Annotated in this window: 49 protein-coding genes (2 of these 49 cut by a window edge); 22 read left to right on the top strand and 27 right to left on the bottom strand. The window is 74.1% G+C overall.

Annotated features, from left to right (window positions below; genetic code table 11):
• Together ACIBST_RS27675 and ACIBST_RS27670 are read right to left on the bottom strand one after the other, a co-directional pair.
• Positions 1-1645 carry the 5' portion of a hypothetical protein gene (locus ACIBST_RS27675; RefSeq protein ID WP_397175776.1) on the bottom strand. The gene continues 134 nt to the left of window position 1, outside the view, so the window shows 1645 of its 1779 coding nt (coding positions 1-1645); its start codon is at positions 1643-1645; its stop codon lies beyond the left edge, outside the window.
• A 520-nt stretch (positions 1646-2165) separates the two neighbouring features.
• Positions 2166-2549 carry a hypothetical protein gene (locus tag ACIBST_RS27670; RefSeq protein ID WP_397175774.1) on the bottom strand — a complete coding sequence of 128 codons (384 nt, stop codon included), beginning with the start codon at positions 2547-2549 and terminating at the stop codon, positions 2166-2168.
• Between ACIBST_RS27670 and ACIBST_RS27665 the strand changes: the two genes are divergently transcribed.
• From ACIBST_RS27665 to ACIBST_RS27655, 3 genes are all read left to right on the top strand, one after another.
• Positions 2542-2874 (top strand): hypothetical protein, encoded by a 333-nt coding sequence (locus tag ACIBST_RS27665; RefSeq protein ID WP_397175773.1) that lies wholly within the window; start codon positions 2542-2544, stop codon positions 2872-2874. The genes ACIBST_RS27670 and ACIBST_RS27665 overlap by 8 nt on opposite strands.
• A 211-nt stretch (positions 2875-3085) precedes the next feature.
• Positions 3086-3727 carry a hypothetical protein gene (locus ACIBST_RS27660; protein WP_397175771.1) on the top strand — a complete coding sequence of 214 codons (642 nt, stop codon included), beginning with the start codon at positions 3086-3088 and terminating at the stop codon, positions 3725-3727.
• A 153-nt stretch (positions 3728-3880) separates the two neighbouring features.
• Positions 3881-4888: an endonuclease/exonuclease/phosphatase family protein gene (locus ACIBST_RS27655; protein ID WP_397175770.1), complete on the top strand. Its 1008-nt coding sequence runs from the start codon at positions 3881-3883 to the stop codon at positions 4886-4888.
• 19 nt (positions 4889-4907) lie between these two features.
• Here the strand turns inward: ACIBST_RS27655 and ACIBST_RS27650 are convergent, their stop codons facing one another.
• Positions 4908-6350, bottom strand: a complete 1443-nt coding sequence (locus ACIBST_RS27650; protein ID WP_397175769.1) for a long-chain fatty acid--CoA ligase — start codon at positions 6348-6350, stop codon at positions 4908-4910.
• 215 nt (positions 6351-6565) lie between these two features.
• Here ACIBST_RS27650 and ACIBST_RS27645 point away from each other — a divergent pair, with 215 nt between their 5' ends.
• Positions 6566-9475, top strand: coding sequence for a LuxR C-terminal-related transcriptional regulator (locus ACIBST_RS27645; RefSeq protein ID WP_397175767.1), 2910 nt, complete (start codon positions 6566-6568; stop codon positions 9473-9475).
• Positions 9476-9640: 165 nt separating this feature from the next.
• Positions 9641-10552, top strand: coding sequence for an alpha/beta hydrolase family protein (locus tag ACIBST_RS27640; RefSeq protein WP_397175765.1), 912 nt, complete (start codon positions 9641-9643; stop codon positions 10550-10552).
• Here ACIBST_RS27640 and ACIBST_RS27635 read toward each other — a convergent pair.
• Both ACIBST_RS27635 and ACIBST_RS27630 read right to left on the bottom strand, forming a co-directional pair.
• Positions 10545-10925, bottom strand: coding sequence for a DUF664 domain-containing protein (locus tag ACIBST_RS27635; protein WP_397176063.1), 381 nt, complete (start codon positions 10923-10925; stop codon positions 10545-10547). The two genes, ACIBST_RS27640 and ACIBST_RS27635, sit on opposite strands and share 8 nt — an antisense overlap.
• A gap of 128 nt (positions 10926-11053) precedes the next feature.
• Positions 11054-11875: an NAD(P)H-binding protein gene (locus ACIBST_RS27630; protein ID WP_397175763.1), complete on the bottom strand. Its 822-nt coding sequence runs from the start codon at positions 11873-11875 to the stop codon at positions 11054-11056.
• A 126-nt stretch (positions 11876-12001) separates the two neighbouring features.
• Between ACIBST_RS27630 and ACIBST_RS27625 the strand changes: the two genes are divergently transcribed.
• A complete protein-coding gene (locus ACIBST_RS27625) occupies positions 12002-12727 on the top strand; it encodes an MgtC/SapB family protein (RefSeq protein WP_397175761.1) in 726 nt (241 codons plus the stop codon).
• A gap of 89 nt (positions 12728-12816) precedes the next feature.
• Positions 12817-13731 carry an NAD(P)-dependent oxidoreductase gene (locus ACIBST_RS27620; RefSeq protein WP_397175759.1) on the top strand — a complete coding sequence of 305 codons (915 nt, stop codon included), beginning with the start codon at positions 12817-12819 and terminating at the stop codon, positions 13729-13731.
• Here the strand turns inward: ACIBST_RS27620 and ACIBST_RS27615 are convergent.
• Complete coding sequence (locus ACIBST_RS27615; protein ID WP_397175757.1) at positions 13724-14554, bottom strand: AraC family transcriptional regulator; 831 nt, start codon at positions 14552-14554, stop codon at positions 13724-13726. The genes ACIBST_RS27620 and ACIBST_RS27615 overlap by 8 nt on opposite strands.
• A gap of 29 nt (positions 14555-14583) precedes the next feature.
• A complete protein-coding gene (locus ACIBST_RS27610) occupies positions 14584-15450 on the bottom strand; it encodes a fumarylacetoacetate hydrolase family protein (RefSeq protein WP_397175756.1) in 867 nt (288 codons plus the stop codon).
• 67 nt (positions 15451-15517) lie between these two features.
• Between ACIBST_RS27610 and ACIBST_RS27605 the strand changes: the two genes are divergently transcribed.
• Positions 15518-16222: a FadR/GntR family transcriptional regulator gene (locus ACIBST_RS27605; protein WP_397175754.1), complete on the top strand. Its 705-nt coding sequence runs from the start codon at positions 15518-15520 to the stop codon at positions 16220-16222.
• Between the two features lie 20 nt (positions 16223-16242).
• Entirely contained in the window at positions 16243-17499 is a 1257-nt protein-coding gene (locus tag ACIBST_RS27600) for a DUF3500 domain-containing protein (protein WP_397175752.1), read from the top strand.
• Here the strand turns inward: ACIBST_RS27600 and ACIBST_RS27595 are convergent.
• Positions 17478-18377: a cation diffusion facilitator family transporter gene (locus ACIBST_RS27595; protein ID WP_397175750.1), complete on the bottom strand. Its 900-nt coding sequence runs from the start codon at positions 18375-18377 to the stop codon at positions 17478-17480. The genes ACIBST_RS27600 and ACIBST_RS27595 overlap by 22 nt on opposite strands.
• Positions 18378-18584: 207 nt before the next feature.
• Between ACIBST_RS27595 and ACIBST_RS27590 the strand changes: the two genes are divergently transcribed.
• The 3 genes from ACIBST_RS27590 (at position 18585) to ACIBST_RS27580 (ending at position 21192) form a co-directional block, all read left to right on the top strand.
• Positions 18585-19874, top strand: coding sequence for a cytochrome P450 (locus tag ACIBST_RS27590; RefSeq protein ID WP_397175749.1), 1290 nt, complete (start codon positions 18585-18587; stop codon positions 19872-19874).
• Positions 19875-19927: 53 nt separating this feature from the next.
• Positions 19928-20623 (top strand): TetR/AcrR family transcriptional regulator, encoded by a 696-nt coding sequence (locus tag ACIBST_RS27585; protein ID WP_397175747.1) that lies wholly within the window; start codon positions 19928-19930, stop codon positions 20621-20623.
• 68 nt (positions 20624-20691) lie between these two features.
• Positions 20692-21192 (top strand): S26 family signal peptidase, encoded by a 501-nt coding sequence (locus ACIBST_RS27580; protein WP_397175745.1) that lies wholly within the window; start codon positions 20692-20694, stop codon positions 21190-21192.
• On the opposite strand, the gene ACIBST_RS27575 is transcribed toward ACIBST_RS27580, so the two are convergent.
• From ACIBST_RS27575 to ACIBST_RS27560, 4 genes are all read right to left on the bottom strand, one after another.
• On the bottom strand, positions 21108-23000 hold the full coding sequence (locus ACIBST_RS27575; protein WP_397175743.1) for an ABC transporter ATP-binding protein: 1893 nt from the start codon (positions 22998-23000) through the stop codon (positions 21108-21110). The genes ACIBST_RS27580 and ACIBST_RS27575 overlap by 85 nt on opposite strands.
• Entirely contained in the window at positions 22997-23524 is a 528-nt protein-coding gene (locus tag ACIBST_RS27570; RefSeq protein WP_397175741.1) for a TlpA family protein disulfide reductase, read from the bottom strand. Before ACIBST_RS27570 ends, ACIBST_RS27575 begins: the two co-directional genes overlap by 4 nt.
• 154 nt (positions 23525-23678) lie before the next feature.
• Entirely contained in the window at positions 23679-23852 is a 174-nt protein-coding gene (locus ACIBST_RS27565) for a hypothetical protein (RefSeq protein ID WP_352318817.1), read from the bottom strand.
• A 158-nt stretch (positions 23853-24010) separates the two neighbouring features.
• Positions 24011-25765 (bottom strand): protein kinase, encoded by a 1755-nt coding sequence (locus tag ACIBST_RS27560; protein WP_397175740.1) that lies wholly within the window; start codon positions 25763-25765, stop codon positions 24011-24013.
• A gap of 328 nt (positions 25766-26093) precedes the next feature.
• Here ACIBST_RS27560 and ACIBST_RS27555 point away from each other — a divergent pair, with 328 nt between their 5' ends.
• Positions 26094-26654, top strand: a complete 561-nt coding sequence (locus ACIBST_RS27555; protein ID WP_397175738.1) for a GNAT family N-acetyltransferase — start codon at positions 26094-26096, stop codon at positions 26652-26654.
• 113 nt (positions 26655-26767) lie between these two features.
• On the opposite strand, the gene ACIBST_RS27550 is transcribed toward ACIBST_RS27555, so the two are convergent.
• Positions 26768-27901, bottom strand: coding sequence for an acyl-CoA dehydrogenase family protein (locus ACIBST_RS27550; protein ID WP_397175736.1), 1134 nt, complete (start codon positions 27899-27901; stop codon positions 26768-26770).
• Entirely contained in the window at positions 27898-31314 is a 3417-nt protein-coding gene (locus ACIBST_RS27545; RefSeq protein ID WP_397175735.1) for an indolepyruvate ferredoxin oxidoreductase family protein, read from the bottom strand. Before ACIBST_RS27545 ends, ACIBST_RS27550 begins: the two co-directional genes overlap by 4 nt.
• Positions 31315-31475: 161 nt before the next feature.
• Here ACIBST_RS27545 and ACIBST_RS27540 point away from each other — a divergent pair, with 161 nt between their 5' ends.
• On the top strand, positions 31476-31922 hold the full coding sequence (locus ACIBST_RS27540; protein WP_357979480.1) for an Lrp/AsnC family transcriptional regulator: 447 nt from the start codon (positions 31476-31478) through the stop codon (positions 31920-31922).
• Positions 31923-31949: 27 nt separating this feature from the next.
• Here ACIBST_RS27540 and ACIBST_RS27535 read toward each other — a convergent pair whose 3' ends face one another.
• Positions 31950-32408: a GNAT family N-acetyltransferase gene (locus ACIBST_RS27535; RefSeq protein ID WP_397175733.1), complete on the bottom strand. Its 459-nt coding sequence runs from the start codon at positions 32406-32408 to the stop codon at positions 31950-31952.
• 174 nt (positions 32409-32582) lie between these two features.
• Here ACIBST_RS27535 and ACIBST_RS27530 point away from each other — a divergent pair, with 174 nt between their 5' ends.
• A complete protein-coding gene (locus ACIBST_RS27530) occupies positions 32583-33857 on the top strand; it encodes a C39 family peptidase (RefSeq protein WP_397175731.1) in 1275 nt (424 codons plus the stop codon).
• On the opposite strand, the gene ACIBST_RS27525 is transcribed toward ACIBST_RS27530, so the two are convergent.
• On the bottom strand, positions 33858-35165 hold the full coding sequence (locus tag ACIBST_RS27525) for an FAD-binding oxidoreductase (RefSeq protein WP_397175729.1): 1308 nt from the start codon (positions 35163-35165) through the stop codon (positions 33858-33860). It lies immediately after the preceding gene.
• A gap of 219 nt (positions 35166-35384) precedes the next feature.
• Between ACIBST_RS27525 and ACIBST_RS27520 the strand changes: the two genes are divergently transcribed.
• Entirely contained in the window at positions 35385-36260 is an 876-nt protein-coding gene (locus ACIBST_RS27520; protein WP_397175727.1) for a sigma-70 family RNA polymerase sigma factor, read from the top strand.
• 4 nt (positions 36261-36264) lie between these two features.
• Here the strand turns inward: ACIBST_RS27520 and ACIBST_RS27515 are convergent, their stop codons facing one another.
• The 5 genes from ACIBST_RS27515 to ACIBST_RS27495 all read right to left on the bottom strand — a co-directional run bounded on the left by ACIBST_RS27515 (position 36265) and on the right by ACIBST_RS27495 (position 43249).
• Positions 36265-37323, bottom strand: coding sequence for an amidohydrolase family protein (locus ACIBST_RS27515; RefSeq protein ID WP_397175725.1), 1059 nt, complete (start codon positions 37321-37323; stop codon positions 36265-36267).
• Entirely contained in the window at positions 37320-38612 is a 1293-nt protein-coding gene (gene melA / locus ACIBST_RS27510) for an alpha-galactosidase (protein WP_397175723.1), read from the bottom strand. Before melA ends, ACIBST_RS27515 begins: the two co-directional genes overlap by 4 nt.
• 3 nt (positions 38613-38615) lie before the next feature.
• A complete protein-coding gene (locus ACIBST_RS27505) occupies positions 38616-39560 on the bottom strand; it encodes an alcohol dehydrogenase catalytic domain-containing protein (protein WP_397175721.1) in 945 nt (314 codons plus the stop codon).
• Positions 39561-39797: 237 nt separating this feature from the next.
• Positions 39798-41012 (bottom strand): cytochrome P450, encoded by a 1215-nt coding sequence (locus tag ACIBST_RS27500; RefSeq protein ID WP_397175719.1) that lies wholly within the window; start codon positions 41010-41012, stop codon positions 39798-39800.
• Between the two features lie 131 nt (positions 41013-41143).
• The gene (locus tag ACIBST_RS27495; RefSeq protein WP_397175718.1) at positions 41144-43249 is read right to left on the bottom strand and encodes an ATP-binding protein; all 2106 of its coding nucleotides are present in this window, start codon (positions 43247-43249) and stop codon (positions 41144-41146) included.
• A 138-nt stretch (positions 43250-43387) separates the two neighbouring features.
• On the opposite strand from ACIBST_RS27495, the gene ACIBST_RS27490 reads away from it, so the two are divergent.
• Both ACIBST_RS27490 and ACIBST_RS27485 read left to right on the top strand, forming a co-directional pair.
• The gene (locus ACIBST_RS27490) at positions 43388-44359 is read left to right on the top strand and encodes a PP2C family protein-serine/threonine phosphatase (RefSeq protein ID WP_397175716.1); all 972 of its coding nucleotides are present in this window, start codon (positions 43388-43390) and stop codon (positions 44357-44359) included.
• Positions 44360-44441: 82 nt separating this feature from the next.
• Entirely contained in the window at positions 44442-46424 is a 1983-nt protein-coding gene (locus ACIBST_RS27485; RefSeq protein WP_397175714.1) for an amino acid transporter, read from the top strand.
• Between the two features lie 118 nt (positions 46425-46542).
• On the opposite strand, the gene ACIBST_RS27480 is transcribed toward ACIBST_RS27485, so the two are convergent.
• From ACIBST_RS27480 to ACIBST_RS27465, 4 genes are read right to left on the bottom strand one after another with little or no spacing between them, the layout of a single operon-like run.
• The gene (locus ACIBST_RS27480; RefSeq protein ID WP_397175713.1) at positions 46543-47475 is read right to left on the bottom strand and encodes a phosphotransferase; all 933 of its coding nucleotides are present in this window, start codon (positions 47473-47475) and stop codon (positions 46543-46545) included.
• A gap of 25 nt (positions 47476-47500) precedes the next feature.
• A complete protein-coding gene (locus ACIBST_RS27475) occupies positions 47501-47647 on the bottom strand; it encodes a hypothetical protein (RefSeq protein ID WP_397175711.1) in 147 nt (48 codons plus the stop codon).
• Positions 47648-47696: 49 nt separating this feature from the next.
• Positions 47697-50174, bottom strand: coding sequence for a PEP/pyruvate-binding domain-containing protein (locus tag ACIBST_RS27470; RefSeq protein ID WP_397175709.1), 2478 nt, complete (start codon positions 50172-50174; stop codon positions 47697-47699).
• Positions 50171-50902, bottom strand: a complete 732-nt coding sequence (locus ACIBST_RS27465; RefSeq protein WP_397175708.1) for a TetR/AcrR family transcriptional regulator — start codon at positions 50900-50902, stop codon at positions 50171-50173. Before ACIBST_RS27465 ends, ACIBST_RS27470 begins: the two co-directional genes overlap by 4 nt.
• 113 nt (positions 50903-51015) lie before the next feature.
• Between ACIBST_RS27465 and ACIBST_RS27460 the strand changes: the two genes are divergently transcribed.
• The 3 genes from ACIBST_RS27460 to ACIBST_RS27450 all read left to right on the top strand — a co-directional run bounded on the left by ACIBST_RS27460 (position 51016) and on the right by ACIBST_RS27450 (position 52742).
• Positions 51016-51561 carry a hypothetical protein gene (locus tag ACIBST_RS27460; protein WP_397175707.1) on the top strand — a complete coding sequence of 182 codons (546 nt, stop codon included), beginning with the start codon at positions 51016-51018 and terminating at the stop codon, positions 51559-51561.
• Positions 51562-51610: 49 nt separating this feature from the next.
• Positions 51611-51991 carry a hypothetical protein gene (locus ACIBST_RS27455; protein WP_397175705.1) on the top strand — a complete coding sequence of 127 codons (381 nt, stop codon included), beginning with the start codon at positions 51611-51613 and terminating at the stop codon, positions 51989-51991.
• 79 nt (positions 51992-52070) lie between these two features.
• The gene (locus ACIBST_RS27450) at positions 52071-52742 is read left to right on the top strand and encodes a DUF6766 family protein (protein ID WP_397175704.1); all 672 of its coding nucleotides are present in this window, start codon (positions 52071-52073) and stop codon (positions 52740-52742) included.
• Here the strand turns inward: ACIBST_RS27450 and ACIBST_RS27445 are convergent.
• Positions 52676-53512, bottom strand: a complete 837-nt coding sequence (locus ACIBST_RS27445) for a 1-aminocyclopropane-1-carboxylate deaminase/D-cysteine desulfhydrase (protein WP_397175702.1) — start codon at positions 53510-53512, stop codon at positions 52676-52678. The genes ACIBST_RS27450 and ACIBST_RS27445 overlap by 67 nt on opposite strands.
• Positions 53513-53555: 43 nt before the next feature.
• On the opposite strand from ACIBST_RS27445, the gene galK reads away from it, so the two are divergent.
• Positions 53556-54668, top strand: coding sequence for a galactokinase (galK, locus tag ACIBST_RS27440; protein WP_397175700.1), 1113 nt, complete (start codon positions 53556-53558; stop codon positions 54666-54668).
• A gap of 5 nt (positions 54669-54673) precedes the next feature.
• Here the strand turns inward: galK and ACIBST_RS27435 are convergent, their stop codons facing one another.
• On the bottom strand, positions 54674-55460 hold the end of the coding sequence (locus ACIBST_RS27435; RefSeq protein ID WP_397175698.1) for a glycoside hydrolase family 15 protein. It continues 1043 nt past the right edge of the window; only the last 787 of its 1830 coding nucleotides appear in the window; the start codon falls outside the window, past its right edge — the gene reads right to left on this strand; it ends in the stop codon at positions 54674-54676.

Here is a 55460-nt window from a genome sequence, read left to right as displayed (position 1 = left end):
CGCCCGTCTCCACGCCCTTGTCCTCCAGGAAGTCGAGGACCGCCTCGGTGAGCCGCTGCTCGATCATCCGCACGTACTTGGAGACGTCGAGCACCTGGATGTGGGTCTGCAGGTCGTCGCTCGCGCCCAGCTCCCGGACGCTGAATCGGGCGCCGTAGGGGTAGACGATGTGCTTGCGCGGGTCGGGCGCCAGCATGTTCTGCCGGACGGCCTGCACCCCCGTACGGACCAGCCGGGCGGGCGCGGCCAGCACGTCGCGCAGCAGCCGCAGCTTCAACGACCTGACCGCCTCCCAGGCGATGCGGCCGCCGGTCATCGTGGGCAGCCGGTCGACCACGTGGTAGGGGCCGTGGGCGGGCGGGAGCACGGTGACCACGAACTGGGTGTAGAGCATCCGGCCCTCGACGGCCAGGTAGATGAACGCGGAGGTCAGCGCCTCCTGGTCCTCGGCGGGCGCGACGAGCCGGCCGTTGCGGTCGCGGATCTCCTGCCCGGCGTTGTTGATCGTGACGCGCTGGTAGTAGCGCACGCCGCCCTGCGGATGGCGGACGACGGCCTCGATCTCCTCGGGCGTGGCGTGGGACCTGGGCAGGCCGTTCTTGCCGATCAGCGGATGGGACACCGGGACGCCGCCCTCGTGCCAGTCGGCCACGGTGAAGATCCCCCTGGTGACGACGTGGTCGCCGATGTCGAGCCGCTGGATGCCCTCGTTGGGACGCAGCACGCGGTCGCGCATGTCCTTCAGCCGCTCGCGGACGAAGGCGTGCAGCTCGACGGGGTCGATGTCGACCGGGTCGTCCTGGCGGCGCGGCGGGCCCTCGCGGCCGCGCACCCGGTCGAGCTCGACGGCGATCGACCAGCTCCTGGCGATGGACCCGGCGCCCATGAAGGCGTCCTCGTTGGCGTACATGGTGATGTTGCCCCACTGGGCGCTGCGCACGTAGTCGACGCGGTGGGCGGTGCGGGGGCCGGTCGCGCCGGTGACCGGCTCGGGCGCGCCCGGCCGCAGGGTGCCCGCCAGCGTCATGTACGTCGCGATCCGGTAGACCAGCGCCACCCCGAGCGTGGTGAAGGGCACCGCCATCGCCAGGGCCAGCGTGCCGAGCCCCTGGCTCAGGACGTCGGCGACGCCGTAGGAGGGGCCGTCGTCGTAGAAGGAGGAGCTGGACAGGCCCTGCAGCAGCAGCACGGACAGCGCGGTGGAGAACACCCCGGCCAGCAGGAGCAGGGCCATGTTCGCGGCCCAGAACCAGAGCACGCCCCGCAGCAGCAGCGAGCCGCGCCGGACCCGCCCCGAGGTGAGCAGCACCAGCGGGACGAGCATCGCCACCCACGCGATCGTGGTCACCGGCGAGATCACGAACCCGGCCAGGAAGAACACGGTGATGAGCGCGTCGCGGACGACGAGCATCGAGCGCGAGCGCCGGCAGTGGTGGATCACCGGGATGAGGTCGAAGCCGCCGTAGGACGGGGGGACCGCGCGGTAGGGGTCGAACATCAGCTCGCCCAGCACCCGGTCGCGGAACCCGCTGTCGAGGTAGGCGGCGGCACTGAGGTAGCGGGTGACGTTGCTCATGCGGGGCACGCCCGGGTGGGCCGTGGTGTCCCGCGTGGAGCCGGCGGCGCCGGAGCTGTCGACGGCCATGACCCTCCTTCGTCGGTGAACCCGGCCGAGCTTATGAGGGGCGAGTGCTTTGGGGGGCTCGTTGTTATCAAATAGTCTCGTTCACCGGAAGTGAAGGTCGGGACAAAAGCCCGATAAATTGAAATTCTTCCCTTTACGGAGCATTACGGGAGGGTGTATTGGTCCACCATTCAGGCGCCGGGAGGCGGTGCGGGCGATGCGGCAGCGACACCGGCGCCCTCACCCAGTGCCCCCGCTGCGGCGCCCACCTCCCCACCCCCACACCCCCCACCCCCACAGGCACCGGCACCCCACCCGGCAGCCCAACGGGGAGGGGCCATGTGCCCGGCGGCCCTTCAAATACCGGCCCCCAACCCGGCGGCCCTGGTTTCCCGCCCTCCAGACCCTCAGGTCCCAGTGCCCCTCCCGGCGGCAGCCATGTCCCGGTCGCGGTGGGCGGCGCCGATGGTAACCCGCCTGGGGTGCGTTCGTCCGGGGAGGGCGTGTTCGGCGGCCTGTCGCAGGGGCCGCCGATGGACGATCATCCGCCGCCGCCGTCGCGGTTGCGTCCGCCGGGGTGGCGGCGGCCGGTGGTGCTGGCCAGCGTGGCGTTGGCGGGTGCGACGACGGCGCTGGTCTGGTGGGTGGCCGGGAGCCGCCCGTCCTCTCCGGCGGAGGCGGGCGGGAGTTCGAGCGGCGCGCCGTCGGCCGTCCAGCCGCAGACCTCGGACGAGGCGGCGGAGGACCCCGCGACCGGGGACGCCACCCCCGCCGACGACCCGGCCCCGAGCACGGACCCGACGGCGGCTGCGGCCGGGCAGGCCGGACAGGTGGACGAGCTGCTGTCCAGCAGCAGTTCCGCCCGTTCCAGCCTGTCGGCGGCGATCGCGGACGCGACCGGTTGCCGCCGGAGCGGCGTGACCACGATCGAGGACATCACCGCCGGCCGCCGCGACCAGCTCGCCGCCGCCCGGACGCTGGACGTGACGGCCCTGCCCGACGGCGCGGCGCTGAAGCAGACGCTCATCACCGCACTCGACGCCTCCTACGACGCCGACACCGCCTTCCTGTCCTGGGCCCGGCGGCATGTGGCGGGCGGCTGCACCGGCCCGGTCTCGGGCGACCGCGATTACCGGCGAGGTCTCAGCAGATCGGAGGCCGCGCAGACAGCGAAGGCAGAATTCGCGCAGGCGTGGCGGCCGATTGCGGAGACATATGGCCTGACAATATGGAAAGCCGACCAGATCTAGCCACATTGGCCCATAATTCAGCATAAGCTCCGAAATTCCGGGCGCCGATCGACGAGAGGCCGACGCAGACGACACGTCCCGCCAGGGGCTCCGGCGACACACGCCGCCGACGGCACGCCCGGCCCGGCAACACGTCCGGCAATACGTCCGGCAACACGTTCAGCAACACGTCCAGCGACACGTTCCGTCAGTGACACGAAGGAGTGCTGCGATGTTCCTGCCACGCCGTGTGTTCCGGCTGGCCGCGGGTGCGGCGGCCGGGTACCTGCTCGCCGTGCGCCCCTGGCACCTGCGCTGGGGCGCGACCGACAAAGAGGTGCACGAGGACCTGCCGGGTGACGACATCGTGCCGCTCCCCCAGCTCCAGGCCACCCGTGCCGTCACCGTGGACGCGCCGCCGCCGGTCGTGTGGGCCTGGGTGGTCCGGCTCGGCGGCTACCCGGGCCCCGGCCCCCGTACCAGCACCCGCCCCGGCCCCCGCCCCGACACCCGCCCTGGCGCCGGAGCCGACGCGTGGGCGGCAGCCGCGGGCGAGCCCCCGCAGCCCCCGCACGACCTCAATCCCGGCGACCTCAAGCCAGGCGACGTCATGGACGGCGGCGCCTTCGTCGTCGAGCGGATCGAGGCCCCGCACAGCCTCGTCCTGGCCGACCGCGGCGCCGACGCCACCACGACCTGCTCCATCGCGCTCCGCGACACCGGCGGCGGCACCCGGCTGATCTACCGGCTCCGGATGCGCGGCGAGCCCACCGTGCGCGGCGCCGCCCACGTCGCGATGACGGACGTCGGCGACTTCGTCGCGATGCGCAGGCAACTCCTCGCCGTCAAGACCGGCGCCGAGTCGGCAAGGTGAGCCACCGAGCCGAGCCGAGGGCGGGCCGAGCTGAGGCGGGACGGGCCGGGGTGAGGCGCGGGCCGGGGTGAGGCGCGGGCCGAGCTGAGGCGGGACGGGACGGGGTGAGCGGCGCTGGTTCGGGTCCTCCGCCGCTGCCTTAGGGTTCATGCTGTGGATCAACGGGGAGCGAGCGCGACGGCCGAACGCGCATCCGCCGGCAAGCGTCCCTCACCCCGGCGGCGCAGGCGCTGGTTCGCCTGGACGGTGGTCGCGCTGCTGGCGGCCTGGGCGGCGCTGCGGGTCGGCGGCCTGGAGACCGGCTCCATCCTCATCCAGCTCATGACGGTGACGCCGATCGGCGCGGGGCTGGCCGCGCTGACCGCGCTGCTGGCGGTGCTCAGGCGCAACCGCCCGGCGGGGCTGAGCGCGGCCGTCGTGGGCATGGTGTTCGTCGCGTGCCTGATCCCGAGGACGTCCGGGGTGGAGGCGGGCAAGGTGATCGACGGCGTCCCGCTGCGGGTGCTGTCGGTCAACCTGTTCGGACGGGCCGACGCCGAGACCGTGGTCCGCCTGGTGCGCACGTACGAGATCGAGGTTTTCAGCGCGCTGGAGCTGACCCCGGAGGCGGTCCGGCGGCTCGACCAGGCGGGGCTGCGCAAGCTGCTCCCGTACCGGGTGCTCCAGGCCGCGGACGGCGCGATCGGCAGCGGCCTGTTCGCCAAGCACCCGCTGCGGGCGCGGCGGGGGCTGTTCACCCCGATCGGCCACAACATGCCGGCCGCCACGCTGTCCCTGCCCTCGGGCGGCAAGGTCGAGGTCGTGGCCGTGCACCCCAACCCGCCGCTCGGCCGGATGGCGGCCGAGTGGGACGCCTCGCTCAAGGCGCTGCCGTCCCCGTCGCCGTCGGTGCTCAGGATCCTGGCCGGCGACTTCAACGCCAGTCTCGACCACCGCGCCTTCCGCGACCTGCTGGCCAGGGGCTACGTCGACGCGGCCGACCAGGTGGGCAAGGGGCTCGTCCCGACCTGGCCCAACGGCAGGGCGGTACCGCCGTTCATCACGATCGACCACGTGCTGGCCGACCGCCGGGTGGGCGTGGCCCGTACGGAGATCCTCGACGTGCCCGGCACCGACCACCGCGGCGTCTTCGCCGACCTGCGCCTGCCCGCCATCGGCTGACCCGCCGCTCCCTGACCGGTCACGGCTCCTGCCGCCCGTGCAGCTTTCTGAGGGACGCCCTGAGCAGCTTGCCGGCGCCGTTCCGCGGCAGGCCGGGGACGAGCTCCAGATACCTCGGGATCTTGAAGCGGGCCAGGCGGCCGTCCAGGTGGGCGAGCAGTTCCTCGGGCTCCGCGCTCGCGCCCGGCCGCAGCACGACCAGCGCCTTGCCGGTCTCCCCCCACTTCTCGTCCGGCACGCCGATCACCGCGCACTCGGCCACCGCCGGATGGGCGAGGAGCAGGTTCTCGATCTCGGCCGGGTAGACGTTCTCGCCGCCGGAGATGTACATGTCGCTGATCCGGTCGCGGATGCGGACGTACCCGTCCTCGTCGGCCACGCCGATGTCGCCCGACCTGAACCAGCCGTCGGCGGACAACACCTTGGCCGTCTCCTTCGGCCGCCGCCAGTAGCCGGGCATGACGTTGGGGCCCTGGACGTACACCTCGCCGGGCTCGCCGGGGGCGGCGGGCGAGCCGTCGGGGGCGACCAGCCGCACGTCGGAGAAGAAGCACGGCACCCCGGCCGAGCCGAGCCCGGCGTCCGGGTGCCCCGCCCCGAGGAAGAGCGCGCCCGGGGAGGTCTCGGTCATTCCGTACCCCTGGAGGAACGGCAGCCCGCGCTCCCGGTACGTCCTGATCAGCGGCTCGGGCACCGGCGCTCCCCCGCACAGCAGGTGCCGCAGGCTGGACAGGTCGGCCTGCGCCCAGCGCGGCGACCGCGCGAGGGCCGCGAACATCGACGGCACGCCGAACATCATCGTGACCCGCTCGGACTCGACCAGGTCGAACGTCCTGTCCACCCCGAACGACGGCTCCAGCAGCGCCCTGCCGCCCTTCAGCACGGTCGGCACGAGCGTCTGCGCCAGGGCCGCGATGTGGTAGAGCGGCGCGCTGACCAGCGTCACCTCGTCGTGCGCGAGGGGGACGTCGACCAGCAGGTTCACGGCGTTCCAGATGAGGTTGCCGTGGGTGAGCATCGCGCCCTTGGGGCGGCCGGTGGTGCCCGAGGTGTACATGATCAGGCAGATGTCGTCCTGGCTCACCGGCTCGTCCACGGGGTCGGCGGGGGCGCCGGCGATCAGCTCCTCGAAGGCGTCCTGGCCCAGGTGCCGGCCGGGCAGGCCGCCGCCGTCCTGGCCCGCGCCGAGGACGACGACGCGGGCGCCGGAGTCGTCCAGGAGGAAGCGCAGCTCGGGCGCGGCCAGCCGGGCGTTGAGCGGGACGAACACCGCGCCCAGCAGCCCGGCGGCGAAGAACGTCTCCACCAGGGACGGGTGGTTGGGCCCGAGATAGGCGATCCGGTCGCCGCGGCCCACGTCCAGGCCGGTCAGCCCGTGGGCCAGGCGGGTGACCCGGTCGTACAGGTCGCCGTAGGTGCGGTCGATTCCCCGGTAACCGACGGCGGGCCGGGCGGGCGTCATCCGCGCCCTGCGTGCCGGCCATGACCCAAGCCCCTGATTCCGCATCGGCACTCCTTGACGGTCAGGACTCAAGGTAGGTCACCAAGCGCTTGCTGTCACCGGAATGCCACACTTTCTCCCGTCCATCCACTCGCCTGCGGCCGAGAGGCCCGGCCGGCGGTTTCCGTGGGCGACGGCCCTTTCAGCGGCGGCACCCGCGCGTGACACTGGACGGCGTGTCCCCAGTCACGCGCGTCCCCGTGTTACGCGGCCGCGACGCGGAGGAGAACGTCCTGTCGCGGCTGCTCGACGACGCCCGGGCCGGCTCCGGCGGGGCGCTGCTGCTGACCGGCGCGGCGGGCATGGGCAAGACGGCGCTGCTCGACCTGGCCGCCGCGCGGGCCTCCGGGTTCCGGGTGCTGCGGGTGGCGGGGGTGGAGCCGGAGTCGCGGGTGCCGTACGCGGGGTTGCACGGCCTGCTGAGGCCGGTGTCCGCGGCCGTCGCGGCGCTGCCGGCCGTCCAGGCCCGCGCCCTGGCCGCGGCCCTGGAGTCCGGGACCTGCGGGGCGGGGCTCGCGCTGCCCGCCGCCGTGCTCGGGCTGCTGTCGGCGGTCGCCGCCGAGCGTCCCGTGCTGGCCTGCGTGGACGACGCCGACCGGCTGGACGCGGCCAGCCTGGACGCGCTCTCGTTCGTGGCCCGCCGCCTGTCCTGCGAGCCGATCGCCCTGCTCTTCACCACCAGACCTCCGGCGCCCACCCCGTACCGCGAGCGCGGGCCCGACGGCGAGCCGGTCCAGGAGGGGTTCGACGGCGGCGCGACGTGGCGGCTCGACGGCGTGCCCGTCCGGGAGCTGCGCGGGCTCGACGGGCCGGCGGTGCGGGAGCTGGCCGCGGACCTGGCGCCCGGCGGGCTCGCCGAGGACCTGCCGGCCGCGCTCGACCAGATCGCCTGCGGCAATCCGCTGGCGCTGCGCGAGCTGATCGGCGCGCTCACCCCCGACCAGCGGGCCGGGCTCGCGGCGCCGCCCGCCGTCCTGCCTCCCGGTGGGCGGTTGTGGCGCGAGCACACGGACGTGCTGGCCCGGCTGCCCGCGCGGACGCGCCGGCTGTCGCTGCTGATCGCCGCCGATCCGGCCCTGGACGTGGCGACCCTGGCCAGGGCGGCGAGCCCGGCGTGCGCGTTGTCCGTGCTCGAACCGGCCGAACGGGCGGGCGTCCTGCGGGCCGAGGGGGACGCGTTCGCGTTCCGGGAGCCCGCGATGCGGGCGGTCGCCTACCACGCGGCGTCGCTGGCCGAGCGCCGCCGCGCCCACCGCGTCCTCGCCGCCCTGCTCACCCCGCCCCGGCCCCAGCCCTCGGACGCCGCCGGCGCGCCCGGCTCGGAGGAGGGCAGCCCGGACGGGGAGCGCGCGGGCGGCTGGGAGAGGCTGCGGCGGGCGTGGCACCGGGCCTGGGCGGGGGACGGCGGCGAGGAGGCCGGGGACGAGCTGGCGCGGGCGGCGCTGGCCGTGCGGTGGGCCGCCGGGAGCTCCGAGCCGGGCCTCGCCCCGGAGCGTCGTGCCGGGTTCCCCGAGCCCTACCTGGCGCTGGAGCGCGCCGCCGAGCTGACCGCCGATCCCGCGGTCGAGGCCGGACGGCTGGCCGCCGCCGCCAGGCACGCCTGGGTGTCGGGACGTCCCCTGGCCGCGCGCTCCCTGCTGGCCCGGCTGCGGTCGCCCGGCGCGCCCGAGGAGCTGCGCGGCCACGTCCAGCTCCTGCGCGGCAGCCTGGAGCTGCTGGGCGGCGAGACCGGCAGCGCCCGCGAGGAGCTGCTGGCGGCGGCCCGGCGGTTGCTGGACAGCCACCGCGTGCTCGGCGTGCGCGCGCTGGTCCGCGCGGCGGACGCCAGCTACCGGGCGGGCGACAACCGGGCGTTCATCGCGATCGCCCGGCAGGCGGCGGCGCTGCGGCGGCCGGACGAGCCGGCGACGGCCCAGCTCATGTTCGAGTACCTGGCGGGCATGGCCCACACCTTCAGCGGCCTGCACCAGGAGGCGGCCGGGCCGTTGCGGCGGGTGCTGGAGCTGGCCGGGTCGGTACGCGACCCGGCCGTCCTCACGTGGGCCTGCGTGGCGGGCATGCTGCTGGGCGAGGACGCGGTGGCCCACCGGCTGTCGGCGCGGGCCGTGGAGGAGGCCCGGCTGCGCGGGGCCGCGTCGGCGGTGCCGCAGCTCCTGGAGTTCACGATCTACCCCGACGTCTGGATGGGCCGGTACGCCTCCGTCGCCGCGACCGCCGCGAAGGGCCTGCGGCTGGCCCGCGAGACCGGCCAGCACAACACCGCGGCCCAGCACCTGGCCTGGCTGGCGGTCAGCGCCGCCGTCGAGGGCGACCAGGAGACGTGCCGGATCCGCGCCGACGCCGCCATCGAGCTGGCCGACGCCCACGAGCTGGGCCTGGCCGGCGCGGTCGGCAACTGGGCGCTGGCCTGCCTCGACCTGGCCGCGGGCCGCGTGGCCGACGCCGCCGGCCGGCTGCGGGCCGAGCGGCGCAACCGCCACGTCGTCATCAAGGTCATGTCCACCCCGCACTACATCGAGGCGGCCGCCCGCACCGGCGACCGCGAGCGGGCCGCGGCGGCCCTGCGGGTGCTCGAACGCTGGGTCGGCAGCACGCGCAGCCCCGCCCTGCGGGCGCTGGTCTCGCGCTGCCGGGCGCTGCTGTCGGTGCGTCCCGGCGAGGCCGAGGAGCTGTTCCTGGACGCCCTGCGCCTGCACGGCCAGGGCGTCAACGCGTTCGAGGCGGCCCGTACGCACCTGCTGCTGGGCAGCGCGCTGCGGCGCGACCGGCGGCCCGGCGCGGCCAGGAACCACCTGCACGCGGCGCTGGAGACGTTCGAGCGGCACGGCGCGCGCCTGTGGACCGAGCAGGCCAGGGCCGAGCTGCGGGCCTCCGGCGAGCCGGTCCGGCCGGCCGCGGACGCGACGGTGTCGCAGCTCACCGCCCAGCAGGCGCAGATCGCCCGCATGGTGGCCGCGGGCGCCACCAACAAGGAGGTCGCCGAGCAGCTCTTCCTCAGCAGGCGCACGGTCGAGCACCATCTCAGGAACATCTTCAGCAAGCTCGGCATCCGCTCGCGGGTGGAGCTGGTCAGGTTCATGTCCTGAGCGATGCCGCCGGAAGGACCCAGGTGAACCGCGCGCCCCGGTGACCGCCGGCGATCTCGGGGTGAGCGCCTGAACCGGGCGGCGCGCGGCACGAGACCGGTGATTTCACCGATGCACGGCTGACCGCGCGTCCCGACAATGGCGACAGACAGCAGTCATTCCCCGATGAGCAGGGAGTTCGACGACGTGCAGCTCTCCACCCCCCACTTCGGCGCGCGAACGTTCACCAAGCTCGCCCTGGCCGTCACGCTGCTCGCCGGCGGCGTCGCGGCGGCGCCGGCCGCCCACGCGGCCGGCCCGTACGAGCGCGGCCCCGACCCGACCAGCGCGATCCTGGAAGCCGCCCGCGGCCCGTTCGCGACCGCCGAGCTCGGCGTCTCGCGGCTGAGCGTCTCCGGCTTCGGCGGCGGGACGGTCTACTACCCGACCGACACCAGCCAGGGCACCTTCGGCGCGATCGCCATCTCGCCCGGCTACACGGCGACCTGGTCCAGCCTCGCCTGGCTGGGGCCGCGGCTCGCCTCGCACGGGTTCGTGGTGATCGGCATCGACACCATCACAATCTACGACCAACCGGCCAGCCGCGGCCGTCAGCTCCTGGCCGCCCTGGACTACCTGACCTCGGGCAGCCCGTCGGCCGTGCGGAGCAGGATCGACGCCTCCCGGCTCGCGGTGGCCGGTCACTCCATGGGCGGCGGCGGCACGCTGGAGGCCGCCGACGCGCGCCCGTCGCTCCAGGCGGCGGTGCCGCTGGCGCCGTGGAACCTCACCAAGAGCTGGTCGGGCCTCCGGGTGCCGACGATGATCATCGGCGGTGAGGCCGACACGATCGCGCCGGTGGCGACCCACTCGGAGCTGTTCTACCAGTCGATCCCGTCTCCGGTGGAGAAGGCGTACCTGGAGCTGAACGGCGCCACGCACTTCTTCCCGCAGGTCACCAACACCACGATGGCCAAGTCGATGGTGGCCTGGCTGAAGCGGTTCGTCGACGACGACACCCGCTACGACCAGTTCCTGTGCCCCGCCCCGCGCGGGACCGCGATCGAGGAGTACCGCGACACCTGCCCGATCACCTGACGGGTGCGGCTCCGGAGCCGGTGACGCCCGCCGTCACCGGCTTCCAGCCGGCCGGCGGGTCCTCGCCCACCCGGCCGTCGACGGCCTCGCGGAGGAGGTCGGCGTGGCCGGTGTGGCGGCCGTACTCCTCGATGAGGTCGCACAGCAGGCGGCGCAGGCTGGCGTGCCGGCCGTCGGGCCAGGACAGGTGGACGAGCCGCGCCGGGCCGCCGTCGGCCAGCGCCGCGCCGATCCGGGCGCGTGAGCGCTCGACCGCGGCGTCCCACAGGGCGTAGAGGTCGGCGGGGCTGTCGTGCGCGGCGGAGGTGAACGGCCAGTCGGGGCCGTCCCAGCCGGCCGACTCCCAGGGCTCGCCGAGCGGGGCGCCGGTCAGCCTGACGGTGGACAGGTGGTCTTCGACCAGGGCTCCCAGGGGGTGTCGCTGTCGGTCATGCGGTCCACCGTAGAACCCGCCACCGACAAGACCGACAGCCGCCGTGCTGCCGCGCCCGTCGCCGCCGGTCAGCGGAAGGCGGCGGCGTTGCGCTCGGCCCAGGCGGCGAACGGGCGGGCGGGGCGGCCGAGGACGCGCTCGACGTCCGGGCTGACGCTCCGCTCGTCGGCAGTGGGCTCGCCCAGGATGGCGAGCGTGCCCTCCACCACCGGCAGCGGCATGACCTGCGCCATCTGGGCGTGGGCGGCCTCGCGGGTCTGGTCGGCGAAGCGCACCGGCTCGCCCAGCGCCGCCGAGATGGCCGCCGCCCGCTCCCGCGGGGTGGTGGCCTCGGGGCCGGTCAGCACGTACGTCGCCCCGTCGTGCCCGTCCTCGCGCAGGACGGCGGCCGCCACGGCGGCGACGTCGGCGGGGTCGACGAAGGGCAGGCCGACGTCGCCGAAGGGGGCCTCGGCGGTGCGGTGCAGGCGTACGGGCTCGGCCCAGGCGTAGGCGTTGGAGGCCATGCCGCCCGAACGCAGGACCGTCCAGGCCAGGCCCGACCCGCGGACGGCCTCCTCGAACCGGACGGCGTGCGGGTAGGCCCCCGGCCGCGTCCCGGCGCCCTGGCTGGACAGCAGGACGACCCTGCGCACGCCCGCCTCCCCGGCCGCCGCGACCACGCCCTCCGGATCCTCCCCCGCCACCAGCAGGAACAGCGCCTCCGCCCCCGCCAGGGCCGGACGCAGGCTCTCGGCGTCGCCCAGGTCGGCGGCGACGGCCCGGACGCCCGGCGGCACCTCGGCCTGCGTGACGCGGCGGGCGACGGCGGTGACCGGCAGGCCCTCCTCGGCCAGCAGGCCGACCAGCGCGCGGCCGACGTTCCCGGTGGCACCCGTGACGACGAACATGATGGTTCTCCTCGGTCATTAGTTAGTTGCCTGACTGAGAAGAACCGTAGCACAGAAACTGAGTCAGGCAACTAACTTGGTCGGCGCGAGGTGTGAACCCCGCGCACGCCGGGGACATCTGGGCAAATGGGGACGGCGTACGCCGCGACGGCACTGGCCGGGCAAGGATGGGCCCAGCTCGGCGAACTGGGCCTGGCCCTGCTGCTGTCGGCCGCCATCGGGCTCGAACGCGAGATCCGCCAGAAGAGCGCCGGCCTGCGCACCCACACGCTGGTCGGCTTCGCCTCGGCCCTGATCATGCTGGTGTCCAAGTACGGCTTCGCCGACGTCCTGGGCGAGCACGTCACGCTGGACCCCTCCCGGGTGGCCGCGCAGATCGTGTCGGGCATCGGGTTCATCGGCGGCGGCCTGATCTTCGTCCGCCGGGACGCGGTGCGCGGCCTGACCACCGCCGCGGTGGTCTGGCTGACCTGCGCGGTCGGCATGGCCGCCGGGGCCGGGCTGTGGCTGCTGGCGGTCGCCGTCACCGCCGGCCACTTCCTGGTGCTGTTCGCCTTCACCCCGCTCAGCGCCCGGCTGCCCCGCTCGAAGTACGCCCAGTCGCGCCTGCACCTGACCTACCTCGACCGCCACGGCGCGCTGCGGCGGGTGCTGGCGCTGTGCAGCGACAGGGGCTTCGTCATCGCCGAGCTCACCCTCGAACGCGACCAGCCGCCCAAGGACCGGGAGTCGATCTCGATCTGGCTCGTCGTCCAGGGCGCGGGGCCGGTCGAGGTGCTGATCACCGAGCTGCTGGAGATCGACGGCGTGCTCGGCGTCTCCAGCGTCGACCTCGACGTCACCACGCCCTGACGCCGGCGGGGGCCGCACAACCGTTCAAGACCGCAGCCCGTCGCTGCCGCTACAACGGTGGCGGCGGGACACGGAGAGCGGGAGGGCGGATGGCCGTGACGGGATTCATCGGACTGGGGATCATGGGCCGGCCCATGGCGCTCAACCTGGTGCGGGCGGGCACGCCGGTCGTGGTCTGGAACCGTACGGCCGCCGGGTGCGAGCCGCTGCGGGCGGCCGGCGCGCACGTGGCGGCGAGCCCGGAGGAGGTGTTCGCGCGGGCCGGGGTCGTGCTGCTCATGCTGGCCGACGAGGCCGCCGTGGACGCGGTGCTCGGGCGCGGCACGCCGCGCTTCGCGTCCATGGTGGCCGGGCGGATCGTGGTGCACATGGGCACGACGTCCCCGGCGTGGTCGGCGGACCTGGGCGCGGCGGTGCGGGCGGCCGGCGGCGACTACGTCGAGGCGCCCGTGTCGGGCTCGCGCGGCCCGGCCGAGGCCGGGCGGCTGGTGGCGATGCTGGCCGGCGAGCCCGCGGCGGTCGAGCGGGTACGCCCCCTGCTCGCGCCGATGTGCGCGGGGACGATCGCGTGCGGCCCGGTGCCCGGCGGCCTGCTGATGAAGCTGGCGGTCAACATCTTCCTGATCACCATGGTCAGCGGCCTGGCCGAGGCCGCGCACTTCGCCGCCCGGCACGGCCTGGACCTGGACAGGTTCGCCCAGGTGCTCGACTCGGGCCCGATGGCCAGCGACGTGTCGCGCGGGAAGGTCCGCAAGCTGCTGGACGGCGACCTCGCCGCCCAGGCGGCCATCGCCGACGTGCTGAAGAACAACCGGCTCATCGCCGGGGCGGCGCGGGCGTCGGGCGTGGCCTCGCCGCTGATCGACGTCTGCCACGCGCTGTTCGCCGAGACCCTGGCGCTCGGGCACGGCACGCTCGACATGGTGGCCGTGATCCGCGCGATCGAGGCCAGGACCGACGGCCGCCGGGCGAGCGCCGCCGTGGACGCGCCGGGCGTCAGGTGAGGGCCGCGGTCCATTCGCCGGGGGTGAGCCCGTAGGCGCGCTTGAACATGCGGGTCAGGTGGCTCTGGTCGGCGAAACCCGCCCGCAGCGCGGCCTCCCGCAGCGGCAGGCCGCCGCGCATCGCCCGCCGGGCCACGTCCAGTTGGCGCATCGTCCGGTACCGGGTCGGGCTGGTGCCGAAGGCGGCGCGGAACTGGCGGGCGATCGTCCAGCGGTCGAGGCCCGAGACGCGTTCGAACTCGGCCACCGGGTGCCGGGTCGCGGGGTCGGCGGCGATGAGCTCGCGCACCCGTGCCAGCGCCTCGACCGCGAGGGGGTCGCGCCGCCGCCGGACGGGGACGTCGGCGTGGCGCTCCAGGGCCGCCGCGACCAGCAGCGCGACCTCCAGCCGGGCCAGCTCCTCCAGGGGCTCGTCCAGGTGCCGCAGCCAGGCGAGCAGCGCCGGCGACATCCCCTCCGGCCGCACGACCGGGTCTGCGACGAACGGCAGCGGCCGGCCGCCCAGCGCCTCCTGGATCAGGTAGGGGTCGACGTAGAAGATCCGGTAGCCGAAGCCCGCGTCGGTGCCCGCGGCCCCGTCGTGCAGCTCGTCGGGGTGCAGGACGTGCCACTCCCCCGGCAGACATCGCCGCAGCTCGCCGCGGTAGCGGAAGGTCTGCACGCCGGCGAGCGTGACGCCGATCGCGTACGTGTCGTGGCGGTGGGGCGCGAACGCCTCGCCGACGAGCAAGGCCGCCAGCCGCTCGATGCCCTCGGCGGCCGGGCCGAAGCGCAACCGGTGCCCCGGCCGCCCCGCCCCGCCGCGGACAGGTCGTGTCTCCACCACCCCAGTGTCGGCCATCGGGCCGCGGTTCACCCCTCCGGCTCGGTCAGCGCCCGCGCGTCGTTGCCGACGATCGGGTTGCGCACGCTGCCGAGGCGTTCGGCCTCGACCTCGACGACGTCGCCGGGCCGCAGCAGCCACGGAGGGGTGCGCGCGTAGCCGACCCCGGCGGGCGTGCCGGTGGCCAGCAGGTCGCCGGGCCGCAGCGTGAACGTGCGCGAGATCAGGGCCAGCGTGTCGCCGACGCCGTAGACCATCTCGTCGGTACGCCCGTCCTGGACGACCTCGCCGTTCACCCGGGTCCGCAGCCGCAGCCCGTCGCGCAGGTCACCGACCTCGGACGCGGGCACCAGCGGGCCGAGCGGGCCGGAACGGTCGGCGTTCTTGCCCAGGATCCACTGGCTGGTGAGCTTCTGCGCCCTGCGCGCGGTGAGGTCGTTGAAGACCGAGTAGCCGGCGACCGCGGCCAGCGCCTCCTCCGGGCCCGCGTCCACCAGCGGCGCGCCGACGTACGCGACGACCTCGCCCTCCCAGTCCAGGCCGTCCTCGCCCGAGGGCACCGGCACCGGGACGCCGCCCACGGTCAGCGACCGCGTCCAGCGGGCGAACAGCGTCGGGTGCGGCGGCACGCCCTCCCCCGCGTGGGAGCCCTCGGCGACGTGCCTGAGGTAGTTGAGCCCGACGCAGATCACCCGGGCCTCCGGCAGCACCGGCGGCACGAGGGTGACCGACGGGACCGGGACGCGCTCGCCGGCCGGCTCGCGGGCCAGGAAGGCGGCCGCGCCGGCCCAGAACCGCTCCAGCGGGGCGAGGACGGTGACCTCGGTCCCGTCGTCCGACAGCGCGCCCGCCTCGACGCCTCCGGCGGCGTTCCTGCGGATCCCGACGATCCTCATCGCTCATCTCCTCAAGGCGGCGAAAAACCTGCTAAAGGTTCGCAGGTTTTGTGGTTGGATCCGGACTATGCCCTACTTCTCCTCGCCCGGACAACCGCCCGCGCTCGGGCAGGGCGCTGGCACGCGGGCCGAGCGGCTGGCCGCCGCGCTCGACGAGCGGATCAGGTCGCGCGGGCTGGGCCCCGGCGAGCCGGTCGGCACGCTGGAGTCGCTGCGCGCGGAGACGGGCCTCGGTTACGCCACCGTCAGCGAGGCCGTCCGGCTGCTGCGCGACCGGGGCGTGCTGGAGATCCGGCCGGGCCGCGGCGGCGGCCTGTTCGTCGCCGATCCCGGCCCGGTGGTGCGGCTGCGGCACACCCTGCTCGGCGTCGCCGAGGAGCCGGGCACGGTCGCCGACGCCGTCGAGCTGCGCGACCACCTGGAGGAGCTGATCGACGTCGGCGCCGCCCGTCATCGCACCCGCCGGGACGTCGCCGACCTGCGCCGCCTGCTGCGGCGGCTGCGCGCCGCGCCCGGCTGGGACGCCTTCATGCGCGCCAACTGGGCCCTGCACGAGCGCATCGCCGCCATCAGCCCGAACGCCATGGCCCGGGCCGTCTACCTCGGCACGCTCGGCCATCTGGGGGCCGCGTCCGCGCGTCCCGACGACGCGGCCGGCGCCGGGTACCGCGAGCTGCGCCACCAGATCCACGCCGACCTGGTCGAGGCGATCGCGGCCGGCGACGAGAGCGCCGTACGGGCCGCCGTCGCCCGGCACAACACCACCGTCTGAGACAGACCGGAGAGCCCCTCATGCCCGGTGAGTTCCGCCAGTACCTGTTCCCGCACGACCACCCGCGGCTGGCCGGCGTACGCGGCCTCGACCCCTACGCCTACCGCGAGCTGGCCAGGAGACCGGGGACGTTCACCGGCGGCCTGATCGAGGGCTGGACCCCGCTGTACGGGAACGATTTCCGCGGCGTCACCGAGGACGGCGTCCTGCGGGACGGCCTGTACCCGCTGACACCGGCCGCCCCCGGAGAGGAGGCGCCGGTCGCCGCGATGGTGTCGGCCGCCCGCGACCTGCTGGCCTGCCTGGACGACGAGGACCGCGAACGCCTCTCGCACGAGGCCGACGCCGTGGCGTGGCAGACCTGGGCCAACCCGGAGTTCATGCAGTTCGACACCGGCCTGCGGCTGGACCTGCGGCCGCCGGCCGTCAGGGAGAAGGCGCTGGCGCTGGTGGACGCATCGCTCTCGCCCGAGGGCGGCCGGCTCGTCCGGGCGGTGATGCAGGTCAACGGCTTCCTGGGCGAGGTCGTCGGCCTGGAGACGATACTCAACGAGTTCAGCTACAACTTCGCCCTCTACGGCACGCCCGGCCCGCGGGCCCCCTGGGGCTGGCAGCTCTACGGCCACCACTGCGCGCTCAACTGCCTGGTCGTCGAGGGCCGCATGGCGCTGTCGCCGGTGTTCCTCGGCGCCGAGCCCGACGAGATCGACGCCGGTCCGCACGCCGGCCTGCGCGACCTGTTCGCCGACCGGGTCGCCCGCGGCCTCCGGCTGATGGCCGCCCTGCCCGAGGAGCGGCGCCGGCAGGCCGTCGTCTACGAGCGCATGGTCGATCCGGCGATGCCCGAGGGACGGGTGCACCCGGGGGACGAACGCCACCTGGCCGGGGCGTTCCAGGACAACCGCGTGATCCCGTTCGAGGGGGTGCGGGTCGCCGCCATGCCCCCGGCCGCCCGGGAGCACGCGCTGGCCGTCGCGGAGTCGTTCGTCGGCCTGCTTCCGGCGGGGCCGCGCGCCGCCCGGGTGCGGGAGATCGCCGCGCACCTCGACGAGACCTGGTTCTGCTGGATCGGCGGCCACCGGCCGGGGGACGTCTTCTACTACCGGCTGCAGTCACCGGTGATCGTCGCCGAGCTCGACCACCACCGCGGCGTCTTCCTCGACTACGACACGCCCAAGCCGTTCCACGTCCACACCGTGCTGCGCACGCCGCACGGCAACGACTACGGCCGCTCGTGGGTGCGGCAGTGGCAGGATCAGGGCTCGGGCTGGAGGTAGACGACCGTGGACATCGGGACGCGTTCGCGAATGCGCTCCTCGGCCTTGGCCAGCGCCTCGGCGACGGCGTCCCCCTGCTCGGCGACGGTGACGCGGGCGGCCACGAGCAGTTCCTCCGGGCCCAGGTGCAGGGTGCGCAGGCGGGTGAAGGAGGCGACGGCGTCGTCCTCGCGCAGGGCCTCCTCGATGGCCCGCTGGACCTCCGGCGACGCCGACTCACCGATGATCATGCTCTTGGTCTCGGTGGCCAGGGTGACGGCCACGATGATCAGGAGCACGCCGATGGCGATCGAGCCGATGCCGTCGTAGACCGGGTCGCCGACGACCAGCGTGAGCGTGACCCCGACGAGCGCGAAGGCCAGCCCGATCAGGGCGGCGGTGTCCTCCAGCAGCACCACGGGCAGCTCGGGGGCCTTGGCCTCGCGGATGTAGCGCAGCCACGACCGGCCCCCGCGGGCCCGGTCGGCGTTGCGCACCGCCGTGCGCAGGGACAGCCCTTCCATGACGATCGCGCCCACCAGCACCCCGATCGCCCACGGCCAGCTCTCCAGCGGCTTCGGGTGGCTGATCTTCTCGTACCCCTCGTACAGGGCGAACAGGCCGCCGCCGAAGAACAGCACGACCGAGACCAGGAAGGCGTAGAAGTACCGCTCGCGCCCGTGGCCGAAGGGGTGGGACGGGGTGGGCCCGCGCTTGGCCCGGGACTGGCCGAGCAGCAGCAGCCCCTGGTTGCCCGAGTCGGCGAAGGAATGGATGCCCTCGGCGAGCATCGAGGACGAGCCGGTGAAGAAGAACGCCACGAACTTGGTGACGGCGATCCCCAGGTTGGCGGCCAGCGCCGCGTAGGTCGCCTCCTGCGAGCCCCCCTTACCGCTCACGCCGGCCCCGCAACGGGTGCTCGTCCAGGCTGTCGCGTCATCACGTTCCTCCCGTGCCGGTGAGCTGTCGGATGCGTGCCTTTGCCCCGTGGGCCCGCGGGCACACCTTGATCCGGCGTCCGAATGGACATGCACAACGTGCATTGATGCGCGTCGTGCATCTTTGTAGGGTGGAACGGCCCGCCCCCGCGAGAACAGGACGTGCCGATGAGCGACCGCAGCCCGACCGGCGACTCCCCCGGCGCGAGCCCCACGGCGATGCGCCGGATCCTGCCCGCCGACCTGGTCGAGCGCGGCGGATGCCCGTTCGACCCGCCGCCGGGCCTGCGGGAGCGGCGCGGCCAGGGCCCGGTCCGGCCGGTGGAGCTGCTCAACGGCGCGCGGGCGTGGCTGGTCACCGGCTTCGACGAGGCCCGCACCGTCCTGTCGGACGCCCGCTTCAGCGCCGACCGGATCCGTCACCGCGAGGCCACGTCGCTGCAGCCGCACGAGGTGGCCGAGCAGGCGGCCGGCGCCCTTCCCGCGGGCCCGTCCGTCGAGAGCCGCGAGGACGGCTTCTTCGTGTTCATGGACCCGCCCGAGCACACGCGCATCCGCCGGCTGCTGACCGGCCAGTTCACCGTCCGGCGCATGCGGGAGCTGGAGGCCCGGGTCACCGAGATCGCGATCGAGCACATCGAGGCGATGAAGGCGGCCGGCACGGAGGCCGACCTCGTGCCGTCGTTCGCGCTGCCGCTGCCGTCGCTGGTCATCTGCGAGCTGCTCGGCGTCGACTACGCCGACCGCGCCGAGTTCCAGGAACGCACCTCCGTCGGCCTGAACGCCAACTCCACCGACGAGGAGCGGGCCGTGGCGGGCGTCGAGCTGTACGCGTTCATGCAGCGGCTGGTCGCCGCCAAGCGCGCCGAGCCGGCCGACGACCTGCTGTCGGGGCTCGTCCACGACGCCGACCCGCCGCTGACCGACGCCCAGCTCGTGGACATCGCCCTCGTCCTGCTCGGCGCGGGCCACGAGACCACCGCCAACATGCTGGGACTGGGCGCCTTCGCCCTGCTGGAGCACCCCGCCCAGCTCGCCGCCCTGCGGGCGGACCCCTCCCTCGTCGACAACGCGGTCGAGGAGCTGCTGCGCTACCTGAGCATCATCCAGCTCGGCGTCAGCCGCGTCACGACCGAGCCCGTCAGGCTGGGCGGCGCCGACCTGCCCGCCGGCGCGACCGTCGTGATCGCCACGCCCGAGGTCAACCGCGACCCCCGCCACTGGCCCGACGCCGACCGCTTCGACGTCAACCGCGCCCGCGTCCCCCACCTGGCCTTCGGGCACGGCGTGCACCAGTGCCTGGGCCAGCAGCTCGCCCGGGTGGAGATGCGCATCGGCTTCAAGGAGCTGATCACCCGCCTGCCGGACCTGCGGCTGGCCGTACCGGCCGGCCAGGTGCCGGTGCGCGACGAGATGCTCGTCTTCGGCGTGCACTCCCTGCCCGTCGCCTGGTCCTGACCGGGCGGCCGGCGCCCTCGCCCATAATGAGGACCGTGGCAGAGGAGGCCGGGGTGGTTCAGCTCGCATCGGGCGGCGGGGAGCCCGCGTCGCCCGGCCGCCGCGAACGCAAGAAGCAGGCCACCCGCGCCGCCCTCCGCGAGGCGGCGCTCCGGCTGGCCCTGCGCCACGGCGTCGAGAACGTGACCGTCGAGCAGATCGCCGACGAGGCCGACATCGCGCTGCGCACGTTCTTCAACTACTTCTCCAGCAAGGAGGAGGCGGTCGTGGCCTCGCTGGCCGCCGCCGCGCAGGAGCTCGTCGCCCGGTTCAGGGCCCGGCCGCGCACCGAGCCGGTCCTGCGCGCCTTCCGCGCGGCCGTGCTGACGGTCATGAACGAGAGCGAGGCCGCCGGTCGCGACCACGTCCGGGCGTTGCAGCTCGTCCGGTCGGCGCCCACGCTCGTGCCGCAGCAGCTGGCCGTGCTCGCGGCGCAGGAGCAGGCCCTGGCCGAGGCCATCGCCGAGCACATCGGCCACCCCGCCCCCGGGCGTCCGGGCGACACCGGCTATCCCCTGCTGTGCGCGGCCGCGGCCCTGACGGCGCTGCGCGTCGTCCTCGACCAGTGGCTCCGGCAGACCGCGGCCTCCGCGGGGCCGCCGGACACCGCCCTGCTCGGACGGCGCATCGACACGGCGATCGACCAGCTCACCGCCGGCCTCGACCACCCCGGACATCCCGGGCCTGCCAGGCGGCCGGCTGCGAGCTGACCTGTCCGGCGGGAGGATCCGGCGCTAGTGTCGGCAGTCTCCGGTGATGATCGACTTGGGAGGGCGTCGTGCGGCGTGTCCTGATCCTGCTGGCCCCGATCGCGGCCCTGGCCGCCGGGCTGACCGCCGGGCTGGTCGCCGCCCGGCGGCGCCTGGTCGTCGTCCGGATCAGCGGGGCGAGCATGCTGCCGACCTACCGCACCGGCGACCGGGTGCTCGTCCGCAGGACGACGGGGGCGGGCGTCGGGCGCGGGCAGGTCGTGGTGCTGCAGACGCTGCCGCCCGGGGGCGAGTGGCGGACCGGGCCGCTGCCGGCGCCGGGGGCGGCCATGTGGTTCATCAAGCGGGCGGTGGCCGTGCCGGGCGACCCGGTCCCGCCCGAGGTCGCGGGCCGGGTGGGGGCCTCGCCGGGCGACACGGTCCCGGCGGGCCGGCTGGTGGTCCTGGGTGACGGGCCGGTCAGCGAGGACTCGCGGAGGTGGGGTTACGTGCCGTTCGACCGGGTGCTCGGCGTCGTCGTGCGGGGGATGTCGCCCGTCCGCGGGTCCGGAGGGGCGGCCGGTTCGTAGCCCTGGGCCTGGAGGGTGAACAGGCTCGCGTACTCGCCGCCGAGCGCCATCAGCTCCGCGTGCGAGCCCTGCTCCGCGATCCGCCCTTCGGCGAGCACGACGATCACGTCCGCCTCCCGGACCGCGCCCAGCCGGTGGGAGATCAGCAGGCTGGTGCGTCCGGCGCGGTGGCGGCGCAGGCTCTGGTGGATGGCGTGCTCGGCCTGGGCGTCCAGGCCGGAGCTCGGCTCGTCCAGCACGAGCAGGTCGCGGCCCTTGCGCATCAGGGCGCGGGCCAGCGCGAGGCGCTGCCACTGACCGCCGGACAGCACCACTCCGGCCTGGGGGTCGTCCCGGTCGCCGAAGAAGATCCGGCTCAGCAGCGTGTCGTAGCCCCGCGGCAGCCCGGCGACCGTCTCGTGGACGCCGGCCAGCCGGGCCGCGTCCTCGACCCGCTCCCGGTCGCCGATCGCCGCGACGTCGCCGAGCCCGATGTTCTCGGCCGCGGTCAGGTCGTAGGACATGTAGTCCTGGAAGACCGCGCCGATGCGGCCGCGCAGCTCGGCGGGGTCCGTCTCGCGCAGGTCGACGCCGTCCCAGAGGATGGACCCGCGCACCGGGTCGTACAGCCGGCAGATCAGCTTGACCAGGGTGCTCTTGCCCGCGCCGTTCAGGCCGACGAGGGCGAGCGAGCCGCCGCGGGGGACGAAGAGGTCGACCCCGCGCAGCACCCACGGATGGGCGTCGTCGTACCGGAACCAGACGTCGCGCACCTCGATGCCCTCGCGCAGCGCCGGGACGGGCCGCGGCCGCCGCGGCACGGGCAGGTCGGGCGGGTCGGCCACCACGTCGAGGTAGTGCCCGAACATCAGCAGCGCGTTGTGCGCGTCCGCCGACTGGCCGACGATCGAGGCCAGCGCCGACTGCACCCCGGCCACGGCCGCGACGAACACGGCGACGTCGCCGACGCTCAGCGCGCCCGACGCGGCGGCGATGATCGCCCAGAGCAGGCCGGCCGCCGCGACGGCCGCCCCCACCAGCGACAGCACGCCCTGAATGCGCAGGGTCCGGCGGGCGAGCCCCTGCTCGGCGGCGTTGACCGCGCGCAGCTCGGCCAGCATCCGGCCGCGCAGCAGGTCGCCCAGGCCGAACAGGCGGATCTCCTTGGCCGCGTCGGGGCTGGTCAGCAGGCCGGCGAAGAAGATCTGCCGCCGGGCCCTGGAGCTGACGCCCCACATCATGCTCGCGCGCCGCCGGGACAGGTCGAGCTGGGCGCGGACCGACGGGATCGCGGAGAGCGCCACGACGGCGATCATCCCCGGCGCGAGCAGGGCCAGCGCCGCGGTGAACCCGGCGAGGGTGACGGCTCCCTGGGCGATCCCCAGGGTCGAGCGGACGATCCGCTGCGGCGCGTTCTGCCCGGCGTCCTGCGCCAGCCGTACGCGGTCGTGGAAGGCCGGGTTCTCGAACCGGCTCAGCCCCGGATGGGCGTTGACGGCCCGGAACAGCCGGTCCTGGATCAGCACCTGGAGCGCGCGGCGGAGCTGCTCCTGGGCGTACTCGGCGACCGCGGGCAGTGCCGCGCCGACCAGGCCGGTCACGCCGAGGGCCACGCCCGGCGGCAGCAGTTCGGCGGGCCCCGCCCCGGCGGCCAGGCCGTCGAGGACGAGCTTGGTCAGCCACGCGGCGGCCACCGGGACCAGCCCCATGAGCAGCACCGCGATCCCCGACCCCAGGACGGCGGCCGGATGCGCCCGCCAGGCGAGCGCCACGGCCGCGCGCGCCCGCCGCCCCCGGGATACGCCGCCGGGCCCGGCGGGAGGGGTCATCGGCGGGTGACCGCCGGCAGCCTGCCCGGGGCGGCCTCGGCCGCCACGACCACCGCGTCGCCGTCGACCAGGAAGAAGCTGGGGAACTGCGCGACCTGCAACGCCCTGCTCACCGGGCCGCCCATCGGCTCCACGACGACGGTGGCCGAGGTCAGCTCGCGGGTGAACCGCCGGGCCTCGTCCGGGTCGCCCGTGACCACGGCCAGCACCCGCTCGGGACGCGTGTCGGCGAGGTAGGACGTGAACTCCGGCAGCAGCTCGTGGCAGGACGCGCACTCGGTGGAGAACACCGCCACCACGGAGACGCCCGAGAAGAACGCGCGCGACACGGTCCCGCCGTCGGCGGTGGCCGCGCTGAACTCGCCGATCGTCGTGCCCGGCTGCACCGACGGGGGACGCGTCGGCCCCAGCTCCGACAGCCGCAGCGTGTGCGCGCGCAGGCGGCGGATCACCGCCAGCGTCAGCACCAGGTTCACCAGGCACAACAGTCCGACGATGACGACGGCGGCGACGAGATAGGGCATGCGGGCTCCTCAGGGGTGACGCGGTTGTGCGGCGAACAGGCCGGCGAGGTCGTCGAAACCCCACCAGGACGGTGCCGGCCGGCAGCACGCCGGCCCGCACCGTCCCGGGGACCGCCGGCAGATGGCTGTCATGGGAGATCGGGAGGGGCGTCCGTCAGCAGTAGTCGAAGCTGCCGCAGCTGACCGTGCCGCTGGAGTCGTGGTAGCAGCAGGTCCGGCAGAACTTGCCCTGGCAGCACCAGTCGGTCCAGCACGCGGCCGAGGCGTTCGCCGAGGGGAGGAGTTTGTCGAGGAGGCGGTCTCCCAGCTGGTTGAGTGCGCGGATCATGGCAGCTCCTTGCGTGGGGATCTTTACGCGATCAACGTCGCCCAGCAAGAGACCGGAGTTAACGGACAGATCGGCTGAGACTGGAGATGACTTTGAGCAGCAAGTGATCTTGACATTTCCGGGCTGATCTTTATCCGCACGTGGGCCGTCGGTTTCGTTCACTGTCCGTTCTGGTGGACCAGGGGGCCGGAGTTCTCGAACGCCGCGCGCGAGGCGTCCTTGAGCCATTTGGCCGCGCCGGCGGCTCTGGTGAGGTTCGTGTAGACGGCCAGGGTGCGGATCACGTACCGGCCGCGTCGCCCGGTCCACGAGTAGAGCTGCACGTCCCACCAGTTCGACGTGTAGCAGATGCCGGTCGACCCCGGCCCTGTCCGGGGGCACCGGATGCCCCACTCCTGCGCGTAGACGTTCCTGAGCCTTGAGTAGGCGGCGCCGGCCCGGCCCGAGTCCTTCAGCGGGACGACCCAGACGGTCGCCATGATGCGTCCCTTCGGAGCGCCCGAGCTGACGTAGACGCCCACGGCCATGTCGTCGCAGCGCGCCTTGCGCAGGGCGGACTTGACCCTGGCCACGGGCCACGGGCTCGGGCAGTCCTCCACCCCGGCCGCCTTACGGCTGAAACGCACCCCCTCGGCGCTCGTGAAGGACTGCGGGAGGAGGGCGTCTGCCGTGACGGGGGTCGGGTCCGTGCTCTCCTTGTCGAGGTCGGCGGGGGTGAACTCGGCCTCGCTCGGCTTTTCCGAAGCCGTCTGGGAGGGCGTCTGGGAGGGCGCCGGCGTCTCTGAGGGGTCCGGCCGGGAGGAGGCGGCGGCGGAGGGGCGGCCGGTCGGCAGCGCTCCCCGTACCGTGTTCTTGACCACGGCCCGTACGCCCACCACGACCAGCACCAGAGCGACCGCTCCAGCGCCGACGGCCAGGCCCACCCTCTTCGACCGGCCCCCGTCGCCGCCTCCGGCAGGCGGCGGCGACGGGACGTCCTGACCAGGCGGTCCGTGCGGGTCCGCCGGGCCGGGAGGGAGGTGCTCCCGCGTCGGCGGGTACGGCCGGAGGGCGGGCCGCTCGGCCTCCGGGATGCCCGTCGTCGCGTGCGCCGCGGGAGCGACGGGAGCGGCCGGCGGAGACTCGTCGCCGGTCAGGCGGCGCACCAGGGCGGCGGCGCCCGGCCGGGCCGCGGGGTCCTTGGCCAGGCAGGCCGCCAGCGCCGGACGCAGTTCCCGCGGCACGGACGACAGATCGGGCTCGCGGGTCAGGACGGCGTGCATGATCACCGGAAGGGCGTCCCCGCGGAAGGCCTGCCGCCCGGTGGCCGCGTAGATCATGGAGGTCGCCCAGCTGAACAGGTCGGCGGCCGGGGTGATCGGCTCTCCGCCGAACTGCTCAGGCGCCATGTAGACGGGAGTGCCCACCACGCTGTGCGTGGCCGTCAGGGCGGTCACCCTGGCGATCCCGAAATCGATCACCACGGGCCCTTCAGGACCCATGATCACGTTCTGCGGCTTGAAGTCGCGGTGGACGATCCCCGCCCGGTGGATGGCCGCCAGCGCGGTGAGCGTGGCCACCGCGAGCCGCTCCAGCCCGCTCCCCGACCGCGGCCCCTCGGTCCTGACCAGCAGGTCGAGCGACGGCCCCGGGATGTGCTCGCTGACGATGTACGGCCGTCCGCCCACCAGGCCCGTGTCCAGCACCCGCGCGGTACAGAACGGGGCAACCCGGCGGGCCGCCTCGGCTTCGCGCAGGAACCGGCGGCGCGCGTGCTCGTCTGCCGCGGCATCGGCGTGCAGCACCTTCACCGCGACCTGCTCGCCGGACGTGCCCTGCCCCAGGTAGACCGTTCCCTGACCGCCTCGTCCGAGCACGCCGACCAGCCGATAGGGACCGATCCGGGCTAAGTCTTCCGGCGTGAGCGCCTGCACAAGATCTCACCCTAGCGCTGGCCGGGCAGATCGCCCCAGTGTCCGACACAGTGGGTCAAGTCACTACGAAACCTTGTAGCCGTGCGCCTTCCATGTCGGCGCACTCGGGACGTCCGGCGGCCACCACGCACGACCTGCCGCACGCCTACGTGACCGCCCTGCCCGCCCACGCCACGCCAGGTTGCCGGTCAGGCCGCGCGGCGAGGGGACCGCGCGTGGCGGCGCTGAGCGGAACAGCGGTGGCGGCCTGGGCCGTGGCGAGCGGGGCCGGTCCGCTGCTCGCGAAAAACCGGTTCCGGTCCGGCGGACACTTTGCGACCATCGCACGGTGACAGATGAACCCGATCGTCAACCGTCGTCCCCCACCAGTCCGAAGCAGGTGCGCTTCGTCGAGCTGTCGAGCGCGGCGATGTCCGCTCTCCTCGACGGGGACCTGGCCACTGCCGGCCGGACGGCGGGGGTCGTTCTGACCGATTACTTCGTGACAGACAGAGCACGATGGCTGTGGCGGATCCGGATCGACCAGATGGCCGCCGACCCTGACCACGCATCCTGGATGGCACGGCAGGCGGTGACCGGCCCCGATGGCGTCGTCATCGGTCATGCCGGCTTCCACGGACCACCCGACGAGGCGGGCATGGTGGAGATCGGCTACGCGGTCGCCCCCGAGTTCCGCCGCCAGGGCTACGGCCGAGCCATCCTGATCGAGCTGCTGCGCCGAGCCGCGGCCGAACCGGCGGTCAGGACCGTACGGGCGACGATCAGCCCCGACAACGTCGCGTCCCTGGCCACGATCGCAGGCTTCGGCTTCGTCCAGGTCGGCGAGGACTGGGACGAAGAGGACGGCCGCGGCCTGATCTTCGAAGCCCCCGCCGACCACAGCCTCTGACTGCGAACCGCCCTCGTCCCGTCACTTCCAGCGGCGAACCCGGCTCGGCACGCGGCTCCTGACACGAAAAAAGAGCCCCGTGATCACTGAGGTCGATCACGGGGCGTCAGGGGTTACTTGGCGAGCTGGCGGGCGATCACCAAGCGCTGGATCTGGTTGGTGCCCTCGAAGATCTGCATGATCTTGGCTTCGCGCATGTAGCGCTCCACCCGGAACTCCCTGGTGTAGCCGTAGCCGCCGAACACCTGGACCGCGTCCGTCGTGACCTTCATGGCGGTGTCCGTGGCGACCAGTTTGGCCACGCTGGCCTGCCGGCTGTAGTCGAGGCCGGCGTCGCGGCGGCGGGCGGCGTCCAGGTACGTGGCACGCGCGCTGTCCACCCCCGCCGCCATGTCGGCCAGCAGGAAGCCGAGGCCCTGGTGGTCGATGATGCGCTTGCCGAACGTCTGCCGTTCCTTGGCGTAGGCGACGGCCTCGTCGAGGGCCGCCTGGGCCAGGCCGACGGCGCAGGCCGCGATGCCGAGCCGGCCGGAGTCGAGGGCGCTGAAGGCGATCTGCAGGCCCTGGCCCTCCTCGCCGATCAGCCGGGCGCCGTCGATGACGGCGCCGTCCCAGTGGGCGCTGGTGGTCGGCACGGCGTGCAGGCCCATCTTCTCCTCGGGACGGCCGAACGTGAGCCCTTCGGCCGCGCCGGGCGCGAGGAAGCAGGAGATGCGCTCGCCGGTACGGGCGAACAGGGCGTAGAAGTCGGCGATGCCGCCATGGGTGATCCAGGCCTTGTTGCCGGTGATGCGGTAGTCGCCGCTCTCGGTGCGCTCGGCCCGGCAGGTGAGCGCGCCGGCGTCCGAGCCCGCCTGCGGCTCCGACAGGCTGTAGCCGCCGACGATCCGCCCGGCCAGCATGTCGGGCAGCCAGCGGTCGCGCTGCTCGGGGGTGCCGTACGCGGCCACGGGGAAGCAGGCCAGCGTGTGCACGCTCGTCGCCACCGCGACCGCCGCCCAGCGCGCCGCGAGCTCCTCGATCACCTGGAGGTACACCTCGTACGGCTGCCCGCCCCCGCCGAACTCCTCGGGGTAGGGCAGTCCGAGCAGGCCGGCCGCGCCGAGGGTGGCGAACAGCCCCTCCGGGTACGTCTCCGCGCGCTCGTGCTCGTCGACCCGGCGCGCCAGCTCCTTGTCGGCGATGTCGCGGGTCAGCTCGATCAGGTCCTTGGCGTCCTGGTCGGGGAGCAGGCGGTCAACGGTCACGACGACTCCTTGGGTGCGGCTTCGGCGAGGCGGGCCAGGGCGGCCGCGGCCCGCTGACGGAACTCGGCGACGCGGGCGAGCTTGATGTCCTCGTACCCGCGGATCGACTCGGGAAGGCCGGCGATCTCGGTGACGGCGTCGATCGTGCCGGGGGTCAGCCGGGCGAGGGCGGCACGCATGAGATCACGATATTCGGTGATCAGTTCCCTTTCGACCCGGCGGACCTCGGCCTGGCCGAACACGTCGAGGGCGGTCCCGCGCAGCACGCGCGCGGCCCGCAGGCCGCGGAACAGCACCGGCGCGGAGCGGCGCAGCCGGATCTTGCGCTTCATGCCCATCGCACGCAGCAGCGGCGGGTGCAGCAGCACGGACACGACCGCGTCGGCGCCGTACTCGCGTTCGCGCCTGGCCTGCTCCTGGGGGTCGAGGTGCAGGCGGGCGACCTCGTACTCGTCCTTGTAGGCCATGAGCTTGTGCAGGGAGCGGGCGTAGGCGAGCCCGACGCGCGCGCCGGCCTCCTCCCCCGCGCGTCCGGCCGCCTCGGCGACCACGCGCCTGACGTCGCTCTCGTACGTACGGGCGTAGGTCTGGTTCTGGTAGCCGGTCAGGTCCGCCACCCGCAGGGCCAGCGTCTCCTCCAGGTCGGGCGCGGGCCGCTCGGCGGGTTCGGCGAGCGCGGCCCGGCGTACCGCCTCACGGTCGGCGACGGCGGCCCGGCCCCAGCGGAAGGCCGCGAGGTTCTGCTCGACGGCGGCCTTGTTGAGCCTGATCGCCGCCTCGATCGAGGCGGCCGAGACGGGCAGGCAGCCGTGCTGGTACGCCGCGCCGACGAGCAGCATGTTGGCCGGCATGTGGTCGCCGAACAGCGCCTCGGACAGCTCGTGCGCGTCGAGGTACAGGTTGTCCGCACCCTCCGTGGCGGACTCCAGCCTGACCACGGCGTCGGCCGAGGAGCCGGGCACGGTCGCCCGTCCGGTGACCATGGCGGCGGTGGGCACGATGGAGGTGTTGACGACGGCGACCGTCCGGCCGGGCGCGGCGACGGCGAGGTTGGCGTCGGCGGCGGCCCCGAGCAGGTCGAAGCCGATCAGCACGTCGGCCGTGCCGCGCGAGGCGCGCACCGAGCCGTCCACCGGCCGCTTGGCGATGCGCACGTCGCTGACGACCGGGCCGCCCTTCTGCGCGAGGCCGGTCTGCTCGATGCCGGCGGCGTGCAGGCCGTCGAGGTGGGCGGCCATCTGGAGGATCTGCGAGACCGTGACGACGCCGGTGCCGCCGATGCCGGGCATCCGGATCAGCGTCTCGGCGTCGCCGTCGAGCCTGACGACCGGCTCGGGCAGCCGCACGGGCAGCGGCGGCAGCTCGCGCGGCGCCCTGGTGCCGGGCTCGACCAGCAGGAACGACGGGCAGTCGCCCTTGAGGCAGCTCAGGTCGGAGTTGCACGACGGCTGGTGGATGCGGGTCTTGCGGCCGTACTCGGTCTCGACGGGCTGGACGGACAGGCACGTCGAGACGTCGCCGCAGTCGCCGCAGCCCTCGCAGACGCGCTCGTTGACCACGACCTTCGCCGTCGGGGTGGGCAGCTTGCCGCGCTTGCGCAGCCGCCGTTCCTCGGCCGCGCACTTGTCGTCGTGCAGCAGGACGGTCACGCCGTCCAGCGCGGCCAGCTCCCGCTCGACGTCGGCGAGGTCGTCGCGGTGCCGCACGGAGGCGATCGGCGCGAGCCGCACCCCGCGGTAGGTCTCCGGCTCCGGCGTGGTGATGACGATCCGGCGCACGCCCTCCTCGGCCAGCGAGCGCGTGAGCGCGGGCACGTCGAGCCGCCCTTCGGCGCGCTGGCCGCCGGTCATGGCGACGGCGTCGTTGTAGAGCAGCTTGTAGGTCATCGTCACCCCGGCCGCCACCGCGGCCCGCACGGCCAGGGAGCCGGAGTGGTGGAAGGTGCCGTCGCCGAGGTTCTGCACGAAGTGCCGGTCCCGGGTGAACGGCGCGAGCCCGATCCACTGGGCGCCCTCGCCGCCCATCTGGGTGATGCCGATCTGGGTGCCGCGGCCGTGCCCGTCCAGGGCGATCATGGCGTGGCAGCCGATGCCGACGCCGACCAGCGTGTCGTCGGACGTGCGGGTGGAGGAGTTGTGCGGGCAGCCCGAGCAGAAGTACGGCGTGCGCGCGGCGACCATCGGCAGCAGGCGGCGCGCGGCGGAGGCGGGCCTGGCCAGGTGGACGGTCCCGCGCGGGAGCCGGTCGGGGCCGAGGCAGGTGGCCAGGGCCTTGGCGACGTCCTCGGCGCCGAGGGTGCCGCGGGCGGTCAGCAGGTCCCGGCCCGACACGACGGGGGCGCGCTCGCCGCCGTAGAGGGCCTGCTTGAGCTGCCCTTCCAGGAACGGCACCTTGTCCTCGACCACCAGCACCCGGTCGAGGTCGGAGGTCATGGCGGCCAGGTCGGCCTCGGCCAGCGGGAACGGCATGCCGAGCCGGATCAGGCGCAGCCCGAGGTCCTCGGTGGCGCTCTCGTCCAGGCCGAGGTCGGCCAGGGCGCGCAGGACCACGGCGTACGTGGTGCCGGAGGCCAGGATGCCGAGCGTGGCGCGGGGGGCGTCGCGCATGACGCGGTTGAGCCCGTGCCTGCGGCCGTAGTCGCGGGCCAGTTCCAGCCTGCGGGTGAGCAGGTCGTACTCGGCGTCCAGGGCGGAGGGGCCGACCAGGATGGGCGACTTCCCGCGGTCGGCGTGGTCGGGGAGGGGGATGCCGTCATGCGACGCGCCCAGCTCGACGGTGGCCGAGGCGTCGGCGATGTCGGCGACGATCTTCAGGCCGGTCCACAGGCCGGTGGCGCGGGACAGGGCGACGGCGTGCAGGCCGAACTCGATGATCTCGGCGACCGAGCCGGGCGCGAGCAGCGGCATCGACAGGCTCTGGCACATCGGCTCGCACGAGCTGGGCACGGTGGAGGACTTGCAGCCGGGGTCGTCGCCGATCCAGGCCACCGCGCCGCCGAGCGCGGCGGTGCCGGCCATGTTGCCGTGCCTGATGGCGTCGGCGGCGCGGTCGAGGCCGGGGTTCTTGCCGTACCAGAAGGCGGTGACGCCGTCGTGGCTGCGGCCGGGGACCTGGCCGAGGAGCTGTGTGCCGGCCACGGCCGTCGCGGCCAGCTCCTCGTTGAGTCCGGGCCGGAAGACGACGCCGGCCTCGTCGAGGAAGCGGGCCGCGCGGCCCATCTCCAGGTCCAGGCCGCCCAGCGGGGAGCCCTGGTAGCCGGAGACGAAGGCCCTGGTGTTCAGGCCGCGGTCCCGGTCCAGGCGCCGCTGTTCAAGGGTCAGCCGGACGAGGGCCTGGATGCCGGAGATCAGCACCCGGCCGTCCGGCGCGGCGTACTTGTCGTCGAGCGACACGGTCGCGCTGTTCACGCTCACGCGAACCTCCTGGCGGGCAAAGCGTATGTGGGGTTCCCAGCACAGCAACGGAGAGCTACTGTGCGCAAGTATCAGACGCGAAACCACAACGAAGACGCAAATAATGTGAGCTGGGCGATTCTGGCGCAGAAGAACTTTGCGCCACCAAGGAGGATTCTCACATGCCGGACATCGACGACATCGACCATCAGGTGCTCCGGCTGCTGCGCGAGGACGGCCGCCGCACCTTCTCCGAGATGGCCGAGCAGGTCGGCCTGTCGGTGGCGGCGGTCAAGCGGCGGGTCGACCGGCTCAGGGAGATCGGGGTGATCACCGGGTTCACCGTCCAGATCGACTACGCCAAGCTCGGCTGGGGCATCGAGGCGTTCACCGAGCTGCGGTACCCGGGGACCACGCCGGTGGGCGAGATCGTCCGCACGGCGACGGACGTGCCCGAGGTGCAGGCCGTCTTCACCATCGCCGGCGACCCCGATGCCCTGATCCACGTACGGGTGCGCGACCTCGGGCACCTCCAGCAGGTCATCGACCGGCTGCGCCGGGCCGGCAACGTCACCGGCACCAAATCCCTGCTGGTCCTGGGCTCCTGGACGCGCGACGCCCTCACCTGACCGCCCGCGCCGCGCGTCGCCGGAGGGTCAGTTCACCCAGGCGTACTCCAGTTCGGGCAGCTCGAACCCCTGCCGGAAACGGCACATCCGCTCGTCGGTGCGGCGTGCGCCGTGCCGTTCGTAGAAGCCGACGGCCCGGGTGTTGGCCCTGAGCACCTCCAGGTAGACCTCCCGGCCGGGATGCTCGTCCGCCGCCCAGGCCAGTGCGTGCCGCAGCAGGCGCGATCCGGCGCCCGAGCCCGTGCTCCCCGGCCGCACGTGCAGGTTGTCGAGCAGGATCCGGCCGTCCGGGGCCGGCAGCAGGTAGGCGAAGCCGAGCAGTTCCCCGTCGTCGTCGTGGCCGACGAACAGGCCCGCCCCCCGGACGGGCGGGTCCAGCCGCTCCCGCCAGAGCGCGAGCCGGTCGTCGTCCAGGGGGCCGTTCAGGAAGCCGTCGGGCATGATGCCCGCGTAGGCCGTACGCCAGCTCTCCACGTGCAGCGCCACGATCGAGAAAATGTCATCAATTGTCCCATTCCTTATCAGCATGGCGGAGAGCATTCCACACCAGGACGGGCGCGGGCCGCGCCTCCATGGCCGATACGTAGATTTCCCGATGCTTTGCCCGCCGGATGTCCCTACTGTCGGGCCCATCCGAAGCCTTCCGAGCAAGGTGGGTTCATGCGCGCGCTGACCGTCCTCCTGTCCGGACTCCTGCTGGCCACCACCCTCCAACCGCCCGCCGTCGCCGCCGTCGCCGGGAAGGACGTCGCCGGGACGAAGCCGGGCCCCGTCGTCCCCGACGTCGTCTACCAGCGGGCCGACTTCGCCGCCGGCACCGGCGAGGGCACGTCCGCCGCCGACGGGCTGTCGTTCGCCTCGGCCGCCGGCACCACCTCCTACACCGACGCCCTGGGCACCAGGACGTGGGAGTACGCCCGCTGGACCGGCCCCGAGCGCACGGTCGGCTTCCCGGCCACCCAGCTGATCGCCTCCTGGACGGCCGACGTGCCCCAGGGGAGCTGGCTCCAGGTCGAGGCCAGGGCCAGGAACACCGCCGGGCTGAGCAAGTGGTACGTCCTCGGCCGCTGGTCCTACGCGGAGGGCGACATCCTGCGCACCTCCGTGGCCGGACAGGGCGACGCGGACGGGTCCGTCGCCGTGGACACGCTGGTGGCGGCGTCCGGGCGGCAACTGTCGGCGTACCAGCTCCGCCTGACCCTCTACCGCAGGCCGGGCTCGGCCGTGACGCCCCGGGTGCGCACGCTCGGCGCGATGGCCTCGAACGTGCCCGAGCGCAAGACCGTCCCGGTCAGCCCCGGCGGCGGGGCGTGGGGCGTCGAGCTGAACGTCCCGCGCCGCTCCCAGAACGTGCACGCGGGCCACTACCCCGAGTGGGACGGCGGCGGCGAGGCGTGGTGCAGCCCGACCTCCACCACGATGGTGCTCGGCTACTGGGACAAGTGGCCGAGCGCGCAGGACACCTCCTGGGTGGACCCGTCCGACCCCAACCCCGAGGTGGACCACGCGGCCCGCTACACCTACGACCACGCCTACCAGGGCGCCGGCAACTGGCCGTTCAACACCGCCTACGCCGGCCGGTACGGCCTGGACGGCTTCGTCACCCGCCTGCGCACCCTGACCGAGCTGGAGCGGCTGATCAAGGCGGGCATCCCGGTGATCACCTCGCAGTCGTTCAAGAAGGGCGAGCTGCCCGGCGCCGGTTACGGCACCGACGGCCACCTCATGGTGATCGTCGGCTTCACCGCGACGGGCGACGTGATCGCCAACGACCCGGCCTCCGCCAGTAACGACGCCGTCCGCCACGTCTATCCGCGCGCCGACTTCGAGAACGTGTGGCTGCGCAGTTCGAGCAGCGGCGGCGTCGCCTACGTCATCCGCCCGCCCGGCCACGCCCTGCCCCCCACGACGCCGGGCCTGCCCGCCAACTGGTGATCAGTCCAGCACCGGGTAGTTGGCGCGGAACACGCCCTGCGGGTCGCGCGACCGCTTGATCTCGCGCAGCCGGGCGAGCGCCGGCTCGGGGAACGCCTGAGCCGCCCGCTCGCCCGGCGACAGGAACGTGTACGGCTTGCGCCCGCTCACCCGGTCGCCCAGGGCGGCGACGACCGCGTCCTGTTTGGCCCGTACGGCCTGGCCCAGCTCGGGGCTGATCCCGGCCCCGAGCAGGTAGAGAAGGTACGGCTCGGCCAGCGCTCCCCCGGCGCCGCCGCCCGGCCGGGTCAGCGCCCCGCCCAGGTGCCTGACCTGCATGGCGACCAGCGGCCCGACCGGCTCGGCCAGCAGGATCTCCACGGCGTCGGCGTCCAGCCCGGTCAGCAGCTCGGTGCGGGCCACCGCGGGCGCCGGGTCGGTCGGCTCGGCGGTGATCGCGCCGAGGTCGGCCGTGGCCATGGCGGACCGGGTGTCGCCCAGCACGCCGTCGATCTTGGCGAGCCGGCCCAGCAGGTCCTCGGCCTCGGCCGCCTCGCCCAGGTAGGCCAGGTCCACGGTCACCATCGGGGGCGCCTTGGGGAACTGGACCCGGTTCACCCACAACGACAGCTCGGGCGGCGCGTCGGCGGTCAGCTCGCGGAAGGCCGCGAACACCTCGGCCTCCTGCCGGCCGGGCCACATGAGACGGCCGCCGTACAGGGCGCGCTCGGCGTACAGGTCGAACTCGACGGCGGTGACCAGCGCGAAGTCGCCGCCGCCGCCGCGCAGCGCCCAGAACAGGTCGGGGTCGCTCTCCCCGGTCACCCGCGCGGGCCGGCCCTCGGCGTCCACGACGTCGAAGGCGCGCACGCTGTCGGCCGCCCAGCCGTACCTGCGGCCGAACCAGCTCAGGCCGCCGCCGAGGGTGTAGCCGGTGACGGTGACGGCCGGGTTGCTGCCGGCCAGCCCGGTCAGGCCGTGCCTGCCCGCCTCGGTCTGCACCGCGCCCCAGCTCACGCCGGCGCCGGCGCGGGCGCGCCGCTCGGCCGGGTGGATCTCCAGCTCGTCCAGCCGGTCGGTGCGCAGCAGGATCACGCCGTCGGCGGTGCCGCTCGCGCCGTGGCCGCGCGGCTGCGCGGAGACGGTCAGCCCCTCCTCGCGGGCATGGCGGACCAGGGCGCCCACGTCGGCGGCGTCGGCCGCCTCGACCACGGCGGCCACCGGCTGGGCCACGGTCAGGTTCCACGCCCTGGCCGCCGCCTCGAAGCCCTCGTCACCGGGCAGCCACACGCGTCCCTCGACCGCGGTGCGCAGCTTGTCGTACGTCATCGTCCACTCCTTCATGAAGACTCACCACCTTGACGACGCGGGCCGCGGAAAGGTGACAGACCATCCGGAAGATCGCCCCGGGGACATGCCGGCGGGGCCCCCGCGCGCGCCGCGCCGAGGCCCCGCACCGTGCCCTGACGGGCTTAGGATGCCGCCATGGTCGCCCTTCGTCGTCGCCCAGCCGCCTGTATGACGACCCGGCGCGACGAAAGGTGACCGATGAACGCGCAAGCCGACCTGGCCGGCCACTTCGACCAGGCCAGGAGCCATCTGCGGGCGGTGGCCCACCGCATGCTCGGCTCGGCCGACGAGGCCGACGACGCCGTCCAGGAGACCTGGCTGCGGGCCGCCCGCGCCGGCACGGGCGGGGTCGCGAACGTGCCCGGCTGGCTGACCACGATCGTCGGCCGGGTCTGCCTCGACATGCTGCGCGCCCGCGGGCGCAGGGGCGAGCAGCTCGTCGAGGGCGAGCGGTTCGACCAGGTGAGCGTCCATGACGGCGATCCGGCCGACGCCGCGGTGCTGGCCGACTCGGTCGGGCTCGCCCTGCTGGTGGTCCTCGACACGCTGAGCCCCGCCGAGCGGGTCGCGTTCGTGCTGCACGACCTGTTCGCCGTGCCGTTCGAGGAGATCGCGCGGATCGTGGCGCGCTCCCCCGCCACGGCCAAGAAGCTGGCCAGCCGGGCGCGGCAGCGGGTGCACCGCATGCCCGTCCTGCCCGCCGCCGACCACGCCAGGCAGCGCGAGCTCGTGGCCGCCTTCCTCGCCGCGGCCCGCGCCGGCGACCTGGACGCCCTGCTCGCCGTGCTCGACCCCGACGTGCTGCACCGGTCGGACGCGCCGGGGTCGGGCGGCGAGCGGCGCGGCGCCCGACCGGTGGCGCAGGGCACGCTCACCGACTCCGGCCGCGCGCGCTTCGCCGATCTCGTGCTCGTCGACGGCAGGCCGGGCATCGGCGTGCTGCGCGGCGGCCGGCTGTTCCTGGTGCTGCGCGTCAGGACGGACGGCGAGCGCATCACCGAGATCGACATCGTCTCCGACCCGGCCCGCCTGGCCGCCCTCGACCTCGCCCTCGACCTCGCCCTCGCGCCCTGACCGGTCAGGCCAGCCGGGGCACGAGCCGCAGCGCGTTGCCCGCGTACACCTGTTCCAGGACGTCGCCGGGCAGGTCGAGCCCGGAGATCGTCCACCGGCCCATCAGCGGCGGGTCGTCGAGGGAGTGCGCGAACGCCTCGTCGTCGGTCTCCATGAACCGGAAGTGGATCCGGTAGACGTCCGGGTGCGGCGGGATCTCGTCGGTGCCGAACAGCACCCGGCCGGGGTGGCGGAGCAGGAGCGCCCGCGCGGCGCGCGGCTGGCGTCCCAGCTCGGCGACGCGCGCCGCGATGTCGATGTGGAAGTTCGGGTACGCGTCCAGCATCCGGCCGGCGAACCCCAGGTTCTCCGGCCAGCACCCGGCGTGCACCCCGATCACCGTCGTGGCCGGATGCCGGGCCACCATCGACTCCATGGCCTCCATGAGCCGCTCGAACGGCGGGAACCGCGGCCCGGAGAAGTTCCAGTCGGGCCGGGCGGCCAGCAGTTCGAGGCGTTCGTTGCGCTCGTCCACGGGCTGGAAGAAGGCGACCGGGTCGGCGGTGTGCAGGGCGATGGGGACGCCCGCCTCCCCCACGGCGGCCCACAGCGGGTCCAGCCGGGGGTCGTCGAGCATGACCAGCTCGTCCCGGTGGTCGCGCACCCGCAGCCCGACGTCCTTCCACACCTTCAGCCCGGCCGCGCCCTCGGCGACCGAGCGGCGCAGCTGGGCGGCCAGCCGCTCGCCGAAGCCGGGCGTCGCGGTCTCGGACCAGTCGACGTGGCAGAACGTGGCGAACCGGCCCGGATGGGCGGCGTCGTAGCGTTCGAGGTTCTCGGCCAGCTCCCGGCCCCAGCGGCCGTCGAGGTTGACCATGCCGCGCAGGTTGAGCTCGTCCATCATGCCGATCAGGGCGGGGACGTCCCCGACCATCCAGCCGCCGTCCTCGGTCAGCCAGCGGCCGAGGTGGATGTGGGCGTCCACCACGGGCAGCCGGGCCCGGCCGACCTCGTGCACGGCCACCCGGAGCTGCGACACCGGACGGTAGCGGGACAGCGGCAGGCCGGCGTCGGGCAGGGTCACTTCCTGATGCCTTCGGGCAGCAGGTCGCCGTGGGCCTCGATGAGGGCGTCCACCAGCTCGCGGACCTTGCGGACCGGCAGGGTGGCGGCGGTGTTGGGGTCGAGCAGCGCGGCCTGGTAGACGTGGTCGCGCCGCCCTTCCAGGGCCGCCTTGACGGTCAGCTCGCCGACGCTGAGGAAGGCCCGGTTGAGTGCGGCGACCTGGGCGGGCAGCTCGCCGACGGGCAGCGGCCGCACCCCGGACCCGTCGACGTGGCAGGGCACCTCGACGGTGGCCTCAGGGGGCAGGTTGGAGATCAGGCCGCCGTTGCGCACGTTGCCGTGGATCAGCCTGGGGGCGCCGGTCTCCATCGAGTGGATGGCCAGCGAGGCCAGCTCGTCGCCGCGTTCGATCGGCACGCCCCGGCCGGCCTCCAGCGAGCTCTTGTACTGCTCGTACTCCTCGTAACCCTCGGCCAGCCACTCCAGGTAGACGTTGATCGGGATGCGGTACCGCTCGACCTCCTCGGCGTGCGGCAGGAACCACGGCAGGTACTCCGAGCCGTGCTCGGAGGACTCGGTCGGGAAGTAGCCGAAGTTGCGGTAGACCTCCACGCGCACCCTCCGCCGCAGCTCGGGGTCCTGCTCGATCAGCTCGTCGAGCCGCCGGTAGAGGTTCTCGCCGTCGCGCTCGAAGCGCAGCACGAACGCCTGGTGGTTGACGCCCGCGGTGAGGAAGGAGATCTCCTCCTCCGGGACGCCGACCATGGCGGCCAGCGTGCTCTGCGTGTCGCGGGCGGCGTGGCAGACGCCCACGACGTTCTTGAACGGGGTTCCGGCGTAGACCGACCAGGGGATCATCGACATCGGGTTGGTGTAGCTGAACAGCACCGAGTCGGGGGCGAGCTCGGCCAGGTCGTCGCCGATGCCGACCATGACGGGGATCGTGCGCAGGGCGCGGAAGATGCCGCCGATGCCCAGGGTGTCGCCGATCGTCTGGCGCACGCCGTACGCGGCGGGGATCTCCAGGTCGCGCCGGACCGCCTCCAGTCCGCCCACCGCGATCTCGTTGATCACGTAGTCGGCGCCCTCGACGGCGGGCCGGCGGTCGGCGTGCGCCTCGATCCTGGCGCCGATGCCCAGCTCGGCGACCATCCAGCGGGCCATCGCCGCGGCGGTGTCGAGCCGGGCCCTGTCGATGTCGTGGAGCACGATGGTGGACTCCGACAGTTCCGGAAATGTCAGGATGTCGGAGAGAAGGTTCTTGGCGAACGTGATGCTGCCGGCGCCCACCAGGACGATGCGGGCCATGGATTACCTCGATTCCGGGGTCAGCAGGGCTTTGACGGGGGTGGCCTGGCCGTTCATCAGCCGGGTGAAGACCTCGGCGCCCTCTTCCAGGGGGAAGGTCCGGACCCAGCTCAGGTCCCAGCGGCCGGCCAGGTCGACGGCCGCGGCGAAGTCGGCCGCGTCGTAGGCGAACGAGCCCAGCACGCGCTTCTCGCCGCGCACCAGGTCGGCGGCGTCGTACCCGGCCACGTGGTCGGCCAGGCCGAGCCAGACGGCCACGCCGCCGGGGCGCAGCCGGGACAGGGACTGCTCGTGGGTGGAGGCGGCGCCGACCGCGTCGAAGATCACGTCGTACTCGCCGGTCAGCTCGGCGCCCGCCGCCACGCCGCCGAGCTCCGCGGCGACGGCCAGCCGCTCGGGCGAGCGGTCGGCCACCTCCACGCCGGCCGCGCCGCCGGACAGGGCAGTGAGCAGGCAGGCCAGGCCGATGGCCCCGGCGCCGATCACGCCCACCCGCGCCCCGGCCGGCCGCCCGGCCAGCCCCCAGGCGTGCACGGCGTTCGCGGCCGGCTCCACCACGCCCGCGGCGGTCCAGCCGAGCCCGTCGGGCAGCGGCACCACGGACGCGGCCGGCACCGCGACGCGCTCGGCGAAGGCGCCCGGCCGGTGCACGCCGATGATCTGCCGCTTCCTGCACACGTTGGGCCGCCCGAGCAGGCACACGTCGCACGCGCCGCACGACAGGATCGGGTTGACCGTCACCGGCCGCCCGTCGTCGGTGCGCCCGGCGAACTCGTGCCCCATGACCAGCGGCGGCACCCGGAACCCGGGGGTCTTCACGCCGTGCAGCTCGCTGCCGCAGATGCCGGAGGCGACCACGTGCACCAGCACCTCGTCGGGCCCGGCCACGGGCTCGGGCACGTCCCGCTGCTCCACGACGCCGGGTGCGGTGAAGACGAGAGCCCTCACGAGGGCCGGCCGGTCGAATGCGCGCGTTCCATGGAGATCCCCGTCCTGTTCCGTCATAAGGAATGCAATTCCGAACTGGCGCTAGGAGACCATTGCGGCGAAGATCATGTCAAGAGGCCGAGCGGAGTGGGGCGGCATCACCGCACCTGGCACAGCAGGAGCGGCCGGGTCGAGGACTGCGTCCCCGCTCCCGGCCGCCCTGTTCCGAATCACGGAAAGACGGTTTGACAGGCAGAATCAGCGCAGCAGCACGGGCACCGCCAGCGGCCCTTCGGTGATGATCGACGCCGTGTAGGCGATCTCCTCGGGACGGACCGCCAGCCGCAGCCCCGGGAACCTGCCGAACAGCGACGACAGCGCGATCCTGGCCTCCAGCCGGGCCAGCGGCGCCCCCAGGCAGAAGTGCGGGCCCCGGCCGAAGCCCAGATGCCCCTCCTTGGCCTTCCCAAGGTCGAAGCGGCCGGCGTCCGGGCCGTAGCGGGCCGGGTCGGTGCCCGCGCCGGTGAGCCCGACGACGATGGGCTGCCCGGCCGGGATCGTCGTGCCGGCGACCGTGACGTCCTTGAGCGCGTAGCGGAAGACCAGGCCGACGACCGAGTTGCGGCTGCGCAGCGCCTCCTCCACCACCTGCTCCCACGCGTCCTCCGTACGGGCGCGGTCGAGCTGGGCGGGGTCGGCGCACAGGGCCACCACCGCCTTGGCGATCAGGTGCACGGTCGTCTCGTGACCGGCGACGAGCACGACCCACAGGATCCACAGCAGCTCGTTGTCGGACAGGCGGCCGCCGTCGTCCTCGTTGGCGCGGATCAGGCCGGTGGTCAGGTCGTCGGCCGGCTCGCGGCGGCGGCGCGCGATGAAGGCCGCCAGGTAGCCGAGCAGCGACCCGGCCGCCGCGTTCACCTCGTCGGGGGCGGCGGCGTGCGACAACATCACCCCCGTCCACTCGCGGATCTGCGTCCGCTCCTCCTGCGGGACGCCGAACAGCTCGCAGATCACGGCGACCGGCAGCGGCTCGCTGAAGGCATGCACGAGATCGACCTCGCCGTCCCGCCCGGCCATGCGGTCGAGCAGCTCGTCGGTCATCTCCTGGACGCGCGGCGCCAGCGCGGCCACCCGGGCCGGTGTGAAGGCGCGGTTGATGAGGCTGCGCAGCCGCCGGTGGTCGGCGCCGTCCTTGGTCAGCAGGTGGTCGCCCTCGATGACCTGGCGCAGCGGCCAGTCGGCGGGGACGGTGCCGTCATGCAGGCCGGTGAAGTTCCTGGCGTCCTTGCTGTAGAGGGCCTCGTCGTTGGCCAGCACCTCGTCCGTCGCCTCGTAGGAGGTCACCAGCCAGCCGTTCACCTCCCCCGGCAGCAGGACGGGCAGGACCGGTCCGTGCTCGTCCCGCAGGCGGCGGATCGTCTCGGACGTCCGCTCGCCGGGAACCGGGAACGGAAGTGGCGCGGTGTCCAATGCAGCCTCCCATGTACGGATGTCTCCCCACTCTCCGTGGTAACGCCGATGGATCCAAGGGGTGAGGTTGTCACCGCCAGGCAGGCAACATCTGCCTCCTCCGCCACGTCGGAGCCCCAGGATCGGTGGTCTCACACGTTCGGCAGCCCCTCCCCCTCGGGTTCGAGCGCGTACGCGATCCCGGCGTCGACCTCGCCGTCGAACCCGGCGCGGAACGCCGACCCGTACGCGTCGTCGCCCAGGGCCTCGCGCGCCTGCCGCTCGCACTCCTGCCGGGCCGCCACCCAGGCCGGGACGCTGGCCTGCGCCTGACCGTGGCTGCTCCAGATCCGCTGCGCCAGCCCCAGCAGCCGGGCCGCCCGCTCCGGCCGGCCCGCGGCACCCGCGCCGAGCGCCAGCAGGTCGACGGTCAGCCCGATGCCGAAGTCGTCGTGCAGCCTTCGCTTGGTGCGCAACGCCGCCTGCCCGTAGGCGACGGCCGCCGCCACCTGCCCGCGGGCCAGCTCGGCCTGGCCGCGCAGCAGGTCGCCGTGGGAGCGCATGGCCTGCTCGCCCTGCTGGTCGCACAGGGCGCGCAGGTCCTCCAGCACCGAGATCGCCTCCTCGATCCGGCCGGCGACGGTGTGCGCGACCGCCCGGCACATCAGCGCCAGCAGCCCGGCGATCGTCAGCTCCTCGCCGTTCCAGCGCATCGCGTACGCCGGCTCCGACTCCGCCATGGCCTGCTCCAGGTCGCCGCGGATCACGCCGGCCGACGAGCGCAGCGCCTTGACGCACAGCGCGGCGAAGGCGTCGTCGTCGGCCGCGGCGGCCTCGCACTCCTCGGCCCGCGCCGCGACGGCGGCGGCGTCCCCCTGGGTGGCGGCGAGCAGGCCGTCGGCCCACAGGGCGCGGGCGCGGACCGGGCCGGGGGCCGGGTCGAGCGCCAGGGCCTGGCCCAGGTAGTGGCGGCCCTCCTTGGCGTAGCCGCAGCCGTACCAGAAGAAGGCCAGGGTGCCGGCCAGGTCGAGGGCGGCCCGGCCGTCCCGCTCGCCGAGCGCGTTCTCCAGGGCGGCGCGCAGGTTGTCGTGCTCGCCGACCATCCGGTCGTACCAGGCGGGCTGGCCGGCGCCGAGCCAGCCGGCCGCGCCGCGCACGGCCAGGTCCTGGTAGTGGGCCCGGTGCCGGCGGCGCAGCTCCTCCTCCTCGCCGAGGCCGCGCAGCCAGCCCGCGCCGTACTCGCGCAGCGTGTCGAGCATGCGGTAGCGCTCGCCCGAGCCGGTCGGCAGCCAGGTCAGGATCGACTCGTCGGCCAGGGCGTCGAGCAGCAGCCCGATGTCGGCCTCGGGCAGCCGCTCGTCGGCGCACACCCGGCGCGCCGCCTCGGCGTCGAAGTCCCCGGCGAACACCGACACCCGCGCCCACAGCAGCCGCTCGGCGGGCTCGCACAGCTCGTGGCTCCACCCGACGGCGGTACGCAGCGCCTGGTGCCAGGGCGGGTCGGCCTCCTGGGTGAGCGCGGGGTCGTCCTCCAGCGTGGCGAAGCGGTCCTCCAGCCGGTCGGCCAGATGGCCCAGGGGCAGGTCGCGCAGCCGGGCCGCGGCCAGCTCGATCGCCAGCGGGATGCCCTCCAGCCTGCGGCACAGCCGGACGACGTCGTCGCGGTTGGTGTCGGTGATCTCGAAGGTCGGCATCGTCTCCGTGGCGCGCTCGACGAGCAGGGTCACGGCGTCGTGGCCGAGCGGCGCGGCGGCGCCCGCGGCCGGCACCGGCAGCGGGTCGACCACGATCACCAGCTCGGGGTCCACCTCCAGCGGACGGCGGCTGGTGGCCAGCACGTGCAGGCCGGGCACCGCCGCGAGCAGCCCCTCGACGGTCACCGCGCAGGCCCCGACCAGGTGCTCGCAGGTGTCGAGCACGAGCAGCAGCTCGCGCCCGAACAGGTGCTCGGCCAGCACCTCGGACATGGGCCTGGTGGTCTGGTCGGTGAGCCGGAGCGCCTCGGCGATGGCGTGCGGCAGCAGGGTCCCGTCGTCCAGCGGCGACAGCTCGACCAGCCAGCAGCCGCCGGCGAAGTCGGCCCGCAGGTCGGCGGCGGCGCGCAGGGCCAGGCGGGTCTTGCCCACGCCGCCCACCCCGGTCAGGGTCACCAGCCGCGACCGCCGGCACGCCCTGCGCACCTGCTCCAGCTCCGCGCCGCGGCCGATCAGGCTCGTGAGTTCCGCTGGAAGGTTGCCCGCCTGCCACTTACCTGCCATCGTGATCGCCACCTATCGGATGAAGTTGTGACAGCAGCTTGCCGGAACCTGATGCACTGCGTGACTAAAAGTGAGAAAGTAGCTACTCACCCTGTTCGCCGCGTCCGGAAAGAAGAAGCCGATAACCGGAGACACACCATGCGTTCACAGCGAGGCTGGTTCCTGCTGTTCCTGCTGGTCGAAGGGGTTGTCGCGCTCTATGTCACCTTCGGGCGCGCGGGTTTCGACCCTCTGACGGGCCTGCTCGTCCTGGCTCCCGCGGCCGGGCTCACGTCCGTGGCCTACCGGTTCCAGTGCGACCAGGAGCGCGAGCTGTTCCGCGTGCGGCAGATCGCCGACCTGGCCCAGCAGGCGATCGTCCGGCCGCTGCCGCCCCGGCTCGGCGGCATGAGCCTGGCCGTCCACACCCGCTCGGCCACCGACCAGGCGCTGATCGGCGGCGACCTGCACGACGCGCTGGTCGCGCCCTCGGGGGTGCGGCTGATCGTCGGCGACGTCAAGGGCAAGGGCATGGAGGCCGTCCGGCTGAGCGCGGTCGTGCTGGCCTCCTTCCGGCGGCACGCGCCCGACGCGCCCGACCTGGTGACGCTGGTCACGGCGCTCGACGCCGACCTCGTCCCGCACCTGGGCGACGAGGACTTCGTGACCGTCCTGCTGGCCGAGTTCGTGCCCGGCGAGGTGCGGCTGGTCAACTGCGGCCATCCGGCTCCCCTGCGCATCGGCCACCGCCTGGAGGCGCTGGAGCCGCCCGAGCCGTCGCCGCCGCTCGGCCTGGGCCCGGAGCCGCGGATGCGCCGCGCCGGGCTCGGCCTGTCCCAGCGGCTGCTGCTCTACACCGACGGCCTGAGCGAGGCCAGGGACGCCGACGGCGTGGAGTTCCCGCTCGACCAGCACGTCCGGCACGCCCTGGCCGCGCCCGGCCTCGACCACGCGCTGCCCAACCTGCTCGACCTGCTGGACGAGCACGCCGGCGACCTGCGTGACGACCTGACGCTGGTGCTGGTGCAGCCGGTGCCCGCACCGGACCCCGCCGAGCGCGCGGCCGGTCCCGCGCCGGACGGCCCGGCCGCCACCGCACTTCCCGCCGACTCCCGCAAGGACGGCTTCTAGGGAGGACCGCCCCGGGCGCCGCCCGGATCCGACCCCCTAAGGTGGGGACGTTCTTTGGCGGCGTCCCCGAGAGGAAGTTCCGGTGAGCGGTACCGGTGAGCTTGCCATACCCGAGTCGGTCGAGAGCGCGGGCCGCACCGGGCCGCCTTCGAGCGGGGCGGCGCGATGGCTGCTGCGGCACCAGGTCCAGCCGGTCGGCCCCGAGTCGGCCGAGGGCCACGGCGAGCCGCAGCCCTGGTGGAAGGTCATGTGCCTGACCGGCGTCGACTACTTCTCCACCCTCGCCTACCTGCCCGGCATCGCCGCGCTCGCGGCCGGCGCGCTGTCGCCGCTGGCCACGCTGCTCATCGTGGCGCTGACGCTGCTGGGCATGCTGCCGATGTACCGGCGGGTGGCCAAGGAGAGCCCGCACGGGCAGGGGTCGGTCGCCATGCTGGAGCGCCTGCTGCCGTTCTGGCGGGGCAAGCTGTTCGTGCTGGTCCTGCTGGGGTTCGTGGCCACGTCGTGGATCATCACGATCACGCTGTCGGCCGCCGACGCCTCGGTGCACATCCTGGAGAACCCGTACTTCCCGAGCTTCCTGCACGGGCACGCGGTGATCATCACCGTGGTGCTGCTGGTGGTGCTCGGCGGGGTGTTCCTGATGGGCTTCACCGAGGCGGTCGGCGTCGCCATCCCGCTGGTGGCGCTGTTCCTGCTGCTCAACGCGGTCGTCGTGGCCGTCGGGTTCGCCGACGTGGCGGCCGACCCGGAGGTCCTGTCGCGCTGGACGGACGCGCTGCTCAACGGGCGCGGCGGCTTCACCGGGCTGGTCGGCCCGGCGGTGCTGGCCTTCCCGCTGCTGGTGCTAGGCCTGTCCGGGTTCGAGACGGGCGTCAGCATGATGCCGCTGGTGGCCGCCCAGGGCGACGACCCCGGGCAGCGGCTGCGCTCGCGCATCGGCAACACCCGCAAGCTGCTGACCGTGGCCGCGCTCATCATGAGCGTCTACCTGATCGCCACCAGCTTCGTCACGACCGTGCTCATCCCGGCCGAGCAGTTCAGGCCGGGCGGGCAGGCCAACGGCAGGGCGCTGGCGTACCTGGCGCACGAGCGGCTCGGCGAGGGCTTCGGCACGGTCTACGACGTCAGCACCATCCTCATCCTCTGGTTCGCCGGCGCCTCGGCCATGGCGGGCCTGATCAACATCGTGCCCCGCTACCTGCCCTCGTACGGCATGGCGCCCGAGTGGGGCAAGGCCGTCCGGCCGGTCGTGCTGGTCTACACGGCCATCTGCGTCCTGCTCACCCTGGCCTTCAACGCCGACGTCGACGCCCAGGCCGGCGCGTACGCCACCGGCATCCTGGCCATGATGGTCTCCGGCGCGGTGGCGGTGACCATCTCGGCCGTCCGCCACCGCCAGACGCCGGCCGTCGTGGGCTTCGCCGTCCTGACGCTGGTGCTGGTCTACGCGCTGGTGGAGAACATCAGGGAGAAGCCCGACGGCATCACCATCTCGGCGTTCTTCATCCTCGGCATCATCGCGATCTCGCTGATCTCGCGGGTGTCGCGCACGACCGAGCTGCGGGCCGACCGGATCGAGTTCGACCAGGCCGCGCGCCGGTTCGTCACCGACTCGCTGAACCACGACGGCGCGCTCAACATCATCGCCAACCGGCGCGGCCCCGGCGACGCGGCCGAGTACCTGGCCAAGGAGAGCGAGCAGCGGGCCATGAACCCGGTGCCGGGCCGGGCCGACGTGCTGTTCCTGGAGATCGACGTCATCGACCCGTCCAGCTTCAGCGACGTCCTGCGGGTGCGCGGCGTCGAGGTCGACGGCCACCGCGTGCTGCGCGCGGAGAGCCCGGCCGCGCCCAACGCCATCGCGGCCGTGCTGCTGGCGCTGCGCGACGGCACCGGGGTGCGGCCCCACTGCTACTTCGAGTGGGCCGAGGGCTCGCCGATGGTCCACCTGCTGCGTTACCTCATCCTGGGCCGCGGCGACACCGCGCCGGTCGTCCGCGAGATCATCCGCAAGGTCGAGCCCGAGCCGCAGCGGCGGCCCGGCATCCACGTCGGCGGCTGACCGGCCGCGCCCGGTCCGGCCGGTCCTGGGCTGATCCGGGGCCGGTCCAGGGCGGATCCGGGGCCGGTCCAGGGCGGATCCGGGGCCGTGTCCGACGCCGGGCCGGTCCGGGGGCGCGTCAGGGCCAGCGGGTGCGCAGCCAGGCGAGGGTGGCGCGGCGGGAGCGTTCGCGCCGGTCGCGCAGCGCCGGCGGCGCGGGCGCGGCAGACGAGCGCGTCCAGTAGCCGAGGAGGGCGACCAGGAGGGCGTCCACCTGCTCGGCGGGCGCCCGGCGGCCGAGCGGGTGCGTGGTGAGCAGGCGCTCGGGGTCGCGCGGCCCGAGGTCCGACTGGAGCAGCAGGCAGACCAGGTCGGCCCAGGCCGGGCCGGTGCAGGCGCGCCCCCAGTCCACCAGGCGGGCGGTCCCGTCGCGGTCGATGAGGATGTTGTCGAAGCGCGGGTCGAAGTGCAGCAGCGTGCCGCCGGTGACCAGGGCCGTCCAGTGGCGTTCGACCGCGGCCAGGCGGGGCAGGCGGGCGCGTTCCCAGGCTCCGGCGCGGGCGGGGTCGAGGGTGTTCCACAGCTCGCAGCGTCCCGACATGCGCCCGGCCAGCGTGGGCAGGCCGCCCAGCGGGGACGGGGTCAGCTCGCGGGCGCACGCGGCGAGCAGGGCGAGCGCGGCGGCCAGTTCGTCGTCGTGCCAGGGCTCGTGCGGGATCCGGCCGGGCGCGACCTCCGAGCACAGCAGCACCCACCCCGCCGCCTCGCAGGAGAACAGGAACCGGGGGGCGGGCACGCCCGGCGGCAGGGCCGCGCCCACCACGGCCTCCGCCCGATGGTCGGCCGCGTGCTGCGAGCCGGCGGGCACGGCCTTGACGAACACCCGGCCGCCGCCGGTCAGCGTGAGCACGCCGCGCACGCCGCCGGTGAACCCGCCGTGCCGCTCCGCGAACCCGGCCGCCGCCCGGCCGAGCCGCCGCTCGACCTCCCGGACGAGAGCGCCGGGCAGGTCGCCCCACCCGGGCGGGTCGGTCCGGAGGCCGGGCGGGTCGTGCTGTTCAGGCGGTGTCATACGGAGGCCGGGCGGGTCGTGCTGTTCAGGTGGTGTCATCCGGTTGCCGGGCCTCCTGGGGGTCGGGCTGGGCGGCGTCGCGGTCGAGGCCCAGCAGGGCGAGGCGGAAGCGGGCGCAGCGCGCTTCGAGCTCGCGCTCGTCGTCGAGGATCCACTGTTCGATCATGGTCATCCAGTGAACACACCGGCCGCCGGGGGACGGCCGACTTGGCGCACTCTTTTCACCGGAGCAACTCGACCGTGCCGCGCTCGCCGTCCACGCGGACGCGGTCACCGTCCCGCAGCCGCATGGTGGCGTTGCCGGTGCCGACCACGGCCGGGATGCCGAGCTCGCGGGCCACGATCGAGGCGTGCGACAGCGGCGCGCCCATGTCGGTGACGACGGCGGCGGCGCGCGGGAACATGGGGGTCCAGCCGACGTTCGTCAGGGTCGTCACCAGGATCTCGCCGGTCCCCAGCCGGTCGCCGTCCTCCGGGCCGGCGATGACCCTGGCCACGCCCTCGACCACGCCCGGCGCGCCGGGGAACCCGGTCACGGTGTCGCTGACCGGGACGTCGAAGCCGCGGGCGTCGTAGACGTCGGCCCGGCGGCGCGGGTCGGCGGCCCACCGGACGGGGTCGAACCGGCCGACGATCACCGTCGGGTACGGCGGCAGCGCGGCGTACCGCTCGTGGGTGGCCCGCCGGACCGGGACCCGGGCGAGGGGGGAGGCGTCGCCGCGCAGCACGTCGAGGATCTCCTCCAGGTAGAGGTGGAACAGGTCGTCGCCGTGCCCGGTCAGCTCCCCGGCGCGCACCACGAACGCCCGCAGCACCCAGAAGGCCCGGATGTTCTCCGAGCGGGCGCTCTCCCGGTCGCGGACGACCGCGTTCCACCGCCGTACCCGGGCGCGCATCCGGGCCTCCTTGCCGGGGTGGCGGGCGGCGAACCGCGCCCACGCTTCTTGCCTGGCCTTCTCCTGCCGGGCCAGCAGCGCCTCGGTGCCGGCCCGCAGGTCGCGAAGGCCGGCGAGCTGGGCGTCGATCCAGGCCGGGTCCTCGCCTGGCCGGGGCCTTGAGACCTCGAACTCGTGGGGGCCGCGGTGCCCGTAGGCCAGCGCGAACTCCTCCCGGCTGATCTCGCCCCTGGCCAGCCTGCCCAGCCCCAGGACGGGCCCGAGGCTGGCCAGCTCGCCGTCGGCGTTGACGCCGGTGAGCATGGCCTCGGCGTCCGCCTCGCCCATCAGCCGGTGCAGCCGGTCGCGGGTCCAGACCAGCGTGGCGCCGCCCTGGCGCCCGGCGGCCTCCAGCATGCGGCTGGCGGTGACCAGGTGGGGTTCGATGTCGGACGTCCACAGGCCGGCCAGCTCGGGGCCACCCGTCGTGGCGGCGACGCGGGCGCGCAGCTCCTCGCAGCGCTGCCGGGAGGTGGCGAGGAAGGCCGGCAGGTCCTTGACGTTCCGGCGCACCCGCCGCTGGATGTCGACCGCCAGCGGCAGGACGCGCCGGACGATCTCCCAGCGGGACAGCCGCACCAGCGGCACCTCCAGGCCGGCCGGCAGCCTGCCGAAGACCTGCTCGACCGCGCCCAGCCTGCGCCGCATGCCCAGGGCGGCGGCGATGGAGTGGACGACGCTGAGGTTCATGTAGAAGCGCCCGCCGATGTTGCCCACCAGGTCGAACCCGGGCAGCGCCGAGGCCGACATGGCCTCCTTGATGAAGATCCGGACGAACGACCAGGTCGCCGGCGTCATCACGTCGGGGATGGCCTCGCCCAGGTTGCCCGCGGTCCACAGGTAGTCGCCCTTGAGGCTGTCGTTCCACTCCTCGACCTGCGGCTTCAGGCCGGTGATCGGGCGGGCCTGGAGGATCGCGAACGTGCCGTCGCGCCTGGCCCACTCGACGTCCATGGGCATGCCGTACAGGGCCTGGACGCGTTCGCCGAGCGCGGCCAGCTCCACCGCCTGCGCCGGGTCGAGCACGGGAGCGCGGCGCAGTTCCGCGGGCACGGGCTCCTCGCGGGTGCCGCCCGCGGTGCGCACGGTCATGACGGTCTTGTCGGCGACCCGCGAGCCGGTGACCCGGCCGCCGGACAGGATGATCGTGTCCGGCGTGACCTGCCCGCCGACGACGGCCTCGCCGAGCCCCCAGGACGCGTTGACCACGATCTCGTCGCGCGCGCCGGTGACCGGGTCGGCGGTGAACATGATCCCGGCGGCGTCGGCGTCCACCAGCTCCTGGACGACCACCGCCAGGGCCACGTCGTCGTGCGGGACGCCGTTGCGCTCGCGGTAGGCGACGGCGCGCGGGTTCCACAGGGAGGCCCAGCAGCGGCGGACCGCGTCCAGCAGGCCGTCGGCCCTGATGTTGAGAAAGGTGTCCTGCTGCCCGGCGAACGACAGCTCGGGCAGGTCCTCGGCGGTGGCCGAGGAGCGCACGGCCACCGCGACGTCGTCGCCGAGCGCGGCGTGCGCGGCCCGGACCGCCTCGGCCAGGCCCGCCGGGATCTCGTGCGCGGCGAACAGCGCGCCGGGGTCGCCGCCGTTGGCGATCTCGTCGCCGAACGCCGCCACGAACGACCGGTACGCCTGCGTCGTGACGACGAACCCGCCGGGCACCGGCAGCCCCGCCCTGGCCAGCCGGGCCAGCGAGGCGCCCTTGCCGCCCGCGGTGCCGAGGTCGGCGGCGGCTTCGTCGTCGAGGGGGATGACTGCCTTCATTGCACGCGCTCCTTGGCCGGGCTCATGGATGTCGCCAGTTTGCGCCGGGCGACGTCGGCGAGGGCGTCGATGAGGTCGAGGGTGGCCCGCGCGACGGCGGCGGCGTCGCCGGGCGGCAGCGCGCGCCCGGTGCCCACCGCGCGCTCGACGGTCTCGGCCAGCAGCTCGGCGACGCGGTCGTCGGGCAGCCGCTCCGACTCCGGCTGCGCGCCGGGCAGGAACATGAAGCCGTAGAAGATCGAGCCGATCACCGTGACGTGCTCGGCCGGCTGCGCGCGCACGGCGCCCAGGCCGACCAGCTCGCGCAGGTAGGCGTCGAAGGGGCCGCCGAGTTCGAGGCCGCCGGCCGCCGGGCGCTGCCGCTTGAGCCGGGTGAGCTTGCCGAGCACCTCGGAGTCGTCGAGCAGCACCGCGTGCAGCAGCGGCCGGTGCAGCAGCGCCGCGGCCAGGCTGCCGAACAGCTCGCCGAGGGTCGCGGGCGCGGCCTCGCGCACCCGGTCCAGCATGAGCACCCGCTCGCGCCGCAGCAGCGCGGCGAACAGCTCCTCGCGCGTCTTCCAGTGCAGGTAGATCGTGCCCTTGGCGACCCCGGCGCGCCTGGCGACGTCGTCGACGGTGGTCTTGTCGTAGCCCCAGCGCAGGATCAGCTCGGCGGCGGCGTCGAGGATCCGGTGGGCGCGCTCGGCCTGCCGCGCGGGGTCCTGCGGCGGCCTGCCCGCTCTGGCCATACGTCGTCCTCCAATTGTTTGACCAGATGAGCTTAAACGGTCACGTAATCGACGGCAAGGCCGGATCTCCCGTACGCCGCCGGAAGGCGCCGCCGGGCCGTAGCGTAGGGGGCATGGGCAAGGCGTTCTGGATCGACCAGGAGTTCGACAGGGACCGTGACGGGCGCTACGCCGTGCACGTGCGCAAGAACCTCGACGAGTTCGAGTGGGGTGACATCGCGCCGGTCAGGTTCGCCTGCGCGGCCTGGCGGCTGGCCACGCCGCCCGCCCTCACCCCCGGCTACGTGCGCTGGGACCGCCGCGTCCTGGAGGCCACCTGCCACCGCAACACCTGGGACGGCACCCTGTTCGCGCGCGTCCGGATCGTCTCGCCGCTGCCCGCCGAGCTGACAAGATCGCGCGCCTGGTGGCGCGACCGCGGCTGGCTGGGCTGGCAGGAGACCTTCGGCCAGTACGTCGAGCCGACCCAGCAGGACCTCGCGCGCATCCCGTTCCTGCGCGCCACGCTGCTCGTCGAGGCGCCCGTGCCGCTCGGCGACCTCCCGCCGGAGCCCGAGGGGCCGCACGACGAGGTCGAGCAGCGTGCCCACCGGGCCGTGCTCGTGCTGGTCCGCGAGCTCAACGCGCTGGTCGCCCCGGTGCTCGACCAGCTCGGATAGCCCCCACCGGCCCAGCATGCCCGCCGCCCCCCTGGGTAGCGGGAGGCTCATGAGATTTCCGTTCGTCGTGACGGCGCTCCTCCTGGCGGCCGTCGGCTGCGCCGTGGACACGACGTCCCCCGCCCGCGCGGCCGAGCGGTTCCACGCGGCCCTGACGGCGCACCAGGAGGACGCCGCGTGCGGGCTGCTGGCCAGGACCACCGCCGAGAAGCTGCCCGACCGCGGCCAGACCTGCGCCCAGGCGCTGGGCGACCTGAAGCTGGGGCCCGGCGGCGCGGTCACCGAGGTGAACGTGTGGGGCAAGGAGGCCCAGGTGCGGCTGGCCGGCGACACCCTGTTCCTGCACCGCTTCGACGACGGCTGGCGGGTCAAGGCCGCGGGCTGCCGGCCCGTGCCCGACCTGCCCTACGAGTGCGAGGTGGAGGACTGATGCGGGTGATGTTCACGCTGACCCTGCTCGTCATCGCGGCGGGGCTGGCCTGGTTCCTGGCCATCGGGTGGGCGCGGTTGTGAAGTGGCTGAAGGAGAACTCCCTCTCGCTGGCCTTCCTGGTCATGTTCCTGCTGGCGCTCGGCGGGCAGGCGGTGGCGGGCATGCTGCAGTTCAACGACCTGCAGCTGGTCCAGGGCGCCGACCCGGTGTCGTTCGCCGAGTACGTCACCTCCTCCGACTTCGCCGTGGACGTGGCCGAGAACTGGCAGTCGGAGTATTTGCAGTTCTTCCTGTACATCATGCTGACCGTCTGGCTCGTCCAGAAGGGCTCCCCCGAGTCCAAGAAGGTGGAGGACGCCGGCGCCGAGTCGGACGAGGACCAGCAGGTCGACGCGCACGCCACCAGCTACTCCCCCGCCTGGGCCAGGGCCCGCGGCGCCCGGCTGTGGCTGTTCAGCAACTCGCTGGGGCTGGTGATGGGGGCCATCTTCGTGCTGTCGTGGCTGGCGCAGTCGGTGGCGGGCCAGGCGGCCTACAACGCCGGACGGCTCGGCGACCTGCGCGACCCCGTCTCGTGGGGCCAGTACGTGACCTCCGCCGAGTTCTGGAACCGCAGCCTGCAGAACTGGCAGTCGGAGCTGCTGGCCGTGCTGTCGATGGTGGTGCTCTCGATCTACCTGCGTCAGCGCGGCTCGCCCGAGTCGAAGCCGGTCGGCGCCCCGCACGCGGCCACGGACGTCGAGGGCTGACCGGTCAGCACGGCCACGACGCGGGTGCCCGGCGCGAACGCCCCCCGCCGGGCCAGGTCGAGGACGCCGTAGAGCATCTTGGCCACGTAGACGCCCTCGACCCGGTGCTCGGCGGCGAACCGGTCGAGGGCCGGGGTCGAGCGGGCGTAGCCGCCGAAGTGGTAGTCGAGGTTGAGCGACCAGTTCGTCCAGGTGCGGCCGTAGGTCTCGTGCTGGAGCCGGGCCACCTCGCCGGCCAGGAAGCCGGCCCCCTTGAGCACCGGGAAGCCCAGCGCCCGCCTGCCCTCGGGCAGCCCGGCCGAGATGCCGGCCAGCGTGCCGCCGGTGCCGACCGGGCAGCAGACGACGTCGTAGTCGACGTCTATCTCGGGCGGGAGCTCGGCGCAGCCGCGCACGGCCGCGGCGTTGCTGCCGCCCTCGGGCAGGATCGTCACGTCACCCCACCGCTCCCGCAGCCGCGCCTGCACCTCGGGCGTGTGCTTGAGCCGGTAGGCGGCGCGGTCGAGGTAGGTGAGGGTCATCCCGCAGGAGGCGGCGAAGGCCAGCGTGGGGTTCAGCGGCAGGTGCTCCTCGCCCCTGATCACCCCGATCGTCTCGATGCCGTGCAGCCTTCCGGCCTGAGCCACGGCCCTGATGTGATGGGAGTACGCCCCGCCGAAGGTGAGCAGCCGCCGATGGCCGAGGTTGTACTTGAGCTTGCGCCGCTTGTTGTCGTCGTGCATCAGGAACACCCGGACCTGGCCGAGCGCTGGATCCAGGAGCTCCTCCATGGCGCTAGTCTACGGTCGGGCCTTTGTTGAGGAGTGTTGGATTATGCGCGTTGCTGAAGCTTTTCGTGCCGCCTTCGGTGCCGATCCCCAGACGGTCTGGCGCGCACCCGGCCGGGTCAACCTGATCGGCGAGCACACCGACTACAACGACGGTTTCGTCCTGCCCTTCGCGGTGCCGTGGGGCGTGAGCGCCGCCGTCACCCCGCGCGCCGACCAGACGATCCGGCTGCTGTCCCTCCAGTCCTCCGGCGGCCCGATCGAGCTGCCGGCCAGGGAGGCGGCGACCGGCTGGGCCCGCTACGCCGTGGGCGTGCTCGCCATGCTCGGCGACCGGGTCGCCGGCGCGGACATCGCGATCGACGGCGACGTGCCCCAGGGCGCGGGGCTCAGCTCCAGCGCCGCGCTGGAGGTGGCCGTCGCCTCCGCGCTGAACGACGTCCACGGGCTCGGCCTGACGCCGATGGAGATCGCGCTGCTCAGCCAGCGGGCCGAGAACGACTTCGTCGGCATGCCGTGCGGCATCATGGACCAGGCCGCCTCGGCGCTGTGCGAGGAGGGCCACGCGCTGTTCCTCGACTGCCGCTCGCTGGGCTCCAGGAGGATCCCCCTCGACCTGGCCGCCGAGGGCCTGAGCATCCTCATCATCGACACCCAGGTCCACCACGAGCACGCCGGCGGCGAGTACGCCAAGCGCCGCGCCGAGTGCGAGTCGGCGGCCCGCAAGCTGGGCGTGGCGTCCCTGCGCGACGTCACCGACCTGGCCGCGGCCCTCGACCGGCTCCAGGGCGACGAGCGCAAGCGCGTCATGCACGTCGTCACCGAGAACCACCGCGTCGAGGCCCTGGTCGGCCTGCTGCGCGCGGGCAAGGTCACCGAGATCGGCGCCCTGCTCAACGCCTCCCACCTGTCGCTGCGCGACCAGTACGAGGTCTCCTCGCCCGAGCTCGACGTGGCCGTGGAGGCCGCCTTCCGCGGCGGGGCCCGCGGCGCCAGGATGACCGGCGGCGGCTTCGGCGGCTCGGCCATCGCCCTGGTTCCCGACGACAGCCTGGACGGCGTGCGCGAGTCGGTCTCGGCCGCCTACGCCGAGCGCGGCTTCCAGGCCCCGCGTTTCCTGGCCGCCACCGCCGCCAAGGGCGCCCACCGCCTGGCCTGAGCCGGTCAGGGCGTGCGGGCCGCTCCCGCCCGTGCCAGGTTGACCCCGCTGGCGATCACCCCGATGTGGCTGAACGCCTGCGGGTAGTTGCCCGCGAACGCGCCCGTGGCCGGGTCGATCTGCTCCGGCAGCAGGCCGAGCGGGCTGGCGCGGGCGCACAGGGAGGCGTACAGCTCCTCGGCGCGGGCCCGCTGACCTTGCAGGATGAGGTTGTCCACCAGCCAGAAGCTGCACAGCAGGAAGGCGCCCTCGTCGCCGGGCAGGCCGTCCGGCGACTGGTCGTGCAGGTAGCGGTAGAGCAGGCCGTCACCGGCGGACAGGCGTTCGGCGACGGCGGCGGTGGTCGCCGCCATCCGCGGGTCGTTGGCCGGCACGACCTTGCGCAGCGGCAGCGCGAGCAGGCTGGCGTCCAGGCCGCCGCCGCCGTCGAGGTGCTCGCTCAGGCACTGCTCCTCCTCGTCCCACGCCTGCTCCAGGATCAGCCGGCGCAGCTCCTCGGCGGTGGCGCGCCACCTGGCGATCGGACCGTCCAGGCCCAGCCGTTCGCCGATGGCCGCGGCCCGGTCGAGCGCCACCTGGCACATGCCCGCCGAGTAGGTGAAGACCCGGCCCTGGCTGCGTACCTCCCAGATGCCCTGGTCGGGCTGCCGCCAGCTGCGCGCGGCGGCCTCGGCCAGCGCCGACAGCCCCGACCACAGCGCGGGCTGCAGGTCGCGGCCGGGCAGCAGCCACTGGTCGGCGCAGTCCAGCACCTCGCCGTAGACGTCGTGCTGGCGCTGGTCGGCCGCGCCG

The organism is Nonomuraea sp. NPDC049684, assembly GCF_044465345.1.
Taxonomy (GTDB): Bacteria; Actinomycetota; Actinomycetes; order Streptosporangiales; family Streptosporangiaceae; genus Nonomuraea.
The sequence above is the reverse complement of the archived record's forward strand: the minus strand, read 5'-3'. Positions and strand labels throughout refer to the sequence as shown.

What these genes read in the sequence shown, in the direction of transcription:
- ACIBST_RS27590 (WP_397175749.1), top strand. Translation starts at nt 18,585, where the DNA reads ATGAGCGACCGCAGCCCGACCGGCGACTCCCCCGGCGCGAGCCCCACG.
- ACIBST_RS27540 (WP_357979480.1), top strand. Translation starts at nt 31,476, where the DNA reads ATGCCGGACATCGACGACATCGACCATCAGGTGCTCCGGCTGCTGCGC.
- ACIBST_RS27620 (WP_397175759.1), top strand. Translation starts at nt 12,817, where the DNA reads ATGGCCGTGACGGGATTCATCGGACTGGGGATCATGGGCCGGCCCATG.
- melA (WP_397175723.1), bottom strand. Translation starts at nt 38,612, where the DNA reads ATGGCCCGCATCGTCCTGGTGGGCGCCGGCAGCATCACGTTCGCCAAG.
- ACIBST_RS27600 (WP_397175752.1), top strand. Translation starts at nt 16,243, where the DNA reads ATGCCCGGTGAGTTCCGCCAGTACCTGTTCCCGCACGACCACCCGCGG.
- ACIBST_RS27465 (WP_397175708.1), bottom strand. Translation starts at nt 50,902, where the DNA reads ATGGCCAGAGCGGGCAGGCCGCCGCAGGACCCCGCGCGGCAGGCCGAG.
- ACIBST_RS27630 (WP_397175763.1), bottom strand. Translation starts at nt 11,875, where the DNA reads ATGTTCGTCGTCACGGGTGCCACCGGGAACGTCGGCCGCGCGCTGGTC.
- ACIBST_RS27650 (WP_397175769.1), bottom strand. Translation starts at nt 6,350, where the DNA reads ATGACGCCCGCCCGGCCCGCCGTCGGTTACCGGGGAATCGACCGCACC.
- ACIBST_RS27660 (WP_397175771.1), top strand. Translation starts at nt 3,086, where the DNA reads ATGTTCCTGCCACGCCGTGTGTTCCGGCTGGCCGCGGGTGCGGCGGCC.
- ACIBST_RS27625 (WP_397175761.1), top strand. Translation starts at nt 12,002, where the DNA reads ATGGGGACGGCGTACGCCGCGACGGCACTGGCCGGGCAAGGATGGGCC.
- ACIBST_RS27605 (WP_397175754.1), top strand. Translation starts at nt 15,518, where the DNA reads ATGCCCTACTTCTCCTCGCCCGGACAACCGCCCGCGCTCGGGCAGGGC.
- ACIBST_RS27470 (WP_397175709.1), bottom strand. Translation starts at nt 50,174, where the DNA reads ATGAAGGCAGTCATCCCCCTCGACGACGAAGCCGCCGCCGACCTCGGC.
- ACIBST_RS27445 (WP_397175702.1), bottom strand. Translation starts at nt 53,512, where the DNA reads ATGGAGGAGCTCCTGGATCCAGCGCTCGGCCAGGTCCGGGTGTTCCTG.
- ACIBST_RS27565 (WP_352318817.1), bottom strand. Translation starts at nt 23,852, where the DNA reads ATGATCCGCGCACTCAACCAGCTGGGAGACCGCCTCCTCGACAAACTC.
- galK (WP_397175700.1), top strand. Translation starts at nt 53,556, where the DNA reads ATGCGCGTTGCTGAAGCTTTTCGTGCCGCCTTCGGTGCCGATCCCCAG.
- ACIBST_RS27610 (WP_397175756.1), bottom strand. Translation starts at nt 15,450, where the DNA reads ATGAGGATCGTCGGGATCCGCAGGAACGCCGCCGGAGGCGTCGAGGCG.
- ACIBST_RS27480 (WP_397175713.1), bottom strand. Translation starts at nt 47,475, where the DNA reads ATGACACCGCCTGAACAGCACGACCCGCCCGGCCTCCGGACCGACCCG.
- ACIBST_RS27475 (WP_397175711.1), bottom strand. Translation starts at nt 47,647, where the DNA reads ATGACCATGATCGAACAGTGGATCCTCGACGACGAGCGCGAGCTCGAA.
- ACIBST_RS27495 (WP_397175718.1), bottom strand. Translation starts at nt 43,249, where the DNA reads ATGGCAGGTAAGTGGCAGGCGGGCAACCTTCCAGCGGAACTCACGAGC.
- ACIBST_RS27640 (WP_397175765.1), top strand. Translation starts at nt 9,641, where the DNA reads ATGAGCAGGGAGTTCGACGACGTGCAGCTCTCCACCCCCCACTTCGGC.
- ACIBST_RS27570 (WP_397175741.1), bottom strand. Translation starts at nt 23,524, where the DNA reads ATGCCCTATCTCGTCGCCGCCGTCGTCATCGTCGGACTGTTGTGCCTG.
- ACIBST_RS27525 (WP_397175729.1), bottom strand. Translation starts at nt 35,165, where the DNA reads ATGACGTACGACAAGCTGCGCACCGCGGTCGAGGGACGCGTGTGGCTG.
- ACIBST_RS27460 (WP_397175707.1), top strand. Translation starts at nt 51,016, where the DNA reads ATGGGCAAGGCGTTCTGGATCGACCAGGAGTTCGACAGGGACCGTGAC.
- ACIBST_RS27530 (WP_397175731.1), top strand. Translation starts at nt 32,583, where the DNA reads ATGCGCGCGCTGACCGTCCTCCTGTCCGGACTCCTGCTGGCCACCACC.
- ACIBST_RS27455 (WP_397175705.1), top strand. Translation starts at nt 51,611, where the DNA reads ATGAGATTTCCGTTCGTCGTGACGGCGCTCCTCCTGGCGGCCGTCGGC.
- ACIBST_RS27520 (WP_397175727.1), top strand. Translation starts at nt 35,385, where the DNA reads ATGAACGCGCAAGCCGACCTGGCCGGCCACTTCGACCAGGCCAGGAGC.
- ACIBST_RS27575 (WP_397175743.1), bottom strand. Translation starts at nt 23,000, where the DNA reads ATGACCCCTCCCGCCGGGCCCGGCGGCGTATCCCGGGGGCGGCGGGCG.
- ACIBST_RS27490 (WP_397175716.1), top strand. Translation starts at nt 43,388, where the DNA reads ATGCGTTCACAGCGAGGCTGGTTCCTGCTGTTCCTGCTGGTCGAAGGG.